Genomic DNA, 56,738 nt, shown 5'->3' with positions numbered 1-56,738 from the left:
GTTCGAGGAGTACGGCCATGAGCACTCCGCCGGAAACTCTCCTGGCATGACGGACAGGGACGTGCTGGTGCGCGCTATCGCGCGCGATAACCGCCAGCGCTCTGCGACTGACATCCGCGAGGAAGCCCAAGCCTACGCAGACAGTAAGGAACGCCTCGCCAAGCTCTACCGCTACGGCGTTGACGCGGCCACCAGCGACTTCATTGAGCGCCACCTCGACGCCTGGTGGGACCGTCTCGACGCTGATGCCGTTGCCACGCTGACAGAGGAAGGTCGGATGAAAGTGCGGGTCGCATGGCGCGAGGTGCTCGACGCTGGATACGATCCCCGCGATTTCATGGCCACGGCCACCTTCAATCTCGGCCGCGTCGACGAGGCCGGGGCTGTCATCGCGTGGCGGCTTCGCAACCAGATCACTGAACACACCCACAACCCACGCCCTGCGATTGCCCCACCCCCGCCTGCCACCCGGGGCGGTGACGTCGAACTTGATACATGGCTACGCGAGGTCTACCACCAGCTGACCGACAGCACCCCAGCTCCTGCTGATACCGCTGCCACAGCAGCCCTGTACAACGTCGAACAGGCCCCCGACGCAGTAGAGGGTGCAGAAGACTACACCGCGCGCCTAGAGGCCCTTAAGGCAGCGCTAGAAGAGGCGACGAAGCGGGCTCAGGCAGCCGAATACGCAGCCCATGAAGCTACCCGCCGCTACAACGACGCAGTGCGCACCGCAAGCAACCGCACCGGGCTAGCACGGCTTCGTCATAAGGCAGACGACCAACGCCGCGTCGAAGCGTTTGCCGACTACCGCGACCAGGCCACCACGGTGTGGGATAGTGCTCGCCACGACGTTGAGGAACTGCGGGAAGCATACCGGCAGGTACACACCCAGGCGCGCGCCGACGAGCAACGCCACCGTGACACGGATACCCAAGGTGATCCAATCTTCACCCCGGCCACTGCTGAATCCGCTGCCGCACGTATCCGCCAACAACTTAGCCAGCAACCCAACTCCACCCCACAGTCGGACCACGAGCCGTCCTGGGCTGATACGCACGACGCCGCCGACACCGACAGCCTGGAGCAGTAACCACCCCCAGACGGAACTCAGTGTGGTGTTCATGGAAAAGCGAAAACCCACCGGATGCGGTGGGTTCGACCTTCTAAGACAATCCACGCCGGCCGCAGCACCTGACTCCCCGCGTCACCAGAAAGCCATCAGACGTGGACCAGGGTCCCTTTCGATAATCTCAGTTAACGATCAGGCCCCTTTGTCCTCGGCACCTAGTGTATCAGCCGTGCTAGGATTGTCAAGATTTTGGTTGGAAGGCAGAAAGGCCCTGGGGAATGGCACGTTCGCGTCGACATCGCCCCGACCCTATGTCCGAGCAATATGACGCCTTTATCGCCAAACTCAGCGATGAACAGACACTTGCGTACCTTGACGAGACTTTCCGCCGTGATGGCGCACACGGAGAATATGGATTCTACTCCGTGGCGGTCTTTCTGTGCCAGGCAAGCGAGATTGATTCCTATCGTTCGGCCCTCTTCGAGATTGTGGGCAACGACTACTGGCATACCACCGAAGCACTACGTGATGGGCAGACTGACACGGTAGAGCAGTTGCTGGCGTTTATGAATGACCAGCCGACCATGAATGTAATTGTCCACACCACCGAGGTCACTGATGCCAGTGATGCAGCGTTGGAGGCTGCTCGCCAAGAAGTCCTCGCTGAGCTATTTACTTCGCTGTCGGATGCAGACCCCAATCTTCGCGGGTTTGTTACTGAAGCCCGGCGTAATCAGAAAGACAATAATGCTGACCGGGCGACGTTTAAACGCCTGCAAGACCAGCGGCTAATTCCTTATGAATTATCGCTTCAATTTACTTCGCCGACCACTGACAACAACTTGTGGCTTCCGGATATTGCAGCGATGGCGTACCGGCGCACGATCACCCACCAGGATCATGAAAGTGGCCAGTGGTTTGGCCGGTTTCTGGAGCGGTTTTCTTTTATCACACTCCTGCCTGATGCTGCTAATCCAGCAGCGCTGCGTGAGTGGGTGGCCCAGGTCAAAGACATCCAGGCCTTTCCGGATGATCCGAGGCGCCAGGTACCGAAGGCACCAGCCGCGCCGACGCCTGCGGCGATAGCCGCCTTCCAGCGCCAACGCCTCAGTATTCAGCGCCAAATCGAAACCCAGCCCACGACCACACCGATTGCTAGCCAAGATGCTCGGTCCCCTGCTGAGCGTATAGCCCAGCAGGTGTTGCTGACCACCGGCCACCTGCCACCACCACCAGCAGCAGCCGAGGATGATCCGGTTGCGCGGTTGCACCAACAGCTCTCTGGCCACCAACCTGGTGAGCAGCCAGACAGACATGCTGACGAAGCCGGTGGCCACAAGGCCCACGACACTGATAGCCCGGAGCTCTAGCACCGCAGGCAGGCTCACCGTCCTCGTGCCCGCACGGCGGGTGCTGGTTTAGAGGGTTAGGCCCTGCTGTTGCTCAGGCACGGTGGCGGTCTGCTCGTAGGCGGTGGCCGGTTGGTTAGCTGCTTGCTGTACGACGGTATCGGTTGGTGAGGTATAGCCTGCGCCGACTGCTTGATCATAGGCGGCGATGGCCTCAGGGGGACCTGACCCCTTGGTGGTGGACACGCTGAAACCAGCATTTCGCTGGGGAAGTGAGGTACCTTTCCACCATGCCACGCAAGACCTACACCGAGCAGTTTAAGCGTGACGCAGTGACGTTGTACGAGTCGACCCCTGGAGCCACGATCAACGCGATCGCCTCCGATCTCGGGGTCAACCGCAACTCCCTGCGCACCTGGCTCGACGCCTTCGGCACCGGCACCAAAACCAACGCCAACGGTGAAAAAGTCGCCAGCCCGATCGCCGCAGCCAACAGCGAACGTACTCCTGCTCAAGGACTCTCCGATGCCGAACGCATCCGCATGCTGGAACGCGAAAACGCCACGCTACGGGAAGAACGAGAGATCCTGCGCAAGGCGGCCAAATATTTCGCGGAAGAGACGAACTGGTGAACCGCTTTCAGTTCGTTGATGACCACCGAGACTTCTACGAGGTCAAGCGGTTATGTGAGGTCCTGAAGATCAACCGGTCCTCCTACTACAAGTGGAAATCTGCTGCTCCTGCCCGCCGGCGACGCCTCGTCGCTGACGCGGCGCTGGGAGCGAGGATCAAGGCCGTGTTCACAGCTGAGAACGGCTGTTACGGGGCGAAACGCATCACAGCGGCCATCAACTCGGATCCGACCAGCGATGATCGCCTCAATCACAAGCGCACCGCCAGGCTGATGCGCCAGATGGAATTGTTCGGCTACACCAAGAAACGCCGCGTAAAGACCACGGTGTCTGCGAAACGCGCTCCGACGTTTCCGGATCTGCTCGCACGCCGTTTCACCGCGGAGAAACCAAACACGGTCTACGTCGGCGATATCACCTACCTCCCGATTGCAGATGGGTCGAATATGTACCTGGCGACGGTCATCGACTGCTACTCGCGGCAGTTGACCGGTTTCGCGATCGCCGTCCACATGCGTACGGAGTTAGTTGAAGAGGCTTTGATGATGGCTTACGGGATCCGTGGCGGGCTTGACGGAGCGATTTTCCACTCCGATCATGGCAGTGTATACACCTCTGATCGGTACCGAAGACTATGTGAACGTCTCGGTGTTACCCAATCGATGGGAGCAATTGGTACCAGCGCGGATAATTCTCTGGCGGAGTCGTTCAACGCCACGTTGAAACGGGAAGTCCTTCAAGATGCACCTGTTTTCGCCAGTCAGCTGGTGTGTCGCCGGGACGTGTTCCAATGGTGCAGTCGCTACAACACCAAACGCCTGCACTCGAGGTGCGGCTATCGTTCGCCGAACGCCTTTGAATCTTCCGAAACAGCTATACTCAAAACCGCATCTGATTAAAACTCCGTGTCCACTTTCCGGGGTTCAGACCCTCGTAAACGCTGGCTTCTTCCTGTGCACCTGCCATGGGGGCAGTAAGCAGGAGAGCCACTGCGGCCATCACCACGGCGGCCCATCGATTCACGCACCGAGCCGTCACTGGTAGGTCACCGTCTCGAAACTATCCAAACTAGTGACATCAGCCTGATTCATCTGATCATCAGCGATCCCTGTGAAGTCAGCCCTCCAATCACCTTCTTTCCAGATCATAGGAACCCTCGCCACAACGTACGGTTCTTCTGGCCCAGCTTGGATCGCCACGTCGATGGTGGCAACGCTCTCCGAGCAAGCTTGGAAGCGAACTCCAGCAGCTGCAGGCACCATCAATGCACGGGCGTTTTCGCTAGGTGGGCGGCGGTCCTGCTGCAAAAAGGCCCGTTCGTCAGCAGCAGTCTGCGACGTTGACCACAATTTTTCGTCGATCTTGTAACCAATCTCATCGCCTTGTGCATACAGGCCGTAACCCATCTGGTTCATAGCAGCAATGACCGCACCGAATGGGTCTGGCGAGTAGCCAACCGGGACGCCTTCTTCGAGACGAGACGGCCCATACTTGTCGTTAACGACAAGGTACCGGCCATTGAGGTATTGGATCTGGGTTTTCCCGTCCAACTGCGGCATGGGCGGCGCGCAGCGTTCCGGATTGGCCTGTCGTTCCAGGGCACCCTCGTTCGGCAAGTCTCCTTGGTCATTATTCGGCGTCCACACCGGCCTGCCTAAAATATCGACGCTGTACTGACCCGGTTGAGTGTGCGCTTCGTCAATGCGGTTTCCCAGTTCATCTGGCCAGCTGCGCTGCGTGCTGCCGACACGTGCGCCCGGGGCGTCGCCAGTGCCTTCGGCAGTTGTTTCTGAAGTCGTGGGAACGGAACTAGATGCTGGTGCATTGGCAACAGGCGAGTCCATGCTCTTACCACAGCCGACGAGCAGAAGGATGGGGACCATGATTGTCGCCAGGACAGCTGTCTTACGAATGCTCATTACTGCCCCTCCTTCGGGCCGAATGCGGTGAAGTTGCTGTCGAAGTCTTCTGCACTGAGCTCCTGAAGATCGGGTGCGTCTTCCTGAGTGGGAAGGACCACCTTCCAATCACCAGAAGCCCGTGACAGTTGAACTGGCATCGCGGCCAGACCTACCGTTGGATACTCGACGGCGAGCATGACGACCGCGTCCGTCTCTGAATAGTCTGAGACCCGGAACCCCTTAAACACCGGGGGGTTGTCCATCGGCTGATCACTGACACTCATCAACCCGCGTGCTTGGGCCCACTGATTGCGCCCAAGGCCGGGTTCAATCAGGGTTTGGGAGACTTCCGGCCACATTTCGTCATCCGCGCCTGCCATGAACACCTGGGAGACAATCGCGGCAACGACCGCGCCCTGGGGTGACGGCTCAAAACCGTGGGGCACGGCCGCCTGTTCTTTCGGTCCCGCGACCTCGCTAACCGGATAGGACAACCCGGCTGGGCCAACCACCCATTGGGTTTCAGCAGGCGCTGACGTCACGTCTACAGCTGGCTGTTCCTGGGTGGTCTCCTGCGGTGATCTGCCATCTGACGAACAGGCCGTAAGGCCCATTCCCACAGCGCATGCGATGGTAAGTGCGGCCACTCGACGGTGCCGTTGGTGTGTCATTGTCTGTCCTTGCTGTCGGTTGTTTGGAAATGGGTTGGGAAGGGTTTACGTCACGATCCAGCTGGCCAGGGTGCCCGCACTGGAGATGATGAACACACCTAGTGCGATCTGCAGGCCGCGCATGTGCGGAGCGGTCGCACTGACGGGCTCGCCGCGATTTCGGTCAGCGACGAGCAACGCTCCGAAGCCCAGCACAGCGAGGATCGACAATCCCAGTGCGATATACATCGCGAGGTCCAGCCAACGGGTGATCTCGCCTACTGCTTCTTCCGGCACCCAGGTGCTGGTTGGTGGCTGGGCGATCAGTGTCATAGCATCGCCGCGACAATCGCGCCCGCGCCACCAATGACCATGGAACCGATGCCAATGCGCAGTGCCATGCTGGTAGCCTCCTCACTACTGCCCTGCTGTCGCGACAACACCATCGACGCGCCAGCAACAATGACGCCGATGATGGCCACGCCAATGCCGATATACATTGCGAGATTCAACAAGCGGTCGAACTTCGAAGAGAACTCTGCGGGTGCCTGTGGTTGGATGTTTTGCCCCGGCATCTGAGCAAGAATCAGGTAGGGCATGGTCGAAAGTTTCATTACTTGTCCTTATCAGAATGAGCAGCAAATGCCGCGCGGAAAATGTCGTCGCCACGATCAGCCAGCACCTGCGGTACTGCCGCCGTGACCGGTTGCTTTTTGGCGCGTTTCCTACCCCGTCCAGCGACCTCGTCCGCGTCAGACGTCGGTTGCCACACGGCCAGGTCCTCGATGTCGTTTTCCCGGATGCCAGGCACATATGGCACCCGCCATACCGTGGTCAGCTCCTCTAGAACGCTTTCACGGTGCGCCAGCGACTTTGGTGTTTTGCCCGGAGCATCCGCAACGATGACCACGCCTAAGACCTCGCAGTTACCTGCGTGGCCGCTTTGTGCCTGCAGCACCGCTGACTGTGCAGCGTCCAGGCCAGTGCGCGTCGAGCGGCACACCACAACGCACAACCCGAACTCGTCGTGAGCTGGCCACCGTGCCCCGGCGTCACCCACCGGGGCAAACACCTGCGCCAGCGTCGACGCCCCGGCACCGCCATGAGCACCGACCGCCCACACCACAGGCGCGCGCCCACGCCCATCCCACAACTTCTCTTCGGCGATGGGCAAGGCTTGGTGCGTGTGTGAGTCCACTTTCATGCGCGGTGTCGCCTCCGTTAGCTGATCGCGTCGACTAGCCGTGATGGTCGTCATCAAACCTCCCTGAGCGCGGCCTGAATCGCTGCAGTGTCATAGCTGGCAGGCTCGCTCGTCGGCGCAGAACCCAAGTTCCGGCCGATTTCGGCCCCTACGACCTCCAACAGCCACCCCGTGGTGGCGTCGGTTGCCGAGTCACCCGACTGCGTCGACGGCGTCGTCGAGTACGAGCCCGTGGACTTCGACACCTCCGTGCCCACAACGGCTTGCACAGCCGCCTCGGCCAACCCCTCATCCTCAATCCCCAGGGCTTGGGCCTCGTCTGCCAGTCGCGCCGCGCCTGTTGTAAAGGTCCGCGTCGACACTAGGTCCAACGCAGCCCCTCCACCGATCAACAGAGCAGCACCCACGCCCGCAGCCGGTGAAACAGCCGACGCTGCCGCGATCTGGGCGATGTTCTGTGGCTGCACCATCTCCTTAGCCACAGTCACGCCTGCAGCGAGAGCCATACCGCCGATCTTCATGCCCGATGCCAACAGGCGCTGCTGTATCTCGGACTGTGGCACATCGCGGTCCGACTCAGTGGCAATGCGCCCAATCAGTGTCTCATCGGGACTAGCCGCCCGGTCAAAGGTAAACCCATCGGGGCCGAAGTTGACGTCTTCGGCCAGGGTTTCCACCGACCCCAACAGCACAGCTGGAGCGAGCACATCAGTGACGTGACGCAGGGCATGTTCCGGGGCCTTTCCCTCCGTGCCTGCGGCGGTATTTGCCACCAGGGTGCGCAGTGGTGCGCCAGCAGGAAGCGCACACGAGGTATCCCCCTCCGCGCACCACGACACCGTGCGATCCGCGACAGCACCAAAGTCAGAGTCCGGGGCACCTGCCGTGTGACCAGTCGCCGTGGCCACACCCGCACCCGGTGCGGGCTGGACCTCCCAATCAACACTCGCCCCTGCCGGGGCCGACGCACCCGACGCCACGACGGGCTGATCCTCCGCGCGCGACGGATCAGCAAATAGGCTCACGCCCAGAACCTTCTCTGCCGGGAATACCTCGCCCGCGCCGATCTTCTTCGACACGATGGAGGCCACCTGCGCGCCTTGCCCCACACCCATCAAGACAATTTTGGTGGTTGGGCACGTGGTGTCGATCTCAGCAAGCACAGCCTCCGTGTCTGCGACAGCAGACTGAATGGACTCGTCGTAGTTCGGCACCGTATCCGGTCCCGTCACACCCGGAATGTAGGCCCTGGTGTCATCCGTCGACTGCACAGAGATAGTGGTGCGTCCGACCACCGGGGACTCAGAGGCAGCTGGCGCAACCGTCTCCCGTGGAGACGTCGTGGGAGCAAGGCTCTCCGGCTGACGCGCAGCCTCCTGCGTCGCCTCCTTGTTTACTACCGCCGCTGGCGATGCGGCAGGTGCAGCCGAACCCCAGACGTCCGGCTTCCAATCCCCACCGGAATTCGGGGTAGTAGATGCCGTGCTTCCCCACACGTCCGGCTTCCAATCCCCACCCGTATTCGCCGACTCCGACGCCGACTGTGTCGGTGTCGGTGCCACAAAACCAGCATCTAGTGACTCCGGCGAGGTTTCTTGCCCATTGGCAGCTACCAACACGGGAGCCGCGACATCAGCCAAGAACCCAGCATCAGCCTGGCCGAGAGAAGAATCAGCCACATCGTTGACTGCGATCATCTGCACAGACGGGCAGGTTCCAGCCTGGCCATCAGACGCGGCAGTCGCTGAGCCCACAGCCGCAGACGCCGGCACGGCTGACGCTGCAACGACACATGCCGCCAGGGTTACTCCAAGTGCACGTTTCATGTCTTTTATTCCTTTGTCTAGCGAGTCAAAATGTCGTCGATCAGCCACGCACCGTCGGCGCCTTCCGCACCCACGACGGTCTGCTGGTAGGTCTGTGAGGAGCCATCCGCGAAGGTGACCATGAGGTCAACATCCACGCTGGAATCCTCAACTGGGGCCATCACCGCGCACCACGAGGTGCCCTCTGGAGCGGCCTCCGGCAGGATCGCGGCCCAGTCCTGCTCATTCATCCAGGACTCCGGCGTCAGGTACTGGCCAAGGGCCTCAGCGTCTTGGGAGTAGTAGGCGTCCTGCCACTTCGAGATCGTGCCGCGCAGTGTGGTATCACCAGTCGAGAGACTGGTTTCACCCTCCTGAGGCTCACACTGCCCAGCCACAGCCACCTGGGTGTCAGGGTTAACTGGTGCCATCTCCACCACAGACGATGAGGAACCGGCCTGCGCCGACTCCTCATCAGCACCCGCCGCAATATCGTTGCCAGCTGACACCAGATACCACCCCGCCCACGCGGCGATAACCAGGATGACCACAAGCACCGGGATCAGCCATATCGTGGTCCGCGCCTCGCGGCCGACTTCTCGCCCCGACGACGCACGAGTAACCCCTGCGTCCACCTGAGCGTCCTCGTCGACTGGGACAGTGTCTGGTTGTGACTTCTCAAACTCGTCGAACCACGAACTCATCAACTTCTCCTTGCCTGGCTACTTAATGTCCAACCAGGTCGAGACCTGGCCGACAGCCGTATCAGTGACCTGCTCACCAGTCGGCAACGACGTCACGTGCGCGGCAACCGCCTGCTCAGCCTGTGCAATTGACTGATCCACAACCTCGGTGACCTCTGCCGGAACAAACTGCTCGACAGCAGCAGTGACCTCTGCCGGAGCTTCCGGAACAGCGACCTCGAACTGGGCGCCCGCCATATCAACCCCCACACTGTGAGTGGAGGCGTCATATGAAGCGGTGTACGCGGTCACCGACGCTGCACCCGCCTGCTGGCTGGTCGCACTGACCTCGGTCACCGACTGGGAAGCTTCGACTGAAACAGACACCGAACCCGCCGAGGTTTCGACAGCGGCACCTGCAGCCACCTCAGAAACAGCCGCTGCTGGCGGCGTCTCAACAACCGGAGAAGCCGCAGCCGCAGGATCGACCGGAGCCGGGGCTACGTCAGCTTGCTCAAGGTTCTTACCCTGCTCATCATCGTCCCCGTCATCATCGGGAGCATCGACCGGTGCCAGGCCCTCGTCATCACCCTCGCGAGTCACTGCAGGTTCACCCTTGACAACCTGCTCGCGCACATCACCGTCCTCCTCAATCGTGGCGGCCAACTCGTACCGCGCGGCTTCATCCGCCTGAGCGGTCCTCACCGACTTAGTCCCTTCCTCCACAGACTGAGCTGCTGCCGCGCTATCACGCACCGACTCCGAGGCGGCAGTCTCCGTGGCCTTATCCGCCATCGACTCACCCTGGGACACCTGACCCGCCCCCTCAGATGCCTGAGCGGTCGAATCACTCACCCCGGAGGGGATGTCCTTCACGACCGGGGTCGTGTTCGATGCTGGCTGAGTTTGCGCCGCGTTAGATGGCTGGGAACCGGGAGCTGGGGCGGTTACCGATGCCTGGTCGCTTACAACAACAGGCGCAGCGGGCGCGGGCTGTGCGACAGATACGGGTTTAGGGGCAGGCTGCGGCGCGGGAGCCGGTGCGGGCTGTGCAACGGGTGCAGGCTTAGGCGCAGGCTTAGGCGCAGGCTGAGGTGCCGGTGCGGGTTGTGCCACCGGGTGCTCAACTGCGGCAGGCTTGGCCGGTTCCTCCTGACTCTCGGATTCTTTCGCCTGAGCATCCTTCTTGGACGTTCCCGGCTGGGCCTGCGCCTTCTCAGATGGGCGCACCGTGCCAGGCTGCGCGGCCTTTTCGTCGGCGACCGCGAAACCGGGCAAGGCCAACGACGATGCGACCGCCACCGCAAGCGCTGCTCGGACCCTCTTTTTTCCTTGCATTCTTTCTATCTCCTTGAGTTCAACAAAATCCCGGGCATGTCGACACATGTCAGATCAACACGTCTCTTAGAGTGCGTTGATGGAAAATCACAGTCAACCCCCAAACAAGCTGCGCAAATGCGTCGTTTCCGGGGGAGAAACGAAGTGAGATATGCTTGCCGGGGCACCCCTGCACGGTGCCCCGGACGCTCTCGCTATGCAGCGGGGGCGTCCGCGTTTTCCCACTTGTCATCACCTCCTTCCTTCCGAGAGGGGTGAAAAACCGTGCCGCCCCACACCCCGCACTGGCCGTTGCGGGAGGCGTATTCAGAACACAGCTGTTGGACGGGACACTGCTTACACACCGACACTGCTAATGCTCGACGTTCCTGGCGCTGGCGCAGCGTCTCGTCGGCGACAGAGAAATCCCACATCCCGTCTGGCCACACGCCATCGACGCAACACAGTCCCTCCTCCAGAAGTGGTCGTGGAAGGGGTTCAGGTGCGAAGAAGTAGGGACCAGAGTGGCGATCATGACCTGCACTCATGACAGCACCAATCCTTTCGTTTAGTCGTTGATGCGCGCCGACGCGATGTCGCGCGCACAGGTCACTTGGTGTTTAGAAGGTCAGGTAGCGCTCGATGCCGACGGCGACCGCAAAATCCATGCGGTCCCCGCCCGACCAATCACCAGACTGGCGAGCACGGTTGAAATCGATGGCCAGCAAGCCACAGTCGAGGTCCTTACGGGTGATCTCCCGACCATCCGGCAAGGTGAACGACCACCGCTGCGACGCGGAACTATCCACTAGCTCGGCTGATGGATCGGTGCCTGCCGGAGGGGGCTGGTCGACAGGGACGTCGTCACGCAGTCGAGCGAGTACCAACGCGACCAGGTTGCGGACTTGGCTGGGGAGCTGACGCGAGGCCAAGACCGCGGTGATCTGCTCAGGCATCCACCCCGACTCCAACCGTTTCGCAAGCTCACCACCCACCTTGGCCAGGTGAGTCGGCCCCATGGCCTGCATCGGAGCGGGCAACACCTGCCGAGCGAGCTCCACCAGGGCATCCGCCTCGGCGGCGTCGCTTCGGGAAGACTCCACCGGCGTAATTACATCCTCGTCAGACGCGAAACCACCCGTTCCACCAGCACCTTCTTGCGCCGCAATCTCTGCCTGGAGGGCCCGAACGTTCGCCAACTCATCGTCGGTCACCCCCTCCAGCAAGCGGCCTTGCCCGATGAGCGCAAGCGAGATCGCGGCAAGCCGATCCGTCCACTGGAGAGAACTCCCCTCCCCCGCCGAGCCGGCAGGCTCGGCCCCAGACGGCGCAGCCGTCCCCGAAGCCCCCGACTCCGTGGGGGGTTGGGGGGAGGGTGGAGAATCCATTACCCGAAGGGTATTGGGACTACGTCCTGCGCCGGTTGACCGGGCGACGGTTTCCGGTACCACGGTGCCACCTGCGGTTTTACCAGTGACCTGCTCTTTTGAACCCGCCGCCTCAACCCCCTCAGATTCGGCCTGTTCAGACCGTGCGCCAGTTTCGGTAGCACGGTGCGACCTGCTGATATGCCGCGAATTATCGGTATATTTCTTACCGCCGTACCTCGGCATAACCGGGCCCGAATCAGTCTCGATCTTCACCAAGTGACTACCACTCGGCAGGGCAATCTCATCAAGAACATCAACGCTCGGCATGGAAGTGTCAGTGACGACAACAGTGGTTTTCAACTCTCCACCAGCTGTCCGCAAAAGGAACCTATGTCGAAAGCCTGCAGCCTCCAGCTCCTTATGCGCATTGAGAATCCGCTGCCGGCCAGCCCCTCGCCCAACCATTTCACGATAGCCCAACGGTGTCCCAGGGCGCAGAGAAAGCTCAGTCATCAACAGCCCCACCGCCTCGTAAGACAGGCCCGATAAAACAACCTCATTGGTCAACGAAGTAGACCCACGACGAACCACGTAGTATTCGGTTTTAGCCACGTTGATCACCCGCTAGAAGGAGCCAGCAAGTGGGAACTAAAGAATTCGCTACGGTTGCAAATGAGCAAGGTCTGGAACCCGAGGAGAAGTTTCTCCTCCTCACCCTTGCGGAGCATTCGGGCTCGTACCTCTCCCAGCCGTGGGCGACCATCGACAAAGAAGCCCTCCACATCAGGACGTGCATCCCCGAAGGAAAACTTGACGAGATTCTCCGGCGACTTGCCGACAAGGGACACCTCGAGACAACAGGCCACCCCGAATTTCCTGGCGAGGAAATCGCCATTCTTTCAAAATGCCCGTGGCCGGAAGAACACCCGCGGGACTTTTGACTCTTCACCTCTCCTTCACCCATCACCCCCTCCATAACGCGCTTAAACGGCGACAGAGGTCGAGAGGTTGACGAGACGAGACACGTTTGGGATGATGACCACGTCAACATCAACCAGCCAGTTGAGTTACTTTCGATGCCCCTGTTAGCCGCAGGGGCATTTTTTATTGCAATCATGACGATTCACCGCCTCCCAACAGCGTGGCCACGGTACTTTCGGGGATTTGCCAACGATTTCCCGGAGTCCTTCTGGCGCCTGGTAACTTTCCCGCTTTTATCCAGTTGCGAACTGTTTCAGGCGTTGGGTTTCCAGGAAGAAGCTGAGCCACCTCCGGGGGTGTTAGCCACTTTTGCGCAAGGTTGCCACTATTTGTTGCTTCCATGGCCTGAACATTAATTGCATTGAGGTAATTTGGCAACCTTTTGTTGCTTTGCCTTTTTTTGCTTGCTAGATTGAGGTCATGGGAAAAACAGCAACCATTAGTAGCGGATACTCCGCCGATCAAGCCATTGGGATCACCGTGAATGACCTACTATTCCGTCAGCAGAAGACCCGCCGCCAACTCGCCGCTGCGATGGGCCTGAGCCACCAGGCAGTAAGCCGAAAGGTGCTCGGACAGGTTGGATGGAGTGTCAGCGACCTCTATGCGGTCGCTGACTTCTTCGGCCTGGAAGTCGCCGATCTTCTCCCCCGTCGAGTCGAGGCCCCGGTGAAAAACGAAAAATCCCCCTCCGAAGAGGGGGATTCAAAGAAGTTGGTAGCGGGGGCAGGATTCGAACCTACGACCTCTGGGTTATGAGCCCAGCGAGCTACCGAGCTGCTCCACCCCGCGTCGGGTGATTTTGGATTTCACCTGCTGCCATCATCTGACAACGCCTACAAACTATATAGACGATGACAGCAGAACCCAAATCACCAGCTCATAGGGCCTGTGCTGTTATTGGGAGTTGCGGTATTGCGCCACTGCCCTGTCCAACTCGTCGATGGCCCGGCCGTATTCCTCGAAGGACTTGTTGCGGGCGTTGTCGAGGTTAGTCAGGGCGTCGTCAAGCTTGCGCAGTGCGTCCTCGCGGCTGGCGGTGGCCCCGCCAGCTTCGTTGCCCTGCGGCTCCTCCACTTCGGGCACTTCCTTGCCGTTGTCACCTTCGACAACGTCGATGTCCTGAGCAAAGTCGGAGTTGATTCCCACTTGGCTCAGCGCCTGTGACACAGTGGGGGCGTAGCCCACCTCGCCGCGGTAGAACACCAGCACGCGCAGCAGCTTCGGGAAGGCTGAGGCTTGGTCCTTGCGCTGCGAGTAGATCGGTTCGACGTAGAGAATGTCGCTCTCGCCCACCGGAAGGGTCAAAAGGTTGCCGTTTTTCAGGTCGTTCGACCCCTGCCACAGGGTGCGGTCGCGCGCCACCTGGTCCGAGGACATCAGGGCGTCCTGCGCCTGCTTCGGGCCGTGGGTCTGGGTGTTCGTCGGCAGCACGCGGACCGTGATGTCGCCGTAGTTTTCTGGGTCAGAGGACACCGACATGTGCGCGGAGAGGAATTCGCGGTTCAGGCCGCGGTATGGGGTGATGAGCTGGAACGTCGGCTTGCGGGTGTTCGGGTCGGCCGCGACGACGTAGTACGGCGGCTGGTTCAGCTCCTGGCGCCCTTCAGGTGCCGTCGGGTCGTTGGGCACGGACCAGAAGGCGTCGTTGTTGAAGAACACACCTGGGTCATCGACGTGGTAGCGCGCCAAAAGCTCACGCTGGACCTTAAACAGGTCCTCCGGGTAGCGCAGGTGCTCGCGCAGGCTGTCGCTGATGTCGGTGGAGGGGCGCACCGTACCCGGAAAGACCTCCATCCACGCTTTGAGAACCGGGTCAGAATCGTCGAAGGCGTAGAGCTCGACGCTGCCGTCGTACGCATCGACGGTGGCCTTTACTGAGTTGCGGATGTAGCCGAGGTTGTTGCTCAACAGGCGCTGCGTGGTGCCATCTGGGTTTAGCGCATCCTGGGTCGTGTCAGTCAAAGAGGTGCGGGTGGAATACGGCAATTCGGACAGGGTGGTGTAGCCGTCGACGATCCACTTCACACGGCCGTCGACGACGGCGGGGTAGGTCTTGGAGTCGGTGGTCAGCCAGGGGGCCACCTTTTCTACGCGCTGACGCGGGTCACGGTCGTAGAGAATCTTCGAGGCGCCCCCGACGCGGTCCGAAAGGATGAAGTTAAGCTCTTGGTATTTCGCTGCGTAGGCAACGCGGTTAATCAGGTTGCCGATGTTGACGCCGCCGTCACCTTCATAGGTGTAGGAGGAGCTGTCAGTGTCATATTCGACTGGGCCTTGGCCGTTGTCACCGACGATGGCGTAGTCTTTGCCGTCCTGAGCTCCGGCGATGACTGGGCCGTAGTAGATGCGGGGCTCGTCGACGCGGATGCCGAGCTGTTCCGCTTCGTCACTGGCCTGCTGCTGGGCGTTGGTCTGCAAATCGGAGACGGTGAAGATGGGCAGGCCTCCGCGGGTGGAGCCGGCGTCTTGAGCCACCTCGTCAACCGTGTTGGCCTGGGCGGCGACGAAACCGTTGCCGTGGGTGTAGACGGTGTGGCGGTTGATCCAGTCGCGTTGGTTTTCGCGCAGTGCGTTGGGGTCGAGCTCGCGGGCGGCGACGACGAAGTCCCGCAGTTGGCCGTCGACCTCGTAACGGTCCATGGCCAAGGTGTCCGGGAAGCCGTAGAAGTTGCGTAGCTGTTGGTTTTGCGTGAACGTCGGGGCGATGATGTCCGGGTCGAGAAGGCGGATGTTGCTGATAGTTGCGGCATCTTCGGCCACTTTGCCGGAGTCGCCGCCGACGCCCCAGTTTTCCTCATAGCGAACCTTGTCGTCGGTCAGCCCGTATGCCTGGCGGGTCGCCTCAATGTTGCGGCCAATGTACTCGTATTCCTTTGCCTGGCGGTTCGGTTTGACGGAGAACTGCTCGAGCAGCGCCGGCCAGACGCCGCCGACCACGATGGAAGACACCAGCATCAAAACGGTGGCCAGCACCGGGACGCGGAAATCCTTGTACACGACGGAGGCGAAAAACGCCGCCGCGACAATCAAAGCGATGATCGTCAAAATGATTTTGGCGGGCAGCATCGCGTTAATGGTGGTGTAGGACGCGCCGGTGAAGATGTCGTTTTTCTGCGACAACAGGGAGTATCGCTCGACCCAGTAGCTAAACGCCTTGACGAGCATCCACAGCCCAGCGGTGACCGCCAACTGGATCCGCGCTGCTTTTGAAATGTAGCCTTTCACGCCCCCAGCATTGTTGCCCACCCGGATTCCGCCGAGTAAGTAGTGCGAGACTAGCGCAACCACGAAGGCCACGGCGAGCAGGAGCGAAAGCATGGAAACAACCACGCTGATGCCCGGCAGGGCGAAGGCGTAAAAGCCTAGGTCGCGGCCGAACTCGGGGTCGGTTACCCCAAAGTCACCGCCGTTGATCCACAGCATGAAGGTGCGCCACATGCGCTGTCCGGCCAAACCGGTGAAGATGGCAACGCCGACGGGCACCCACAAGGACAGGATTCGCACACCCGATTCCAAGGCCGCGCGGCTTTGACCAGCCGGCGTGGAAAGGCTTTCCAAGGAGTTCGTCTTTGGCCGCGACCGCCACGCCACCTGCGCTGCCACGAAGCTGAAGGCCGCTCCAAGTAAGGCGAAGATGATGAAAAGGACGACGCGCGTGATGATGACTTTGCTAAACACCCCCCGGAAGTCCAGTTCGCCGAACCAAAGCCAATCGGTGTAGAAACCGATCAGGACGGGCGAAAGGAAAAAGACAACACCGAGGACAGTCATGGTGGTGACCAGCCCTGTGTTGGGTTTGCCCGCGCGCGGGCGAGGATGGGTTAGGCGGGTAGCCAATCCTGCTCCTTAAATAGTTATTCTCGATTGGTACTAGAATTTCTAGCCTAAAATAACCAACGCCCCAGGCGCCAGAAGGGTTCCCCATGCTCAGTCAACAAGCTCTGAATAAAGCAATGATGGAGGCCGTGGAATTCGTCCACGCCGAGGGTTGGGATGCCGGCCCAACCCTTTTCGCGCTCGTCCCCACTGAGCTACTCATCGACCAGCTTGACCTCGCTTCGGCGCAATCCCCCCTCACCTTGGTGGTGCAGGATAATTTGCCGGAGTCGATTCTGCCGGGATCGGAGGAGCTCGCCGAGTACGTCGCCCGCCTTGCCTGGCCGCGCGAGGTTGAAGGGGTGGTGTTGGCCCAGGAGATCATGTTCCGGGACGCTTCGGCTGGGGTTGGGGCTGAGCCACGCGAGGCCCGTTTGTTTTCCGGGGTGCTGCGCGAGGAGGATGTGGAGTTAACTTTGCTGCAGTTGCGCCCGACTGAGGAGGAGCTTTTGGAGCGGGGGCTTTTCGCCCAGGATGACATTGAATTGCGCGGCGGGCCGGGGGTCGCCCCGAACGTGCTTGCTGCTTTGCGCTTCGGTCTTGGCCAGGACCCGGAGGACTTCGAGGTGCAGTGACTTACACTGGGAGGAGAAACTAGTTTTCGGCGTCCGGCGCCGTCTGGAAAAAAGGAGCCTCGCGTGCACCGTCACCGCACCGCCCGCCTCGCAGGCGCGATCGCAGTCAGCTCGACGCTGCTGCTGGCAGCCTGCTCGAACAACGAGCCTGGCCAGCCGGCGCCCGCGCAAACTTCGACCCCGGAGACGGAGCAGTCTTCCTCTGCATCTGCGGAGGCTGCGGGGACATCTTCGTCGACGGCTGGCAGCAGTGCGGCGTCGACAAGCGCCGCTTCTAAAGACAAGGACCGCGAGCTGGTGGCGGATGTTGCCAAGCGCTTTTCGACGCTCGCCCCTGCCTCCCTGTTTGACAAACTCGAAACGTGCAGCGAGACCGACATCCGCGGCTCCTACGACTGCTCCGGCCCCGAAATCGGGCAGTTCCAGCTTTTTGAGTCGGAGGCGAAAGCCGCCTCGACCACGCAGCTGCTCACCGAGCTGCGCGGCTCTCGTATTGTCTCCGACAAAGGCAACCTCGTCGTGGGTTGGTCGACGCTGGGCACCTCGGCAATTATCACCGTTGTCGATAACGACAAAGGCCAGGTCATGCAGCAGCTAATTTCCTCTGACCAGGAAGATCCGCGTGAACGCATCTACAACCTGGGTCTCGCGGAGCGCCCCGAGACGCAAAGCCCCACGCAAACATCTGACCAACAGTCCTCCGCACAGGACGAAACGGCGACTACTTCTCCTTCGGCGGCGCGCAGCTAGCGACCTCCCGGCCTTCGTCGAAGTCTTTCATCGCCTGGACGGCCTCATCAAGGTTCGACACCCGCGCAACCTTCATCTCTCCCGCCTTCGCGCTGGCTGCTTCGTCGCAGTTGGCGGCGGGCGCCAAGAAAAGCTCCGCGCCCGCGTCGCGGGCAGCTTCAATCTTGTGGGTGATGCCGCCAACTGGCCCCACCGCCTCATTGGCGTCGACGGTTCCCGTGCCGGCGACGAAGCGGCCGCCGTTGAGCTGGCCCGGCGATAACTTGTCAATCACCGCGAGTGCGAAGATCATTCCCGCGCTTGGCCCACCGATATCTTGCAGATTGTAGTTGACGTGAAGACCGTCCGCCGGCTCCGAGGTCATCAGGATCCCTAACTGGGGCTTTGAGGAGTCCTCCCGGTTTTCCCCCAGGATCACCTCCACGTCTTCGTGTGCTCCCGCTCGGTAGATTTTCAAAGCAATTGTCTCCCCCGGCTTCCGGGCCTCCACCTTGCTTTTAACATCGTCTGGCTCCGTGACCTCCACCCCGTCGATGGCGGTGATGACATCCCCGGCCTCAAGTTTGCCTTCGGCGGCGGAACCCTCGATGGCCTGGTGGATCACCACGCTCGTCGGGCGCCCCAAGAAGCGCATCGCCGCAACGGTCGCGGTCGCCTCGGAGCTGACGAAGGCCGCCTCGTTGCGCTGCTTAATCTCGTCTTCGGACAGATTCGGCGGCATGATTTGGTCGATGGGCACGATGGTGTCGCCGGTGACCAACCACCGGCCCAATGCCTGCGCCAAGGTCATGTTGGTGCGAACCGACACGGTGGTCATGTTGAGGTTTCCTGAAGTCTGGCCCTCTGCCGCGCCCTCGATCTCTACGACAGGTACCCCGTCGAGATCACCAAGCGTGTTAAACGTCGGGCCGGGGCCTTGCGCCGCGTAGGGCACCGTCAGGGACACGTCCGTGAACGGAATGTGGTCTAAAGTAAACGCTGAGGTGAGACAAAGAAGTGGCACAGCTCCGAGCGCCAGTGTGTTCACCCGCGTGCGCTGCCCCGACTGGTGTCTCGCCCCGGCAGGTCGTTGCCTGCTACGAATTTTCACACCGATATCCTATCCCACAGCCCACCTGTTCTCGGCGGGGCGTTCGCTCACAGCTTTGGCTGGCTGGCTGGAAAATGTTCGCGAGGGAGGAACCAGCGTAGGTAGGGTGAAAAGCATGAACAACGGATTCGGGTTCTCTTTCCCCTTCAACGGTCGCGATGACAACAGCAACAACGACCGCGACGACGACAACCCGTTCGCCGCTTTCTTCGGTGCGGGCGGGCCGTCCGGCGCCCAGGGCGGCAACCTCGGCGACATCCTGAACCAATTCGGCCAAATGCTCTCCGGCATGGGCTCGACCTTAAACAGCCAAGACGGCAGCGACGCCGTCAACTTTGAGCTGGCCTTGCGCATGGCGCGCCAGCGCATAGGCGACCAGCCAGCGGCAGGCGCAAACGAGGCTTCCGCAATCACTGAAGCTTTACGCCTCGCCGATCTGTGGCTTGACGACGCCACCACTTTGCCGTCCTCCGCTGCGCAAGCGCAGGCGTGGAACTCCGTGGACTGGTTGGAGCAGACAATGCCGATGTGGAAGCGGATGGTCAACCCCGTCGCAGAACACATGAACCGCGCCCAAATCGACGCGATGCCTGCCGAGGCCCGCGAGATGATGGGCCCGATGGCGGGCATGGTCAACAAGATGAACGCGATGAATTTCGGCATGAAGTTGGGCCACGCCCTCGGTGATTTAGCCCAGCAGGCGTTGACCGGTACCGACTTCGGCCTGCCGATCGCCCCGCGGGCGGTGGCGGCGATCCTGCCGCGCAACGCCGCGAAGATGGCTGAGCAGCTTTCCGTGCCGCAGCAAGAAGCACTCATGTACCTTGCGGCCCGTGAAGCTGCGCGCCAGCGCCTGTTCAAGCATGTGCCGTGGCTGGTGGAGCGCCTCGTGTCCTCGGTCGAGGAGTACGCGGCGGGCCTCGAAATCGACACCTCCCACCTGGAGGAGATCGCCCGCTCCCTCAACTTGGAAGGCGGCGACCCGCAGCACATCCAGGACAAACTCAACGAGCTGCAGGGCCAGGACCTTTCGCCCCGGGTCAGCTCCCGCAACGCTGCCGCTACAGCGCGCTTAGAAACCTTGTTAGCCCTCGTGGAGGGCTGGGTCGACGTTGTCGTCGACGCAGCCTTGTCTTCGCGTATTCCGTCAGCTACTCAGTTGGCGGAGGCGTGGGCACGCCGCCGGGCCACGGGCGGCTCCGCTGAGCAGGCCTTCGCCAACATTGTCGGCATCGAACTGGCTGCGCCGAGGATCCGTGAAGCCGCCGAACTGTGGCGCCGGGCCGAAAACGCTGTCGGTGAAAAGCGCCGCGACTCGGTGTGGGACCACCCGGACTTCCTGCCCACCGCTGAGCACCTGGATAACCCGGCGGCGTTTTTGGACACGCTCCTGGACACCACACCGGATACCGACTTCGATGCGGAATTGGCCAAGCTCGAAGAAGAAATGCGCGATAATCCCGAACTCAAGCGTGAGGAAGGCGACGGCGCAGACGACGGGCGCGACGACGGCACAGAGCTTTAACCGACGGCTGTTTCAAGGTGATGGGGGTAAAACACCATGAAGTTAAACGAGTCAACCTTTCTCCGTTTCGCTCCGGGGACCACTGCGGTCGTGCGCGGCCCCCGGAGCGTGCAATTCGGCGCTGATGCGACACGAAGCGGTGTCGTTGACGCGCCGTCGGCGGCAGCGCTTGTGAAGTTGCTGCAGGAGTTGAAATCACCCACCAGGCTAGACACTGTGCTTGCCCGGGCTGAGTCCGTCTGCGGGTTCACCCCAGAGGAGACAATGAGCTTGGTAAACGACTTAGTGGCCTACCGGGTGCTTGTCGCTCACACTCCCCGCGGCGCGCTGATCATTGGGCGCAGCGCCGTAAGCACCGCCCTTCTTCAGCTTTTGGCGAGCGCACGTATTCACGTGCGCACTTTGCTTCCCGGCGAAAGCATTGATCGTTTCCTCTCCACCACCGACCCGACAGCACCGATGGCGGTGGTGGACAATCCGCTCAGCGCCATGCACTTAGCCCACCTGACGCGCCACCGGCCAGGCCCTGTCATTTCCGTGACGCTGGTCGACGCCCGAGTGTTCATCGGCCCTTTGGGCCCCTGCCTGTACTGCGCCCACCTCTACCACGTGGACCGTGACGCGAACTGGCTTCACGTTGCCCGCATGCTGCGCGAGGCCTCCCCCACCCCCGACCCCCTCGTCGTTTCCGCGGGGGCGGCGGCTGTGGCACGCATAATGCGCAGGCTTTGCGGTGCCCCCGACCCGCCAGGCGTTTCAGCACCGGCGCCGCCGCGCGGCACCCAGATCGTCGTCGATCCCTTCGCCCCCGAACCGATTAGCCAACACCAGCTCGGGCCGCACCCGAGCTGCCCCGTGTGTTTCTAACGGAACTGCCTAAGCGTGTTGAGCACTCCCTCACTGAAGCTTTGCACCTTCATCGGCCCCACACCGGGAATATCCAACATCTGCTCCGGGGTGGCGGGCATGGCCTCAACTATGGAAAGCAAAACCGCATCGGAAAAAACCATAAACGGCGGGATCTTTGCCTCCTGAGACACCGACAGTCGCCACTTCTTCAAAGCAAGGAAGGCCTCTTCGTTGTACTCCGGTGCACAATTGACGTGGCGGCCGCGCGATTTTTCCGCCGGGGTGTCCAGGGCAAAACCGCACACTTGACAGTTGCGGGCACGCTTGAGCCGCTGCGGACTCTTTTCCACCTCAAGCTCTGGCGCGATACCGTCTAAAAAGCGCGAGCGGGTGCGCGACTTGCGCCCACCCTCTTGCCGGGCCAATGACCAAGACAAGTACAGATGCTCGCGGGCGCGGGTCACCCCCACGTAGAACAACCGTCGCTCCTCCTCGATCTCATCGTCGCCCGCCTTGACCGCATGCGAGATCGGCAAAGTGTTTTCCACCAAACCGACCAAAAAAACCGCGTCCCATTCCAGGCCCTTCGCGGCGTGAAGGCTGGCCAAGGTCACGCCATCTACTGCGGGGGGTTGCTTCGCCTCGGCACGCTGGCGCAGGGACCGCAAGACGTCGACAAGCGTTGTGGCCTCACCGTGTCTGACGATCTCCTCGATCAAATCGACCAGTGCCGTGAGTGTCTGCCAGCGCTCGCGGCGTTGGGCACCCTCCGGCTCGGAGCTGGTCAACCCAAGGGGGGCGAGGGCGGCGCGAGCCACGGCGACAGGGTCGTCAGAAAGATCGGGGCGCCGCGCCGCGGTGACCAATGCCGAAATCGCTTCCCTAATTTCAGGGCGTTGGAAAAAGCCCTCGCCGCCGCGGACCTGGTAGACAATGCCCGCATCAGACAAGGCCGCTTCAAAAGCCGCCGATTGGGCGTTGATGCGATACAACACGGCGATTTCGCGGGCGGGCACCCCAGAAGCAAGCAGCTCACGGATCTGCCCTGCCACCTGGCGCGCCTCCGTCGGCTCATCATCGCAAGCGTTGTACGTCGGGGCGGGGCCAGGCTCCCGCATGCCCTCAAGCTCAAGGCGGGTGCCGGCGACGCGACCCGTCGCCTTGCTGATGACAGTGTTAGCCAATTCTGTTATCTGCGGCGTCGAACGGTAATCACGCTGCAGCTTGACCACCGTGGCATGGCTGTAGGTGCGGGAGAAATTCAGCAAAAAGTCGGGGGTTGCACCGGTGAAGGAGTAAATGGTCTGGTTCGCATCACCGACAACCGTAAGATCATCGCGTTGCCCCAACCATCCCTCCAGCACTCGTTGCTGCAGCGGAGTGACGTCTTGGTACTCGTCAACGACGAAACTTTGATATTGGGTACGGAACTCCTCAGCCACGGCCGGGGCATTTTCCAAAGCGCCGGCGACATGCAGGAGCAAATCGTCAAAGTCGAGCAACATCCCTTCCGGGCTCGACTTTGACCGCTCGTAATGCGTATACACCTGGGCGACTTTCTCCGCGTCGGCGGGAGGAGTACGTTTGAGCCTTTCGAGGCTGGAAACGTAATCCTCGGCCCCAATAACTGATGATTTTGCCCACTCAATCTCGCTGAGCAAATCGCGCACCATCTCTTTGTTTGACTCCAGCCCTACCGCACGAGCCGCCCGCCCCACGAGGGGAAATTTGTTGTCTACCAAACGCCACGGCAAGTCGCCGGCGATTTGCGGCCAAAAGTAGCGCAACTGGCGCAACGCCGCGGCGTGGAAGGTGCGTGCCTGCACCCCACCGATCCCCATGGTGCGCAACCGGTCGCGCATCTCGCCGGCGGCGCGCTGGGTGAACGTGACGGCGAGGACCTTGTTCGGCGAGACCATGCCCTGGTCAATTAGGTGCGCGATGCGGTAGGTGATGGTGCGGGTTTTGCCGGTGCCCGCACCCGCCAAAATGCACACGGGGCCACGCGGCGCGGTCGCCGCGATGCGCTGATCGTTGTCAAGCAGTGAAAGATCGATGGCCATGAGATGTTGCGCCTACTCCGTGGGGAAGATCGACTCGGAGGTGTCCTGGGTATCGCGGGTGTGGCGCACGTAGAGCAACCGATCGCCCGGCTCGACAGTTTCCGCCTCAGGCGAATCTATGCGGTAGAGCTCACCACTTCGCACCACTCCGAGGACCACATCGGCCAGGTGCCGCGGATTGGCTCCGACCTCGTCGTCGCCGATGGGTCGCTCCGCCACGGCGAAGCCTTCGTCGGGGCTGAGAAGGTCCTCCATCATCGCCACCACCGGCGGGGTGACCGTCGCCAGTCCCAGGAGGCGACCGGCTGTTTCGGAGGAGACAACCACCGAATCGGCGCCGGACTGCATGAGCAGGTGCTGGTTTTCACTTTCGCGCACGCTGGCCACGATCATGGCACTGGGCGCAAGCTCACGCACTGACAAAGTGACCAGGACTGCGGTGTCGTCCGATGAGGGTGCGACTACGACGGAGCGCGCCCGGCTGACGCCAGCGATGTTGAGCACATCCGATTTCGTGGCGTTGCCTTGCACGGTCACTAGGCCGCGTTGTTCCGCCCCGGCGAGCACCCCAGGATCTGCGTCGATGACGACGATGCTGGTGGGGGAGGCGCCGTCGGCAAGCAAAGCGTCGACGGCTGAGCGCCCCTTGGTGCCATAGCCGATAATGACGGTGTGGTTGCGCACTGTTTTTCTCCACTGTTGGATCTGGAATGTTTTGCGGGAATCTTCGGTCAGCACCGATAAGGTCGTGCCGACCAGCAGCATCAAAAACGCGATGCGCAGCGGGGTGATCATCAAAATGTTAAGCAGGCGCGCCCCCTGAGTCACGGGGGTGATGTCGCCGTAGCCGGTCGTCGACAGTGACACCGCCGCGTAGTACACCGCGTCAATAAACGTCAGCGGCTCCGAGTAGCCGTCTTTGTCCACGTACACGACGATCGACACACCCAAGATGATCAGGGTGGCGTAGACGAAACGGCGCGTAATCAAGTGCCACGGCGAGCTGCGGGCGGTGGTGGGAATCCGCACAATGTCGAGCAGCGTGTGAACCGGGGTTTCGGTGATGCGGGGATCACCGCGGAACCTGTCGCGCCACGTCATCCGCGGCATGTAGTCATCGAGCCACTTCACGCTGCCTATCCCCTCATCATTGCTTGTCGACACCGAACTCTAACCCGCCCCGGGAAGATTCCCGAAGCAGCAGGGCTAGTTCATCATGGCCGGGTAGGTCGGCAGGACTGTAATCCTCACCGGTTCGCGCATAATAGAACACCGCACGCACCTCACGGCCATCATCCGCGATGCGGCGCCACCCTTCCCGGTAGATGGCAAGCTGCAACTTCAACGACTCCATCTCCCGTGCCGTGGGCTTATTGCCGGTTTTCCAGTCTACGACGGTCCACCCGTCCTCGTCCTTAAACACGGCGTCCATCCTCCCGCGCACCACGGATTCACCCAAGGCCAGTTCAAAGGGGTGTTCCACATGCGCCGGGGTAAGTCTCGCCCAGCGGCTCGCGGTGAAGTTTTCCTTCAGCCGCTCAAGCACGCGCTTATCGACGTCCGATTCGTCACTGCCCGGCAGTTCATCTTCGCTCAGCAGTGGCCGCGCACCGTAGAACTTTTCAATCCATTCGTGGAAGGCAGTGCCGCGTTTGGCGTAGCTATTCGGTTTAAAAGGTACTGGGCGCCGCGCACGGCGAGCGAATTGGGCGGGGTCGGCTTTGAGGGCGACAATGTCGGAGGCTGTCAGCTCACCGGGGATCTCCACAGGCACTTCGGCGCTGCTTAGGGCCCGGTGCTCGTTGATTAGTGCTGTGGTGTCGCGCTCCCACAAGCCATAGAGCTCACCTACGGCCACCTCGGGAAGGTTGCGTTGGGCGCGGCGCACCAACTCCGCGGCCCGAACCTCGGCGGGTTCCGTGGTGAAGTGTGGCCAGGTGCCCTCCTTTTCTGCCGACTCGCCTGCACCCTGCCCGTCGATATTCCCGCCGAGATCCCAGGCAACCACCTCATCCTCCCGCACCTGGTGGCGAATCTGATCGAAGTAAAGGTAAGGCCCGACAGGTTTCTTCACGCCCGGTTTTAGCGCGCAACCGGTGACGATGAGCCTGCGCTCGGTCCGGGTGATCGCCACGTAGAACAACCGCGCCACTTCCTCAGCGAGTTTGTCGCGCTGCTCATCGCGGTAAGCGTTGCCAGCCTTGTTGAAATCGCCTCGGTGGTTGATTTCAATGTCGAACTCACCGAAGTTTTCATCCGGCAGGAACTTCAACTGGGTCAAAAACGTGTCGCGCTGCGCCTTATACACCGAATCGTTGGCATGGACGACGGCGACGGTGTCCCACTCAAGCCCCTTTGCTTTGTGAGCAGTAAGGATCTGGATCCGATCAGTGCGCATGGGCACGCTGCCGGGAGCCAAACCATCCTCGTGCTCACGCGCCAACTCGAAGAAGTCCAAAAGGGCCTCCAGGCTGGTGCCGGGAAACTTCGCCACCTCATCCATCAACCTGTCAAGGTGGACCGTTCCCACGGCGCCGCGCCGGGCCAGCACCTCAGTGCGGATACCGAAAGTGGAAATGATGTCTGCGATCACATCCGGCAGCCTTTTGCCCAGGCTGCCCGTGCGCAGCGCACGCAGCTTCGCCGCTAAGTCCTTCAGGCGCACCAAACCCTCGGGGGTGTAGCGCTCCGGCTCACCAAGATCCGCGACAGCGTCGGTGAGCCCGGCGGGGCGGTCCCCGGCGGCGAGGATCTCCTCAGCCTGCTGGGCATAGGTACGCAACTGCGCACGGTAGCGGGCCAGCGGGTCGAGGGTTTCATCAACCGGCTCGGAGTGCTGTGCGCCCTGCAGGTTGGTGGCCCGGCGCGCGAGGGCATCTAAGTCTTTCAACCCAAGCCCGACGGCAGGGCCGGACAGGATGCGCAGCGCTGCGGCGGAGTCGTCGGGGCGCACCAACATGGTGGCGATTGCGAGAGTGTCAGCGACCTCGGGGACGTCGAGAAGCCCAGCTACTCCGACGATCTCGTAGGCCACGCCGCGGTTGTCGAGGGCCTCCGCGATGGCCTGGGCGGAGGCATTAGCACGAATCAGCACCGCTGCCGAGACTGCTGCACCTTGTTCCATCGCCTCGGTGTAATGCGCCGCCAGCGCGTCAGCGACGTAGGCGATTTCCTCATGGAGCGAGCCGAAGAAACCAAGCTCAATTGTGCCTTCCGGTGCTGCTTCGCGGGGTTCGAGAGCCGCCACGGCACGATCTGCGCCCGTACCGAGCAAACCCTCAGAGACGGTGTTGGCCAAGGCAAGAATGTTTCCGGGGTTGCGCCAGGAGGTAGTTAGTTGCTTCTTCGGGGCTTGTTTACCACCGGGCGGGGGAAAATCGGTGGTAAACGCGGCAAGATTGGCTGCAGTCGCGCCGCGCCAACCGTAGATGGCTTGCATGGGGTCACCGACCGCGGTGACTGTGAGCGGGTGGTCGTAGTCCTCCCCGTCGCCGCGCCCCTGCCCGAAAAGGCTGCGCAGAAGCACACGTTGGGCGTGGGAGGTGTCCTGGTATTCGTCCAGCATGACCACCCGAAAGCGGCGGCGTTGCGACTTTCCCACCGAGGGGTGATCGTGGGTCAGCTTGGCAGCCACCGACATCTGCTCGTTGAAGGTGACTACGCCACGCTCGCGCAGTTCGCGGCGGAGCGCTTCGACCACGTCGAGGAAGGCGACGCGCTGGCGCTGTTTCGACATCCAGCCAAGCAAATCCTTGGAGTATTCGCCTTGGGTGCGTGGGGACTTGGGCAAGTCTTCGATCTCTTTGAGAAAGACCTCGGTGCGCTGGCGTACCGTTTCCGGGTCCGTCAATTCGTTGCCCAAGGCGTTGACCACGTGCAAAAGGTCGCCGACGATGGTGCTTACGGCGTTGTTTGAGCCTCCGTCGAACAAAAGCTCGCCGGTGTAGTCGCTGACTACCCGGTGGGCAATCGAGTACAGCTCAGCTTGGGTGATGAGGCGCGAATCCGGCTCCACCGGCACGAGCAGGCCGTATTCGCGCACGAGCTCACCGGCGTAGGAGTCGTAGGTGGATACCTGCGGGGCGATGACTTCCAGGTTGCGGGCGAGGCGTCCCGATGGGTCGAGGCGGCGCACCAGGTCCGAGTTGGCGGCGAGCACTGCGAGCCGGTCGCGGATGCGTTTGTGCAATTCGCGGGCCGCTTTGCGGGTAAAAGTCAGGCCTAAGACTTCGTCGGGGGCGGCGAAACCGTTGGCCACCAGCCACACCACGCGCGCGGCCATCGTCTCTGTTTTGCCCGCCCCGGCGCCTGCCACGACTAGGAGGGGCCCTGGGGCAGCGCCGATGATCTCGGCCTGCTGCTGTGTGGGGAGATGTTCTTGGCCGAGGTAGCTTGAGAGCACTTTCGGCGACATCAATTCGCGCTTTTCAGACATGGGTGGTTACCTGTCCTTCCTTCTGCACTGGGCACAGCGCGCGAACTCCGCAGCGTTCGCAGTGTGACCCCGTGCGAGCGGTGAGCTGAGGTCCCGTCATTGCTGCTGGCAGCGGATTAATCCTCGCCTCGAAATCGCGCAACCTTTCGGGGTCTTTGGGGGACTGCTGGAGAACCTTCGCACTGTTCGATGCACTGTTGGGGTAAAGCAGCACTCCCCCTCCGACGGGGGCAGGTTGTTCTTCTGCCCCGGCAGTTTCAACTCGTTTGCCTTTCACGACGCCGCGAGACAACGCTAATTGGTATGCCTCGAGCTGGGGGTTTTCCTCCACTTTCTCTTTTGAGGGCGCGGATTTGCCAGTTTTTAAGTCGACGACGTGCAGCGCCCCGCTACCGTCGCGTTCGAGCCGGTCCACGCGCCCGACGATGCGCACATCCGGGCTGATTTGCACGTCAACCTCTGCTTCCACCGCGACCTGCTCGAAGGCGGAGCGTGAGGTGTCTAACCAGCGCCGGGTTTTGTGCAGCATCGCCTCGTATTCGGCCAGGTCTGCGGATGTTTTCCACGGTGGGGAGTCATCTGCAAGTTGGCGCGCCTGCATCGCCAGCCGGAGGGCTTCATCGGGATCGACCCCGAGGGCGATCGCTTCCAGGTAGGCGTGTGCGATTTTGCCCCACACGATGTTCGGCGAGCTGTCGAGTCCCACCATGCGTTCCAGCACCGAACGCATGGGGCATTCCAGCAGGCTTTCAATCCGCGACGGTGAGAGCCGGTCGCGCATGTTGAGCGCTTCGCTTGTCGACGCCCCTTTCGCCGTCCACCACTGCCCCGGATCTGCCCCGGCAACCCCAGCGTCCGTCAAGCGAGCCAATTGTCGCGCGGCCTGCGCTCTGGTCGCCTCGTCGGAGTCAGACGCGGTCAATGCTCGGCGCAGCTCCGCAATTAGCTCGTCGCGGGCCAGCACCCGAAGCGTGGGCACCACCTTTGCGCCGGTGTTGTCGCCTGCCACGGTGAAGTCCTCTGTGGTGGCCTTGGTAACTTCCAAATCGTGCGTTGCGGCGAATTCTTCGAGGAAGCGCGACGGCTCGACCACGTCGTCTTGGTGGAGGTCCTCGACGGCGGTGACTAGCAGGTGTTCCGTGGCGCGGGTGGTGGCAACATGGAAAAGTCGGCGTTCCTCTTTGAGCCTTTCTCCCTTGTGGGAGACGGGCAGGGCCGGGTCGACGTCGTGGTCAACCAGGTCGATTAGATCCTCCTGGCCGAACATCGTGCCAGTCTCTCCCAACGAAGGCCAAGACTGCTCCTGCACCCCGGCCACGACAACTAACCGGAACTGTTTGCCGCTGACTCCGTGGGCCGTCAGCAAGGAGACAGCATCCGGGGTGGCCGTGCGTCGATCGCGCACGCCGGTGGGCAAGACCTGTTCTTGGATGTAGGTGACGAAGGATTCGATGCCTGCGGAGGCACGCCGCTCCGTGAAGTCGCCGGCGGCGTCAAAAAGCGCCATGACAGCGTCCAAGTCGCGGTCGGCCTGGGAGCCAGTTGCGCCTCCCCGCAGGGCGATGGCCAGCAGGCGGTTGGACAGGTCCGTGGCACTCCACAGCGCCCACAGGACCTCCTCTACGCTTCCTTCCTCGGCGGCGGTGCGCCCGGCCACCAACACCTTCCGGGTGTGATTGAGGATGTCCAGCTCACGCTCGGTCAGCAGGTCACCGAAATCGGGCAACTCCCCGCGCATAACAAGCAGGCGGCGCAGGCTGTTTTCCGCCCGCTCTTGCGGCTCCCAGCGGCGCAGACCACGCAAAAGGCGGCGCAAGGTGACCGGGTCGGACCCCCCGACAGGGCCCAAAAGCAAGTCGCGCCACTCGGCGCTGGACAGCTCCTCATAAAGCGCCCGCAGGCCAAGCAGCAAAGAGGCGACGATACGCTGTTGACTAAGCACCACATCAGTCGGGTTCAGCGCCGCCGGCACCCCGGCGTGCAGCAGTGCCCGACGCATCGGCTCCAGCATGCCCGTTGAGCGCACTACTACAGCCATGTCGCGGTAGGCCACACCATCTTCCAGGTGGGCGCGGCGAATCCTGTCCACCACAACGGCGTCCTGCGTCGCTGGTGCATCAGCGACTACAACAGCGCGCTGCGGGCTGCGGCGGCTGGAGCCCACGTCGATGTCTAGGTGGTCAAGCCCACCAAGCGTGCGGTAGAACTTCGGGGAGGCACCGCGGAAATGAAATACCGCCTGGCCGGGATCCCCGGCGACAACGCCGAGGCGTGCCCGGTCAAGCAAACGGGTAACCAAGTGGGCGGAGGCGGGGTCGAGGTTTTGTGCATCGTCGACAAGGACGGTGTGCCAGGTTGAATCGATCGGCATGCGCGCCGCGCGCGCGACCAGCTCCGAAGCCGACAGGTAATGCGTACCAGATAGCGCCATGACCTGCTGGTACTCGCGCAGAAATGCGGCCGCAGCCACCCACACGGGCCGATTGTGACGCCGGCCCAGCTCTCCCAACGCAGCCGCGTCCAATTCGCGCTCGACGGCCCGCAACAGGAAGTCGCGCAATTGCCGGGCAAAACCCACCAAGGGCAGCGCGGGGCGCAACTCTGCGGGCCACGCTCCGCGCCCGTCCTCGTGATGCCCTTCGAGCAACTGCCGGAACACGGAGTCCTGCTCGGCGCCCGAGATCAGCCGGACCGGATCATCGGAGGCCTCGCGTACCAAGGCAAAGGCCAGGGAGTGTACGGAGCGCACCAAAGGCGCGTTGGAGGCGTAACCTGAATCAGCCAGCCGGTCCGACAGCTCAAGGCGCAAACGGGCTGCGGACTCTTTCGAAGCCGTAAGCACCAGCACTTTGCTCGGGTCAACCCCGGAGGCGATGGCGTGCAAAGCCGTGTCAATGAGGAAGCTGGACAACCCGGCGCCCGCCGAACCGCAAAGCCTCCATAACCCACGTTCGGGGATTTCCACATCCCACGTTCGCTGGCCGCTGAGGCGCTGGCGCGCGACCAGGTAAGCCAGCGGCGTGGGCGGAAGCGGAGTTCCCGTATGAGATGAGGCAGCAACCATGCTCCCCATTGTGTCAGGCTAAGCAGACATGAGAAGGCTGCGGACCCGAGCGATCTCCGAACGCTTATTTGACCCCTGGTGGGAGTCCAGGATCTCCCGGTACTCCAAAGCGCGAAGCGCGAGCGCCGGAAGGTTGGCAATGTGCGCCCAACGCGACAGCACCCGCTCATCAACAGCCTTAGCCAAAAGGCCGTCGACGACGACCAGCGCCGCAGTGTAACCGACTGGGCGCAGCTCCGCAGTCGGGGCGATATCAGTCATCAGCGGGGGCAACATCGCAGAAAAAACGCAGGAGTGAAGCAAATCTGCGTGAGCCACCTGAAGTGGCGCGGCAGTGTAGTTACCCATGTCAGCGCCACGCCACGCGGCGCGGTCCGCCTCGGCCCAACGGTCGGTGCGCGCGATGCTCGGAGCCGCAACAGAAGCCATCGCCGCGTCAAAGGCGACCGCTGCCGCAACGACCTCATCGACGCGGCTGGCCACCACACCATCGGCAAACTCACTGGCTTTAAAGCCACCCACAACAAAACGTCCATCTGTGGAACGCACCGGGCGGGCAATACGCACCCCTTCCACAGCCAGACGCTCACGCACCTTCGCTGACCACGCCGCCGTGGAACTGGCAACGGAGATGACGCTGCGTCCATAGCGGACGCCGTTGTCCCAGGCGGGCCCCGCCGGGACCCACACCTGCGCCTCTACCTGGAAGGCGGACAGGACATGCTCGGGAATATTCACAGTTTGAGCCTACAAAACTGCCGGACGCGGGTAGGGCCACGGGTTAGGCAGGCACGTTGCCGGATTATTCGGGTAGACCTCCTCCGGGTCGATCGCGTGCAGCTCCGCATTACTCAAGCTGATGGTCTGCTGCATCATCACCGGGGCTAACTGTCCATCTCCCGGGCATGCTTCATGGGCGGCGAAGCCAATCGCGTGGCCGACTTCGTGGTTGATCAGGTACTGCCGGTAGCGCCCGAGGTCACCCTCGAAAGGTGCCGCGCCGCGCACCCAGCGAGCCTCGTTGACCACGACGGTACTTTCCCCCGTAACCGTAGTGCGGCAGCTCACCTCCAAGCCGAGTCGGCCGGCGCAGCGCTCGCGCGTCGTCTCCAGAGACGTGAGCTGGATGCGCAAATTGGGGTTATCAGCACCCGTGACCCGCTCGAAACGGAAACGGGGATCATTGGTCCAACCGCGCGGGTCGGCGAAGGTGGCGTCGATAAGCGCGGCGAACGCATCCTCGCCACCGTACACCGCAGCATCAAGGCCGTCTTCAATCTCGACGACGTAGCGCACCGTCTGCTCCTCACCTACGCCGACCATCGCCCCTGGCCTGCCCACCTCATGGTAGGTTCCCGCACCACGCTCCGTATACGGCCCACCGGGAGGAAGCACATGGCCCTCCACAATTCCCTCCGGCCGCTGCGCAAGCTCGCGGGTCGGCTCTGCATGATTCGCATGCTCATGAACGCCTGGCACATCCGCAGACCCACCAACCGGCGCGGAAGCGATCACGCCCTCCCCCGGGTTTTGCGCAATGTTAAGCAGCACAAAGGCGCTCACAACGGCAAGAACCGGCAAAGCGTAAGCGCGCCATCCATACTCACGCGCGAAACGCACCAAAAAGGGCTCTTTGGCCTGCGGTTGATCTCCCGCGGCCAAGTGCCGCCTGTGGCGAGGGGTCATGGACACTCAATCTAATCGGGCCTAGGAAGTGAAGCCAACCGCACGCACGGTGCCGCTGCCGACCTCAACATAAGAAATGCGCTCCGTGCGCACAACGAACTTGCGGTTCTTCTCATCAGTCAAAGTCACGGTCGGCTCGTCGGCCGCAATGGCGCGGGTGACCTGGTCGAGCACCTCATCTTGCTGGCCTGCGCTAGAAATCACAAGCTCGCGCGGGGTGTCTGCCAGACCAATCTTGACGTCCATAAATCACGTTTCCTTCGTCTCATTCCTGCAAATGTTCAATTACCGCTCACTGCGCAGTCTCCGCGGGCGAGCAGCGGTAGCCCCCATTGTAACGACCTACCGCTAAGATAATGTCCGTGTCCAAGCCAGCCGAACGAAAGAAGCACGAGCCCACATTCGCCGAGCTTGGCGTCGCCGCGGAAATTGTAGACGCACTTTCCGAACTCGGGATCACCCACACTTTCTCCATCCAAGAGCTGGCCACCCCCCTAGCCCTCATCGGCCGAGACATCATCGGCCAGGCCCGCACAGGCATGGGCAAAACTTACGGTTTCGGCGTCCCCCTTGTAGACCGCGTCTTTGACGATGCAGACATCGACGAGCTCGACGGCACCCCCCGCGCGCTGGTTGTCACCCCGACCCGCGAGCTGGCGGTGCAGGTGGCCGCCGACTTAGAGGCAATAGCGAAGTACACGCCGCTGCGCCTCACAGCAATCTACGGCGGCCACAACTATGAGGATCAGATCGAGGCGCTGCGCGGAGGCATCGATGTGGTCATCGGCACACCTGGACGGTTGATTGACCTTCACGAGCGCGGTGAGCTGCGCCTCGACCGGGTAGCAATACTGGTGCTCGACGAAGCCGACGAAATGCTCGACATGGGCTTTTTGCCGGACATCCAAAAACTGTGGGCAGCCCTCGGCTCGCCGCTGCAAGCCATGCTCTTTTCGGCGACGATGCCCGGCCCCATCCTTTCGCTGGCGCGCTCCATGATGCGACGCCCGACCCACATCCGGGCTGAGGCGAACGACTCCGCCCCCACCCACGAGACAACCCGCCAGGTCGCTTTCCTCTCCCACAGGATGGACAAGCCACAGGTCACGGCGAAAATCCTGCAGGCCGCAGGCCGCGGAAGGACCATTATCTTCGCCCGCACGAAACGCACGGCGGCCGAGGTGGCCGAGGATTTAGCGGCGCGGGGCTTTGCCGTCGGCGCGGTACACGGCGACATGGGCCAGTCCGCCCGCGAGCAGTCCCTCGACGCCTTCCGGCGCGGTGACGCGCAGATTCTGGTGGCCACCGATGTCGCGGCCCGGGGCATTGATGTAGACGATGTCACCCACGTCATCAACTACCAAACGCCGGACGACCCGATGACTTACGTTCATCGCATCGGCCGGACCGGGCGCGCGCTCCAATCAGGCATTGCAGTTACCCTCGTCGGCTATGACGAAGCCCACAAGTGGGCCGCGATCAACGCTGAGCTTGGCCTGGACATGGCCGATTTGCCGTCGTGGTTTTCCACCTCCCCGGAGTTGCACGAGGCCCTTGACATTCCTTCAGACGCCGGCCACAGGGTGGGCCCGGCGAAGAAACTACAAGGCGTCACCCCGCGCCGAGACAGGAGACGCCGATGACACGGCCGTTGCGCCGCACACGCGGCGATATGGTGGCAACCGGAGTTATCACGGCGTTGAGCGCTGTGCTTGTGGCAACCGCCTACTTCACCGCGCCGATTCGCGCCTCTCATTTAAGCCCCGCTGAGCACGAAATTGCCGCTGCCCAGCAAATCGACGTTGCCCCTACTGTCGTGGAGGAAAGATTTACGCTTGCCGACGCCTCCCCCCGCCAGCGACCCCTCGTGGCCGAAGGGCTCATCATCACGTGGGCCGATAAAACACTTACCGCCACCACCCCTTCGGGCGAGACCGCGTGGACGTATCAGCGCGATCTCGACCTGTGCGCACTTGACCAGGCGTGGGGAAAGGTCGTCGCAACGTACCGCGGACCGGCTGGCTGCGGCGATGTCGTTGCCATTGATGCGCTAAGCGGCACCTACGCCAAGACACGCTCGGCAGTGGCCCCCGATCAGGTGGTGGGGATTTCCTCCAACGACCGCATCGGCTACTTCTCTGCGCAGCGCACCGAGGTGTGGCGTTCTGACCTCGTGCGCACCGTTGAGTATGGCCATGTGGAGGCTCCGCAGGAAGACAACATGCAACCCAACGAGTGCCGGCAAACCTCCGCGCTCACACGCACCGATCTTCTCTCAGTGACAGAAGATTGCGACAACGGTACTTTCCTAAGGTTGCAAAAAGCCACCCCGGAAGATTCCCGCAAACCGGAGCTTCATTCCAGCGTGGACATCCCTGCCGGTGCCTACCTAGTAGCCACTGGGCAGGAGGCCGCGGCCATTTACGACCCGGCGACCTCTACAATCACCGCCTACTCTGAAAACGGCACTGAAACGGCCTCCTCCCCGGTGCCACCACTTGACGGCGCGCACATGGTCGACGGGAGTTTGCGCGTGTTGATCACCGCGGACCTGCCACACCACATGACCTACTTCGAGGGTGGCACCCTGGTCCTTTTAGAGCCGGAAACACTCAAAGTGACCACAATCCTTGAGGAAGTCTCAGGCAGCGGCTTCGCCGTCGAAAACCGCCTCATCCACGCCTTGCCAGAAGGTCTAGCCGTCGTTGACTGGGACACCGGTGTGGTGGAGCGAATCATCCCCGTTGACCGCGGGGACTACACAGGAGAGGTCCATGTGGATGCTGCGGGTATGGGAATCGTCGAAAAGCGAGGCGACAAGGTCGTCTACCTCAGCGCGCAGTAAAAGCCCGCTACGCCGGTGCGCGCTGCGCGGCGTAGTGTGAGCGCGCATACTCCCACGAAACAGGGTGAAAGATGCCGCTGAGCACCGCAACCACGGAAACTAGCGTGAGCACTCCCAGAAGGATCGCGCCGCCGCCGAACATGTAGAAGGCCACCCCGCCCAAGATCATCTCGATGAGCACAATCGCCCCGCTGCTTGTCGCGCGACCACGGAAGATACGCTGCGCCGAGTAGGCGACGAAACCGAAAATGATAATGATGAAAAAGGCGGTGCCCAAACCCACGTAGTCGGCGGCGGCGGACTCAGACTCAACACTGGAGTCAGCCACCCCGCGAAGGTTGTTGACAGCCAGCCACCCTGCGTAGAGGAGCAAGGCAACGCACTGGGCTAGCACCACAACGACCGCGAAGCGAAGCGGCGCGGGGGGTGCAAGGTAGGTGGGTGTGTTTACCGGGGTTTCATCTTGCGGCCTAGTCACCCGGCCAGTGTATCCCGCCCACCGATCCGGTTGCCGATTTGCCTTTGCCGGACCTTTCGTGTCAACAAGGATTTAGCTCACAACCGCAGGTAAGGGGCACGACACCGCCTGCGATCCGTCTTTGTTTCGGGACCAAAAGGCACTGCGGCCCCATTTTTATTTATGAATTACATCACTTTTTGGCGTGTAGCTCTAGCGCAAATGTTGAAGTCGTGCCATCATTCTCGGGTAGCGAAAATAAAGACTTAGTTATCTAGGTCTTAACCCCCAGCAAAGCAGGGGTAAACATCAGGGAAACGGGTGGCGCGCAGGCTCCATTCCCTGGAAAACGCCTACCAATGACCAACCTCATCCCGAGGCTGCGTTGGTCTGCTCACCCAATCAACATCCACGCTTAAAAACAAAAGGAGTTATCACTATGGATTGGCGCCACGAAGCAATTTGCCGCGACGAAGACCCAGAACTGTTCTTCCCGGTCGGAAACTCCGGCCCCGCACTGTCCCAAATCGCACAAGCCAAGCTCATCTGCAACCGCTGCCCCGTCACCTCCCGGTGCCTGCAATGGGCACTTGAGACAGGCCAAGACGCCGGCGTATGGGGAGGCCTATCCGAAGAAGAGCGCCGCGCCCTCAAACGCCGCAACAAGCAGCGCGCACGCCGCGCACGCCTCAGCGCCTAAACCACCCCTCCACCTTCCTCTGCCCCGATTACCTGGCTCGACCTCCGAGGCGATAAAGTGGACAAACGATAAAACTCACCAACCTGCTGAAGGAGGCCCCCATGAGCAAGCGTGGTCGCAAGCGTAAGGATCGTCGCAAAAAGAGCGCCAACCGCGGCAAGCGCCCCAACTCTTAAAAAGGGCGGTAGCGCCAAAAACAAAACTCCCCCTGTTTGCCACAGGGGGAGTTTTGTCGTTGCGGCGCAAGCGGCTGGGCAGCAAGCTGCTGAGCATCAAGCTGCTGAGCATCAAGCTGCTGAGCATCAAGCGCGGGGTGGCCCAACCAGCAACGGGCCAAATGTTAGTGAGTAAATGTTTGTCAGTCGAGAAAACAGGCAGGCTAAGGGTTCTTCTACTCGACTGGCAAACATTTACTCACTAACATTTGCTCACAGTGCGCATCCCGGAGCCAGGAAAAGAACCATCACCGAGGACAAAGCAGCCACACTCCCCCAGCGCTCAACGCTCGACGCTGAACCGCGTCACCGAAATCGTCGTGATCGAGGTGATGATGCGCTGACGCAGCGGCTCGGGGGCATGCGCTTCACCGCAGCAGCGGCGCACCAGGCCACGCACCTCCAGTTCGTCGCGCAAATGACTCAGGCAATGCGGACAGGCGGAAAGCTGCTGTTTAATCTCCTGGACGCGCGCGGGGTGGGTGGTGGCGTCGAAAAGCTCGCAGAGAAGCGCGCGCGCTTCGTCGCATTCGCCGGGGTTGTCGTGTTCCGAAGCCATCTACGTGTTCTCCTTTGCGTCGCGCTCGAGACCGATGCCCTGTTCCTGTGCTACGTCCTTCAACATCTCGCGGAGCTGTTTTCTTCCCCGGTGCAGCCGTGACATCACCGTGCCGAGCGGAATGTCCATCACCTCGGAGATTTCCTTGTAGGCCATGCCTTCGACATCGGCGTAGTACACGACCATGCGGTAGTCCTCGTTAATGGAGTTCAGGGCGTCGGAAATGCACGTGTTTGGCATGTTCTTCAGCGCTTCCACCTCGGCTGATTCCAGCCCGGATGAGTCGTGTTTGCTTGAGGTGTAGAGCTGGTAGTCGGTGATTTCTTCGGCGGGCGCTTCGACCGGGCGGCGTTGCTTTTTGCGGTAGGTGTTGATGTACGCGTTCGTCATGATCCGGTACATCCATGCCTTCAAGTTGGTGCCCGGCTTGAAGCTGTCGAAGGCGTTGTAGGCCTTGAGGTAAGTCTCCTGTACTAGGTCTTCCGCGTCTTGCGGGTTTCGCGTCATGCGCAACGCACCGCCGTAGAGCTGGTCGAGAAGCGGCATGGCTTCTTTCGTGAAGCGCTCATTGAGGGAAGTGATGTCCTCTGTGACGTCCGTGCCAGCAGTCTCAGCAGTCTCAGCAGTCTCAGCAGTCTCAGGGGTGTCGGCGGTGTCGGCATTGTCGGCCATGCAGGCCATTGTAGGCCGTAGAATCTTGTGCCATGCAATGCCTCAGCCCGCAACCGGTCCTCGCCTCCGGCTTCTGCAGGAAGGTCTAAACACTTATGGCCGCCAAGACCCGCGCCCTCGATGTGCTCGCCGGCACTGACCATGAGGTGCTCACCTACTCGCCGAGCCAGGATCACTTTGGCCAGCATTCGGTTGACGAACTGGGCCTTGATGCCTCGGCCGTGTTTAAAACACTGGTCGTGGAGGGCCCCGGCGGCGTGCTTGCGATCTGTTGTGTGCCGGTCGCCAGCCAACTCAGCCTGAAGAAGGCCGCGAAGGCGTTGGGGTGGAAGCGCGCCGAGATGGCGCAGCCTGCCCGCGCTGAGCGCGCCACTGGTTATATTGTCGGTGGCATCTCGCCGCTGGGAACCATTACTTCGTTGCCGACGCTTATCGACGCCTCCGCTACCGCTTTGCCCACCATTACCGTCTCCGCTGGAAGGCGGGGCCTGTCGGTCCGGCTTGCTCCGGGTGTGCTCGCGGAGCTATCAGGCGCTCAGTTTGCCGAGATCAGTTCTGGGTAGTCGTTTTTCACGTTGCCTACTTCCCTGGCGGCTTGACGCCATGTGAGATCCGCCGCCGCCCGGGAGGGCGAAAGCAGTTCTTGTGCCGCCTCGCGTGTTCCGTTGACCCACTGCTCTATTTCCCGCGGCAGCAAAAAGAGGGGCAAGCGGTGGTGCAGCCAAGCCATGTTTTCGGTGGCCTCGGTCGTTACCATGGTCGTAGACAAGCGCTCAGCCCCGAGATCCCACAGGGCCGCGGCATAAAGCAAGCCATGTTTCGGGGTGACGTAAAAGGGCTGTTTATGGCTTCCTTCTTGTTTCCATTCGTAGTAGCCGTCGAGGACCATTAAGCCCCGGCGTTTGCTGAAGGCATCACGGAAGGAAGGTTTTTCAGCCACGGTTTCTCCGCGCGCGTTAAACAGCGGCGGGCCGGAATCTTTAGTTTTCCAGTGCGGCACAAGCCCCCAACGGGCGGCGTCGATCTGCGATCCTGAGTCGTGAAAGCGGATCAGGGGCACCTGGTTGGTTGGTGCGATGTTGTAGCGCGGCGGCGGGGTGCCGTCGGGGGCAGAAACGGGTGCCGCTGTTGGCAGGCCTGCCACCTCATCGAGCAGGTCTTGGCCGGTGGTGAAAAGAACGAATCGTCCGCACATGGCTCCATTATGATGTTTTCCATGACTGCTTTGTGGCCCGCGCCGTCCGTGTCTTCCCCGATCACTCACACCCAGCGGGTGCCGGGGTCTAAGTCAATGACCAACCGGGCGTTCATTCTCGCTGCGCTCGCGGACCACCCTTCGACAATTGTTGGGGCTTTGCGCTCCCGCGACACTGACTTGATGCGTCGGGCTTTGGAATCTTTGGGCACCACATTTCAAGACATTGACAGCGATTCGATCCGCGTCGTTCCGGGCCCGCTTGCAACCGCCCAGGTTGATTGTGGGCTGGCGGGCACCGTCATGCGCTTCGTTCCCCCGGTTGCTGCTTTTGCGGCGGGCGAGGTGCTTTTCGACGGCGACGAGCAGGCCCGCGCCCGCCCTATGGGCACCATCCTCGATGCGCTCAGCGCCCTCGGCGTGGAGGTAACTGGCGATTCTTTGCCCTTCACGGTTCACGGTACCGGTTCCGCGCCCGGCGGCCACGTTGCGATCGATGCTTCCGGTTCCTCCCAATTTGTTTCGGGCTTGTTGCTCGCGGCGCCCCGTTTCGACAACGGGGTGAGCGTGCGCCACACAGGGGCTTCACTTCCTTCGCTGCCGCACATCGAAATGACCGTCGATATGCTCCGCCACGCTGGTGTGGATGTTGAGGTTTCGGAAAACACCTGGAAGGTAGCGCCGCAGCCGATAGGTGCGCGCACTTGGCACATCGAGCCGGATTTGTCGAACGCCACACCGTTTCTTGCTGCGGCAGCAATCACAGGCGGTGTGGTCACGGTGCCGCAGTGGCCGACGCGGACCTCTCAGGCTGGCGATGCTATCCGCAGCATCCTGGAGCGTATGGGCTGCGAGGTGGAGCTAGCTGTCGACGGCTCGAGCCACAGTTTGACAGTGCGCGGCCCGCAGCGCGGCACGCTGCGCGGCATCAGTTTGGACATGGGCGATATCGGCGAGCTCACTCCCACTGTCGCTGCTCTCGCCACCCAGGCCACCAGCCCCAGCGAGTTGACCGGTATTGCGCACTTACGTGGCCATGAAACGGACCGCCTCAAGGCGCTGACGGAGGAGATCAACAACTTGGGCGGCGACTGCGAGGAGCTTGCCGACGGTCTGCTGATCCGCCCCGCTGCCCTCCACGGCGGCACCTGGCATTCCTACGCCGATCACCGCATGGCTACCGCGGGCGCCATCATCGGGTTAAACGTCGCCGGCATCAACGTGGAGAATATTCAAACGACTGCAAAGACACTTCCAGGATTCGAAAACATGTGGGCGGAGATGGTGGGGGATGAGGCTTAATGCGCCGTAGCCTTGCCGACTATGACGAGTCCGACGTCCACGTTCGCCCTGGGAAAGGTTCGCGGCCCCGCTCCAAGGATCGGCCGCTTCACGCCAACGCGTTAAGTGGCATGGTAGTTACAAAAGACCGCGGGCGTTGGGGGGTTGTGCTCGACGAGTCGGACACAGTCGTACAGTGTATGCGCGCCCGCGAACTTAAGCGCGTTTCCATCGAAGTCGGCGACCGAGTCGGCGTGGTGGGCGATACCTCCGGGAAGAAAGACACCTTGGCGCGCATTGTCAAACGCGAAAAGCGTTCTTCGGTGCTGCGCCGAACCGCCGACGACACTGACCCCTACGAGCGCATCATCGTCGCCAATGCGGAGCTGCTCCTCATTGTGGTGGCTGTAGCTGATCCCCCACCACGCACGGGTTTTGTTGAGCGCGCCCTGATCGCCGCCTTCGTCGGAGGGCTCACCCCGATAGTTTGCCTGACCAAGTCTGACCTGGCCGACCCAGCCGTGTTTCGCGCGGAACTTGAAGATCTCGACGTCGAAGTTTTCGAGGTCGGTGTCGAAGATTCGGTAGATAAACTCACCGACACCATTACGGGACGCCTGTCCGCGTTGATCGGACATTCGGGTGTGGGCAAATCTACTCTGACTAACCGTATTGTGCCGCAGGCTGAGCGCGAAACCGGGGAAGTTTCCGGGGTGGGCAAGGGCCGCCACACCTCCACTCAGTCCGTGGCGTTGGAACTGCCGGGCGGTGGCTGGATCATCGACACGCCGGGCATCCGTTCCTTCGGCCTAGCCCACGTTGCGCCGGAGCAGATCGTCCGGGTCTTTCCCGACCTCAAAGAAGCCGCCGAAGCCTGCCCACGCGACTGCTCGCACTTGGGTCCGCCCGCAGATCCTGAGTGCGCTTGGGATCTTCTCGACCCCAACTCGGTCACGCACCGCCGCGCGCAAGCTACCAGGCGGTTGTTGGAGGCGCTGCATTCGAATAATGACTGGGAGTTAAAGCAGCTCGACGAGAAAAGGTAATTCGCTCGGGTCGTAGAAAGCCATGTAGTTATCCTGGGCATCGCCCACAATGAGTTCTGCGTCTTCGTCGCCGAGCTCGGCGGCATCAATGTTCGCAATCGCAGCGGCGGTGGCTTCCTCCGCCTCGCGGATATCTACGTGCAACGCGGCGACCTCTGTGACTTCGACCGGGGCGGCGAGCTTGACCACAGACTCACCCATCTCGGGGTGGCCTTCAGCCGTATCAACATCGGCTGAAATGACCACGCGGCGGTGCGGGAAGTCCGCTTCATCGCCGGCGGTGAGCAACCGGATGGAGGTGCGCGCCGCCTCGTCGAAGGCGATCGCTTCAAGCTCCTCTACGTCACCCGAGGTGTAGAACTCTGTGAGCTCAGGGGTGACGGCGAAGGCCCAACCACCGCGGGCGTGGATCAGGCCGTCGGAGTCGAGGGACTTCAGCATCCCGAAGGTCGCCGGAATGTAGACCCGCACTAAAACTCTCCCGGAATGTCGAACAGCGTCTGGATTTCCACCGCGGTGCGGTCAAAAGCTGTGTGCAAAATACCGATCATGCCGTGTTCGACGGCCGCGCGGACGTTCATAATGTCGTCATCAACCATGACGCAGTCGCTGAGGGGGACGTCGAGGGCGTTGGAAGCGCCTTGGAATGCGGCCCGCTCCGGTTTTTCCCACCCGATCTCGCCGGAGAGGACTACGGCGTCGACGATGCCACGGAACTCCCACTCACGGATTTTCTCAGCGGTTTCGCCGCTGCTTTCCGCGTTGGAGAGAATAGCGGTGCCGATATCTTGGCTGCGAACAGCTTCGATCAGTGCGATCCAGCGTTTCTTGTCCTCCGGGTCAAGATCCAGCACTCCCGCGTAGTCGATAATCAGTGCCTGCATTCGGTGTAATCCGCCTCTTTCATAGGTTCTTTGAGTCTGCTCACTTTAATGTGCCGTATCGCGGGCACGACAGCACTCGCGAGTGACACAATACTACCTACCCCAACCAGCGTCCGTCCCCTCCAAACAAGCCTTCCGTGGAGGAAACTTTTCCATGTACTACCCAGTTCCCGGACACCAGCACATCAAGGTGCTCATCCCGAGCCGTCCGAAGTGGCCCGATATTTCCGTGGTGCCCGCCACCCGACCCGCACGAGTTCCAGCACGCCACGCGCCACCTTTGGTCAAAGTCGCGCTCGACGCCGCCTTCGGTATGCGCGAGGCCAAAGCGCTACGCGCCGCTTTGTACTCCCCCGGCGTGCGCAGCCACATCAACGCCAGGAGAAAGACCAACGCCGCCACCGGACAGGTACGTGTGTTGAGCTGCCATGCGCGCGAGGGCGGGGAGTTTTTCGGCACCGTCCTCGTTGGGTCGCGACGCTACGCTTTCGCCGCACGCATCGTCGGTAAGACCCTCGTTTCTTTCCGAGTGCTCTAGCGGGTTTAGGCGCTAGTTGAGCCGCTCTCCGACGTCTCCTGCGGCTGCTCGAACTGGCGGCGCATCATGAATAGTTGGCGCACAGTCTCCTCCTGCACAGCCTCGTTCATGGCCTGGAACATGTCGCCGCCTTCCTTCTGGTACTCCACCAGCGGGTCGCGCTGCGCCATGGCGCGTAGGCCGATGCCCTCCTTGAGGTAGTCCATCTCGTAGAGGTGCTCGCGCCACTTGGTGTCAATAATCGGCAAAATCACCATCCGTTCCATGTTGCGCATCTGAGCCTCGCCGCCGATAGCAGAGACATTTTCCTCAAGCTGATCGTACTGCTTCTGCGCGTCGTCGATGAGCGCTTCGCGCAACTCAGCGGCCGAAAGCTCGCCGGAGCGGCCGAACTGGTCGCCGTCGATAAGCTCCTGCGCTGAAATGGTCGGGCCGTAAAGCGAATCGAGCGCGTTCCACAGCTCGTCTAAGTCCCAATCCTCCACATAACCTTCAGCAGTGGCGCCGTCGGCATAAGCCCCCACCGTGTCTGTGATCATGCGACGAACCTGGTCCTTGATGTCTTTGGAGTCGAGGATTTCCTGGCGCTCACGGTAGACCACCTTGCGCTGTTCGTTTAGCACCTCGTCGTACTTCAACACGTTCTTGCGCATCTCAAAGTTCTGGTTCTCCACCTGCGCCTGCGCACCCTTAATGGAGTTGGTCACCATCTTCGCCTCAATCGGCACATCATCCGGCACATTGAGACGATTCATCATGTTCTCCATCGACTGACCGACGAAACGCACCATCAAATCATCGCGCATGGACAGATAAAAACGAGTCTCACCGGGATCACCCTGGCGGCCGGAACGTCCACGAAGCTGGTTGTCGATGCGGCGAGACTCGTGGCGCTCGGTACCAATAACGTAGAGGCCGCCACTTTCGCGGACCTGATCACCCAGCTTCTTCGACTTCTCCTTCGCCTGCGGCAACTGCGCGTTCCACGCCTCCTGGTACTCCTCCTCATTTTCAAAGGGATCCAAACCCTGGCTTTTCAGCTTCGCGTCGAGCAAAACTTCCGGGTTGCCGCCGAGCACAATATCGGTACCACGGCCAGCCATGTTCGTCGAAACGGTGACCTTGCCGGGCAGGCCCGCCTCCGCGATGATGCGGCCTTCCTCCTCGTGGTACTTCGCATTGAGCACATTGTGCTTGATTCCCTTACGGGTCAGTAGCTGAGACAGGTACTCGGAACGCTCCACCGAGGTCGTGCCCACGAGGACCGGCTGGCCCTTCTCCACGTGCTCCGCAATGTCTTCGGCGACCGCCGCAAACTTCGCCTCTTGAGTTTTATAAATGAGGTCATCGCGGTCAACGCGCTGGTTCGGTCGGTTCGGCGGGATCGCCACCACATCGAGGCCGTAAATTTGGTGTAGCTCAGCAGCCTCAGTCTCGGCAGTACCCGTCATCCCGGCAAGCTTGTCGTAAAGGCGGAAGTAGTTTTGCAGTGTGACCGTGGCGAGAGTCTGGTTTTCGCTTTTGATCTCCACGTTTTCCTTAGCCTCAATGGCCTGGTGCATACCTTCGTTGTAGCGGCGCCCTGCCAACACACGCCCGGTGAAACTGTCAACAATAAGCACCTCACCTTGGCGGATGATGTAGTCCTTGTCTCGCTCAAAAAGCTCTTTCGCCTTCAAAGAGTTGTTGAGGTAGCTGACCAACTGGGAGTGCTCCGGGGCGTAGAGATTGTCAATGCCGAGCTGGTCCTCGACATATTCCACGCCTTCCTCACTGACACCGATGGTGCGCTTGCGGCGATCCACCTCGTAGTGGATGCCCTCGCGCATGCGGGGCGCTAGCTGGGCAAAGACGGTGTAGAACTGGCTGGAGCCGTCCACCGGCCCGGAAATGATCAACGGAGTTCGGGCCTCGTCGATAAGGATAGAGTCGACCTCGTCGACAATGGCGAAGCTGTGGCCACGCTGCACCATGTCGCTGATCGAGCGGGTCATGTTGTCACGCAAGTAGTCGAAGCCCAGCTCGTTGTTGGTGCCGTAGGTGATGTCGGCGGCGTACGCCAACTTGCGCTGCGGCGGGCGCAGATCAGAGAGAATAACGCCGACCTCCAGGCCGAGGAAGTGGTGCACACGGCCCATCATCTCAGCGTCACGCTTGGCCAAGTAGTCGTTGACGGTAACGATGTGCACACCCTTGCCACCCATGCCGTTGAGGTAGGCGGGAAGAACAGACGTCAGGGTTTTGCCCTCGCCGGTTTTCATCTCAGCGACGGAGCCGAAGTGCAGGGCCGCACCACCCATGATCTGGACCTTGTAGTGCTTCTGCCCCAACACGCGCCATGAGGCTTCACGGGCGGTGGCGAAGGCGTCGACGAGGATGTCGTCGAGGGAGGCACCGTCGGCAAGCTGCTCTTTAAATTCCGCGGTCTTCGCCTTGAGCTCGTCGTCGCTCAAAGAGGCGTACTCGTCCTCAAGAGCGATGACCTGGTCTGCGATTTTGCCAAGACGCTTCACAGTCCGGCCTTCACCGGCACGGAGCAGCTTTGAGAGTCCAAACACGTGCGTTGTGTCCTTCGTTCAGTGGAATCGAATGAATGTCAAAATTTAATTGTACGCCCGTGAAGTTCTAGCACAGACTACGTGGGCGTACTATTGCATTACAAAAGCCGCCCAGGTAGCTGGGCGGCTTGGGTGGCGCAGCGGATTATTTCTCGCTGGCGCTGTCCTCATGCGCCAAGGCAATGAGGCCGTAGTCATAAGCATGACGGCGATACACTACGGACGGACGTTGGGTTTCCTCATCAATAAAGAGGTAGAAGTCGTGGCCGACCAACTCCATCTCGGAGAGGGCGTCATCCACGCTCATCGGGGTAGCGGGGTGCTCCTTGCGGCGCACAACCTGGCCTGGCTGGAAGTCCTCGACGAGGGCCGCGTAAGGATCAGCATCTTGCTCCTCGACTTCCCTGGCCCGTGCCTCGCGTGCCTCAGCCTCAAGTTCGGCGGCAATCTCGCCGGTGGATTTCGGGGCGCGGTGGCCGGAGCGGGAAATCTCGCGGCGCACCTTCACCTTGCGCAGGGAACGCTCCAGCTTGCCCACTGCGGATTCCAGCGCAGCGTAGAAACTGTCCTCGCGCGCTTCGGCGCGGGCGAGGTGGCCCTTGCCGGTCGCGGTGATCTGGATACGCTGGGCCTGCGCCTCACGGCGGGGGTTCGGCTCGTGGAGCAGCTCCACGTGGAAGAAAGTCAGGGTCGGGTCAAGTTTCTCGATCTTGGCGAGCTTGGTGTTGACGCGGTCCTGGAAGTGCTCAGGGACTTCAACGTTTCGTCCGGTGATGGTGACCTGGGCGGCCGGGCTCAGGACTGCGTTGCTGTCTGCAGAGGTCATCTGCGTCCTCCCTTGAGTAGTAGGAACTGGAGTCGTCGCATCTGCAACTACTGCCCACTATACAAATGGTCATAACCATTCGGAACAGTAGGCTGCAATTACTCTCACTATGCCGCGCACAATGCGAGGCAGGCCACGACATCGCCGCCGCAAGCCAAAAGCTTTTCGACGCTCACCTGAAGCGTCGCCCCCGTAGTGACCACATCATCCACCACAATTAGTGGCCCAGAAGGCACCGGTGTGCGCGTCTTAACCAACACGTTGCCGGCGAGGTTGGCGCGGCGCTCCTGCGCGGTCAACGTCGACTGGTCCGTAGTGCGCGGCGCTAAACTAAGCCCCGGCCACACCGGATACCCCGAAGCCCGACAAAACGCCTCCACGGGATCTCCCCCGCGCGAACGCGCCGCCGCGGCGCGCGTCGGCGCAGGCACCAGCACGACACCGGGCGGGATGTCGCCGCGGACTTGCAGGTACTCTATTCCGGCCGCGAGCACAGCCCCGATTTTTGCCCGCAGCGCAAGGTTGCGCTGCTCCTTCATAGACAACACCACCCCGCGGTGTGCGTCCGCATAGGGCCCAAATGCGAACACGGGCACGTGTGGGTGGGTAGGCGGGCTCATCCTGGCAGGCGGGCGCGCCAGGGTGAGCCGACACTTGCTGCACAGGCGCTGCCCCGGCGCGCCGCATCCGCCGCAACGCTTAGGCAAGACCAGCTCCAGCACCACTTTTCCACCTAATTCGTGGTGATTGGCAAAGAGCGCACCCCTTGCAGACCGGGCACCTCACGCCAGTTGGGGCTTTCCGACGCCCCAGAAACAGGAAGTTGGAGAGTTCCGTTGGCGTCGGTGGCGTAATACATATTTGAGGAGGCGGCCACAGCCACGACTGGCGCGGTGAGGTTCCCGCTTGGCAAGGTGGTGGTCGACGACCCGTCCTGTTCCACTCGAACGATCGGTGAGCTGGCGTTGCTGGTGCCCACCACAAGCGAGCCGTCGGGGCCCCACTCGGCGGAAATGATGCTTCCTCCCAGATCGGAGGCGTACTCGAGGATGTTGACGATGGAGCGTTTGCCTGCGTCGTCTTGGTCTACCACCCCGGTGTAGAGGCGACCATCGACTACGAGCGCGGCGCGCGCACCGGTGCGCGATAGGCGCAGCACACTGATGGAGCCCTCGGTGCCCTCGGGCAGTTCAGCGTCGACCTCGCTGCTGACTACTTCCCCGGTCGCGGCGGAGCGCACGGTGCGCACGATGCGTTCGCCGTCGGCGACAACCCACACCGCGGATGGGTCCGCCTCGAAACTTGGGCGGGTGAAGTTCTTGCCGCGGGCAACCTCATGGTTGAAGCCGCCGATCACGCCGATGGCGAAGCGTTGCTCGCCTTCCTTGCCGCGCACCACGGCATAGGTCGCATTGCTGCCAATGTCGGCCGAGGCGATGTCTGCGCTGGCCCCCAATCTACCGGCGACCGGCTTGGCCTCTCCCCCGCTGACAAGGAGCAGGTTGCCGTTGGACAGCGCATAAGTCTCCTCCTCTCCGAGCGGATCGGACACGGGGCTGACGTCGACAAAATCGTCGGTGCTCACGCTGTCAATGCCGGCAATGAGCGGATCGCCGTCCGCTTTGATCGTGATGGGCCCGGAGGTTCCGGCGCTGGAGAGCATCCACACCACCTCGGCGGCAAAGCGCAGACGCTCCTCCTCGTCGACGGAACCGAAACCGGAAAAGTTATACGCCCCGTCCTTGAAACCGACAAAGGCGGCGTCGCCCGGGATGTCGAAGCGCACGGCTGGTTTGATGCGCTCGGAGGGGCCGTCGAGAAGCATTGTCAGGAGCTGACTGTCCAACGAAGAACGCTCGTTGTAAACCCAGCGCCGATCCGAGACAAGGTCGTCGCCTTGGACGTTGAAGAAGTAAAGGTTGTGCGGCTGGTACTTGTTGCGCATTTCGGTGCGCTCCATGACGATGCCGTTGGGCAGCGAGGAGATACGCCACTCCCCGTCTACCTGCTCAAGTTCCACCTTGGAATCGTAAAGCGCCCGGTTCGGGGTAAACACTCCGCCGGAGCGCAACTCTCCGATGACGTTGCCCTGCACACTAAAGCTGCGCTTGACACCCGTTCCCCCGGCGACAGTGTTGATGCTGAGCCTATCGACGATCATCGCGGTATCCGTCGGCTGCCACGCCGCCCGCGCCTGCTCCGTGAGGAAGCTGCGGGCCGCCTCGTAGTTAGAGGTAGGCACCGCAGAAGCGGCGAAGAAGTCGCGCAGAAGCAAATCCGGCTCCGCGCCAGGCTTCGGGGCAATAACCGGCGCGGGGGTTTCCTGCGGCTGGAAGCTGCGGATCACGTGCGGCTCGGTGTTCGACGGCAGCGTCGCGCACGATGCCGCGAACCCGATCATCGGGACGGACGAAAGCGCCACGATACGGCAAAGACTTCTAAACATCGGAGGGCTCCTTCGGCTTCGGCGCTGCCGGGGGTTGGAGCTCGACCGGGGGTTGGAGCTCGACCGGGGCTTGAAGCTCGACCGGGGCTTGGGTATAGCCCCGGTCGGGGTCGCGCGGCAAAACCAGCCGGAACTGCGAACCCACGTCAGGGACTCCAACAGCGTCGAGGGTTCCGCGGTGGAGCTGGGCGTCCTCCCGGGCGATGGCCAGACCAAGCCCGGTGCCCCCGGAGTGGCGCTTGCGGGATTTGTCCGCCCGCCAGAAGCGGTTAAACACAAGGTCTTCTTGGCCCGGCTTCAATCCGACACCGTGGTCTGTGACGGTAATGGCAACGGCTTCCTCATTGCTCGCCAGGGCGACATCCACCGGGTTGCCCTCCGAGTGGTCGATAGCGTTAGCCAAAAGGTTTCTCACGATACGCTCAATGCGGCGGGCATCGCCCTTAATCATCACCGGTTCCTCCGGGACGGTGAAGGTGACCTCCACGTTGAGTTCTTCTGCAAGGTGCTCAGTTTGCTGCCACGCCGACTGCACCGGAGTCCTCACGTCGAGTTCTGCGGTGGCCAGGTCAGCCACGCCCGCATCGTGGCGGGAGATCTCCAAAAGGTCGCCGAGTAATTCTTCGAAGCGGTCGAGTTCGCGGGTCATTAGTTGCGAGGCACGCTTGGTGTGGCCTTCGAGGCTGTCTTCCTCGGCAGCGATCATGTCGGCTGCCATGCGCACGGTGGTCAGCGGGGTGCGCAGCTCATGGGAAACGTCTGAGGTAAATTGGCGCTGCAGGTCGCCGTATTCCTCCAACTGATTGATCTGGCGAGAGATCTTATCCGCCATGTTGTTGAAGGACATAGCCAGGCGAGCCATTTCGTCTTCGCCGTCGACAGCCATGCGCTCGCGCAAATACCCGGCAGCGAAACGCTCCGCGGTGCGCGAGGCGGAGCGCACCGGTGCAACGATCTGCTGGGAAGCCAACCACGCGATGCCCACCAGCAAAACAACCACCACGATGGAGGCGGTGGCGAGCAGGCCCTGCAACAGCGCCAGCGTCGCCGTTTCGCTTTCCATATTCATCACCAGGTAAAGCTGAAGGTCCGGGATTTCCGCGCTGGTGGGTGTGCCGATGATCAAGGCGTTGTAGGTGGAGCCGTCGGCCCGGTCGACGGAGGCGAATTGGTAGGCGACGTTGCCCTCGGACACGAAGTTCTGCAGCCGACGCGGGATGATAAAGCCCTCCGGCGAGGACATAACTGGCCCACCCTCGCCTTGAATCAGGAGCACCGGCTCGTAGACGGCGGTGGCGTCTGTGTTTTGTTGGGAGCGCTGTGCCACTGCGGTGCGTGCGGCGTTAAGCCGCGTCTGAGTTGATGTCGATGTCCCGGAGCTGTCGATCTGTTCTTCCACCACACTGCGGGCTCGGTCTACTTCGGCGGAGGCCAGGTCGATTTTTGTGGCGGTGATGCGCTGGGTCACTACAGATGCCAGCGCGAAGCCAAGCACGAACATCACGGCCGTCGAAACAATGAGCACTGACCCGACGAAGCGGACCTGCAGGGAAGTACGCCAGTTTTCGGCGATGCGCTCCCTGAGTTGGCGCAGCGGATAGGTTTTCAGAGGTCTACGCCTCCGTCTTGCCCGTCTTGTAGCCCACGCCACGCACCGTCAGGATGATCTCCGGGTTTTCCGGGTCCTTTTCAATCTTCGAGCGCAAACGCTGCACGTGGACGTTGACTAAGCGTGTGTCTGAGGCATTGCGGTAGCCCCAGACGGTCTCTAGCAGTTCCTCGCGGGAGTGGACTTGGTTGGGCTTTCGTGCCATCTCCAGCAGGAGATCGAACTCAAGGGGGGTGAGCTGGATTTCCTTTCCGCCGCGGGTGACCATGTGCTGCGGAACATCGATGGTGAGGTCACCGACGTTGAGCACCTCCGCGGGTTCTTCGTCGGTGCGGCGCAGACGGGCACGGATACGGGCAATGAGCTCTTTAGGTTTGAAGGGTTTTGTTATGTAATCGTCCGCTCCCGACTCCAACCCAAGTACGACGTCGACGGTGTCGGTTTTTGCGGTGAGCATGACTATCGGCAACGCTGATTCCTTGCGGATCTCTCGGCAGATGTCCACGCCGTTCATTCCGGGCAGCATGAGGTCAAGCAGGATCAGGTCGGGGCCGTATTCACGGAAGGCGCCGATGGCCTCGGCCCCGTCCATTACCGGCAGCGTTTCGAACCCTTCGGACTCCAGCACAATGGTTAACATCTCGTTGATGGCTGGGTCGTCATCGACCACCAGAATCTTCGGCAACATCGCTGCTCCTTAACTATGCAAAGTTGCACACTTCAGATTGTGGCAACTGTCTGAATGATAGTTTGTGGCTCGTTGGCGCGCACCCACCGACTCCCCCAGCCTGCTTCCGCGAGCTCGACGTAAGCGGCGAAAGTGTCGTGCTGCAGCCGCTGGTTGCGTTCGTAGCGGTCGCGGGTGCGGGAGGCATCGCTTGCTTCTCGACGTTCAGCTCGCCGCCGCGCCTCATCTGGCGGGGTGTCCACCAGTACATGCAGGTCCGGCACCGGCAGGCCAAGGCGTTCAAACTCAAGGTCGTGGACCCACTGCGCCGCCGAGCCTTCGCCCGTGCGCGCGACCGTGTAAGCCGCGTTCGACGCGACGTAACGGTCCAAGATGAGTAAGCGTTTTGCGTCGTTGACGTAGAGTTCGAGGAGTTCTTTTGCCCCCGCGCGATCGAGCGCGAAGATGGTCGCCATGCCGTAGGCGGAGTCCGCGAGATCCCCCATCTTGCCGTGCAAGGCGTCGCGGGCGATGTCGGCGTGGACGGATTGGCCGTAGCGCGGAAAAGATAACGTGTCGGCGCCGAGGGCGTCGCGCAGTGCCACAACCAGGGTGTTTTTTCCTGCGCCGTCGATGCCTTCTACTGCAATAATCACGGGGCGAAGTCTAGGACAAAGCCTCGATGAATTGGTCGATGTCTGCTTCGGTGTCAACGTTTTCGAGCAGTGCGGCAGCCGCCTCGGACAGCTTTTCGTCGACACCCGAAAAGCCGCCACGAATGAAGGTGTAGTTGTCGGCGATCTCGCCGGCGCTGAAGGGTGCTCCCACCCAGATCGCAACCAAAGTCGCCGCTGCTCGGCCATTGTCAAGCTCATCATTACTGACGGAGACGCCCGAAGCGAGGAAGACGGCGTCGCGCACGCCCTCGACGATCTCCTCAGTGTCGAGTTCTGAAAGCTCGTCGAGAAACTCAGCGTTGGCTTCCGTGGAGAAAATCAAGCTGTCCCAGGTGCTCATGAGGTGCTCCTTCAAGATCGCGGCTATGTTTGACATCTCTTATTTCTTATTTACGTACTTGCCGGAAACTTTAGCGCGAAAATCCCGGCCCCGTCCGGTCGAAGCACTACTCGCCACCTCGAAAAGCTTTGATAGTGACGCCCCTCACGTGCTCAAGGTCTGTGCTATACAAAGCGATTGTCCTGTTATACAGTTGTGACCTACGAGATGCGGCCGTGAATAAGGCGAAGGAGAGCAGCATGAATGAGCCCCGCAACCGAGTTGCGACATTCATGGCTTCCGGTTTTCTCGTCGCCATCCTTACCGGCTTAGCTGTGTGGCAACTTTCCCCGCCCACCTCTCCCGAAGGAGCTGGCTTTCAGGCACAGGAACCCTCCTTGGTCAGCAAAAACCCTGCCATGAGATCCAGCGCGCGAGAGATGAGTTCCTCTCCGGCCGCGCCGTCGACCTCCTCCCCAGCGCACACCTCTCACGTGGCCTCCGGCCTTGACGTTGACGTGGTGGAGCCAGGCGCCGATCAGCCGGTGGCCGCGCCGCCGCGCGATCTCTCCCATGATCCGCTGCTGCCCCCTAACGCTGTGGTCAACGAGGATCCGCAACCCATCACGCCTACGCAGGTCTACCGCCCCACCAACGTGATACCAACCTCTATGGCCCCCGAGGAAGCCACCGCGCAGATCGGCCCCGAAGAAGGCGAGGAACCCACCTCCACACCACCGGAGCTACCCTCCGAGACTGGAGAGGTGGGCCAGCCAACCGAACCTACCGCCCCAACGATTCCGCCGGTACTGCCCGCGACGCCTCCCCAGGAGCCACCTTCCACGATCCCAAGCACTCCCATTGCGGAGACCCCGCAGCCGCAACCGGGCACCAACCAGCAAGCCACCCCAGGCTCGATCAACGCGCCTTGGTGGGAACGTCTCCTCGGCCGTATCTCCCTCTAGCCGCACCAGGTGTCCCGCAACCCCATCGCTTAGGCCCGGGCGAGGAAGAATTGGCTGCCCTCACCGGCGGCTTTAATGCTCAAGGCATCGCCTGCAGGGACCCACACTGCTTGGCCGGGTGTGATGTCAAGCTTCGTCGTGGCGTCGGAGACACACGATTCGCCTTCAGTAGCGAGGATGATCGCCGGGCCGTCATGAGTGATGTTTAAAAACTGGCCCGCCTCCATGTCGAAGCGGCTCAGGCGGAAGTCCTCGCACGCCACGGCGTAAATAGTTTCAGGGCCATCGTGGCTGACGTCAACGTAGGCAGAATCGAGAGCCTTGAAACGGAGGATACGCAAGAGTTCAGGCACATCGACGTGTTTGGTGGTCAATCCGCCGCGCAGGACATTATCCGAGTTAGCCATGATTTCTACCCCCAGGCCACGCAGGTAAGCGTGAAGCTGTCCGGCGGCGAGAAAGATCGCTTCGCCTGGCTGCATCACCACGTGATTTAACAACAGCGATACGAGGGTGCCACTGTCGTGTGGATACTGTTCGGCAAGGGCAAGGAAGTTGCGGGCGGTTTGGCCGAGCCAGGTTGGGTCGTCAGCAAGCGTGAGCGCACATTCGCTCAGCTCTAAGATGAGTTCAGTGCGGGTGTTCGGCGGAAGCGCAATCCAGGTAGTAAACAGGGCACGCAGGCTTTCTTCATCGCCTTCGGGGCTGATCAGGGATTGGTAGCGTTCTAAGGCTGGGCAGGCGAGGGCGTCGAAAAGCTCGCGTATGCGTTCGCAGGGACGGAAACCCGCAAGGGCGTGGAACTCGGTTAACGCAACCATCAGCTCCGGTTTGTGGTTCGCATCGCGGTAGTTTCGCTCCGGGCTGGCAAGGTCAATACCCAGGGAATTTTCGCGCGCATAACCTTCCTCCGCCTGCAGTTTCGAGGGGTGGGCCTGGATGCTTAAAGGCTCACCGGCGGCTAAGAGCTTAAGCAGGAAAGGCAGGGCTGCGCCGAAATCTTTTGCGACCCGTGCGCCGAGAGCAGCTTGCGGGTCGGAGGCAATGATGTCGTCGAGGTTGCGTCCCTTCACTGTCGACGGCGCTGCGGTGTGCGCCCCGAACCACAGTTCCGCTTCGGGTTTCGGGGCGGGGGCCGGCAGGCCACGCAAGTTCGCGAACAGGGAACGCGAGCCCCACGGGTAAGACTTCAGTGAGGGCTCTAACCGCTCGATTGTCACGGGATACTCCATTCCTTGCACATTTTTCGGCGCTGCAAAATTTCCGACCTTACACGTCCATCGCTGTGGTGGCATAGGCGCGGACTATGAGGCGTGCCGCCGAGGCGGCTTCACCAAGGCTGGTTGGCTCGGTGTATTCGGCGCGCGAGCGAGGCAGGGAGCTTTTGGGCTCCGCCCACATAATGGTCTTTAAGGCTACCAGCTCGCCGCTGTCATCCCCATCGATGAAAGGGTCGTGAAAGATAGATGTTTCGGCGCTTTGCGCAGTAGCTTCCGGCAGTTCCGCCGCGCCCGTCAAACCGGAGGGGATGCCCCGCGCGGACCAGATGTGGGAGGCAAGCTTGGCCACTGCCTCCCCGCACCGGCTGATGCCCACGTGCAACACCCGGCCATGCGCGCTAAATGCCCGGAGTTGACGCGCGGCGTTGACTGTTTCCTCGCGCTGCGGCGACAGCGCTTGAAGTTCCACGTCAACCTCGTCGGCTAGGGCGTACAGATACTCCGCGATCATTTCGCTGGGCTGGGTGAGGCTGTCCAAAACGGCCCACACCAAGGCAAATGAGCGCAGCGGCGAGGCTTTCGCGGTGCTGGGCAGCGCCGGGATCACGGTTACAGAATCGGGTGCATCTTCGACGATGGGTGCCCTGTGCGGCCCCGCCACAATCCCTACCGCACCGCGACGTGTTGCGGTGCTTAGGCAACGTGTGTCGTCTCCGGTGCGGAAATCTTCGGTGCAGTCCCCCACCACCACAACGACGTCGAGCGGGCCGACGTAGTCTGGCAGGGTGCGTGTCACCACGACGGGCAGCGGCAGCGGGGCGCGCATGGTGGCGGCGGCTTCGGCGGCGGCCCGCGAGATGTGGTCAGTGGCGATCACGACTATGCTGCGCGGGTTGAAGCCGCGTAGCTGACCCAGGGCTCCTGCGGCCGCGCCGATGGCCCGAACTTGCGCGCCTTCGTGGGCAACGTCGAAGAAGCGGACCGTTTCCCTGTCGTAGTTGCCCGCCCCTTCGTAATAGTCCGCGGCGAAACTTTCGTTGCTGTCCATGCCACCAGGGTACTGAGAAAGCAGGCGCGGATTTCAGGCGCAGTTTTTAGGCGCGGATGAGGGCGAGGATTTCATCGGTGAGCTCGTTGACTTCTGCGCGGCTGGGGGCCTCAACATTGAGGCGCAACAAAGGCTCGGTGTTGGAGGCGCGCACGTTGAACCAGGCCTTCGTGTTTTTGAGGGTGACTGTCACTCCATCAAGGCGGTCGACGGTGTCGATGCGCTCTGCGAAAGCGTCGAGGACGCGCTGGGTGGCCTCGTTTTGATCGGCCACTTCCGAGTTGATTTCGCCGGAGGCGCTGTAGAGACTGTACTCGGCCATGAGCTTTGAAAGTGGCGCGTCTTGTTCCGCCAGGGCGGCGAGCACGTGGAGCGCTGCGACGAGGCCGGAATCGGCGTTGAAGAAGTCGGCGAAGTAGTAATGTGCGGAGTGCTCGCCGCCGAAAAGTGCGCCGGTGCGCGCCATTTCGGCCTTGATGTAGGAGTGGCCGACGCGGGAGCGCACAGCCGTGCCGCCGCGGTTTTCGATCAGTTCCGGCACGGCGCGGGAGGTGATCAAGTTGTGGATGATGGTTGCTCCCGGGTGCTCGGCGAGGGTGCGGTCGGCAACCAGTGCGGTGATCTCCGACGGAGACACTGGTTCGCCGCGTTCATCGACGACGAAGCAGCGGTCGGCGTCGCCGTCGAAGGCGAGGCCGATGTCGGCGTTGTGCTTGACGACGAATCCCTGAAGATCCACCAGGTTCTTCGGATCGAGCGGATTGGCCTCGTGGTTGGGAAAGGTTCCGTCCAGTTCGAAGTAGAGCGGCCGGATGTCGATGTTGTCAAGCACTCCGAGCACCGCTGGCACTGTTAGGCCTGCCATTCCGTTGGCGGCGTCGACGGCGACGGTGAGCTGTCGGCGGGTGGGCACGGCGACGAGCTGGCGGAGAAAGGCGGAGTAGTCTGCGAGTACGTCGCGTTTTGTGATGACGCCCGGCGAGCCGGCGTGGGCGGGAATGCCGCTGACGAGCATGCGCGCGATCTCGCCGAGTCCGGTGTCGGTGCTCACTGGGGTGGCCCCCGCCCGGCACAGTTTGATGCCGTTGTATGCGGCGGGGTTGTGGGAGGCGGTAAACATCGCGCCGGCGC

56 protein-coding genes and 1 tRNA gene (2 of these 57 cut by a window edge) are annotated in these 56,738 nt (G+C 61.7%); 18 read left to right on the top strand and 39 right to left on the bottom strand.

What is annotated here, in order from left to right:
• Together mobF and VLL26_RS00535 are read left to right on the top strand one after the other, a co-directional pair.
• Positions 1-1,093, top strand: the final stretch of a protein-coding gene (mobF, locus tag VLL26_RS00540; protein ID WP_342319210.1) for a MobF family relaxase. It extends 2,879 nt beyond the left edge of the window; the window shows 1,093 of its 3,972 coding nt (coding positions 2,880-3,972); its start codon lies off the left edge, out of view; it ends in the stop codon at positions 1,091-1,093.
• Positions 1,094-1,383: 290 nt separating this feature from the next.
• A complete protein-coding gene (locus VLL26_RS00535; protein ID WP_342319209.1) occupies positions 1,384-2,442 on the top strand; it encodes a hypothetical protein in 1,059 nt (352 codons plus the stop codon).
• Between the two features lie 48 nt (positions 2,443-2,490).
• Here VLL26_RS00535 and VLL26_RS00530 read toward each other — a convergent pair whose 3' ends face one another.
• Positions 2,491-2,667, bottom strand: a complete 177-nt coding sequence (locus VLL26_RS00530; RefSeq protein ID WP_342319208.1) for a hypothetical protein — start codon at positions 2,665-2,667, stop codon at positions 2,491-2,493.
• Positions 2,668-2,711: 44 nt separating this feature from the next.
• Between VLL26_RS00530 and VLL26_RS00525 the strand changes: the two genes are divergently transcribed.
• A protein-coding gene (locus VLL26_RS00525) for an IS3 family transposase (RefSeq protein WP_342318167.1) occupies positions 2,712-3,952 on the top strand; the annotation gives its coding sequence in 2 pieces (ribosomal slippage) (positions 2,712-3,039 and positions 3,039-3,952; 1,242 coding nt in all).
• A gap of 135 nt (positions 3,953-4,087) precedes the next feature.
• Here the strand turns inward: VLL26_RS00525 and VLL26_RS00520 are convergent.
• The 10 genes from VLL26_RS00520 to VLL26_RS00475 form a co-directional block, all read right to left on the bottom strand.
• The gene (locus VLL26_RS00520; RefSeq protein ID WP_342319207.1) at positions 4,088-4,972 is read right to left on the bottom strand and encodes a hypothetical protein; all 885 of its coding nucleotides are present in this window, start codon (positions 4,970-4,972) and stop codon (positions 4,088-4,090) included.
• Positions 4,972-5,496, bottom strand: coding sequence for a hypothetical protein (locus VLL26_RS00515; RefSeq protein WP_342319206.1), 525 nt, complete (start codon positions 5,494-5,496; stop codon positions 4,972-4,974). The genes VLL26_RS00520 and VLL26_RS00515 overlap by 1 nt, the downstream gene beginning before the upstream one ends.
• Positions 5,497-5,670: 174 nt before the next feature.
• Complete coding sequence (locus VLL26_RS00510) at positions 5,671-5,937, bottom strand: hypothetical protein (RefSeq protein WP_342319205.1); 267 nt, start codon at positions 5,935-5,937, stop codon at positions 5,671-5,673.
• Positions 5,934-6,218: a hypothetical protein gene (locus VLL26_RS00505; protein WP_342319204.1), complete on the bottom strand. Its 285-nt coding sequence runs from the start codon at positions 6,216-6,218 to the stop codon at positions 5,934-5,936. The genes VLL26_RS00510 and VLL26_RS00505 overlap by 4 nt, the downstream gene beginning before the upstream one ends.
• Positions 6,218-6,862 carry a DUF6668 family protein gene (locus tag VLL26_RS00500; RefSeq protein WP_342319203.1) on the bottom strand — a complete coding sequence of 215 codons (645 nt, stop codon included), beginning with the start codon at positions 6,860-6,862 and terminating at the stop codon, positions 6,218-6,220. Before VLL26_RS00500 ends, VLL26_RS00505 begins: the two co-directional genes overlap by 1 nt.
• Positions 6,862-8,634 (bottom strand): cutinase family protein, encoded by a 1,773-nt coding sequence (locus VLL26_RS00495; RefSeq protein WP_342319202.1) that lies wholly within the window; start codon positions 8,632-8,634, stop codon positions 6,862-6,864. Before VLL26_RS00495 ends, VLL26_RS00500 begins: the two co-directional genes overlap by 1 nt.
• Positions 8,635-8,651: 17 nt before the next feature.
• The gene (locus tag VLL26_RS00490) at positions 8,652-9,317 is read right to left on the bottom strand and encodes a hypothetical protein (protein WP_342319201.1); all 666 of its coding nucleotides are present in this window, start codon (positions 9,315-9,317) and stop codon (positions 8,652-8,654) included.
• 18 nt (positions 9,318-9,335) lie between these two features.
• A complete protein-coding gene (locus VLL26_RS00485; RefSeq protein ID WP_342319200.1) occupies positions 9,336-10,634 on the bottom strand; it encodes a hypothetical protein in 1,299 nt (432 codons plus the stop codon).
• Positions 10,635-10,828: 194 nt separating this feature from the next.
• Positions 10,829-11,161, bottom strand: a complete 333-nt coding sequence (locus VLL26_RS00480; protein WP_342319199.1) for a WhiB family transcriptional regulator — start codon at positions 11,159-11,161, stop codon at positions 10,829-10,831.
• Between the two features lie 72 nt (positions 11,162-11,233).
• On the bottom strand, positions 11,234-12,595 hold the full coding sequence (locus VLL26_RS00475) for a hypothetical protein (RefSeq protein WP_342319198.1): 1,362 nt from the start codon (positions 12,593-12,595) through the stop codon (positions 11,234-11,236).
• A gap of 29 nt (positions 12,596-12,624) precedes the next feature.
• Between VLL26_RS00475 and VLL26_RS00470 the strand changes: the two genes are divergently transcribed.
• Positions 12,625-12,924: a hypothetical protein gene (locus VLL26_RS00470; RefSeq protein ID WP_342319197.1), complete on the top strand. Its 300-nt coding sequence runs from the start codon at positions 12,625-12,627 to the stop codon at positions 12,922-12,924.
• 172 nt (positions 12,925-13,096) lie between these two features.
• Here VLL26_RS00470 and VLL26_RS11110 read toward each other — a convergent pair whose 3' ends face one another.
• A complete protein-coding gene (locus VLL26_RS11110; protein ID WP_425292272.1) occupies positions 13,097-13,306 on the bottom strand; it encodes a helix-turn-helix domain-containing protein in 210 nt (69 codons plus the stop codon).
• 78 nt (positions 13,307-13,384) lie between these two features.
• On the opposite strand from VLL26_RS11110, the gene VLL26_RS00465 reads away from it, so the two are divergent.
• Positions 13,385-13,723: a helix-turn-helix domain-containing protein gene (locus VLL26_RS00465; protein WP_342320215.1), complete on the top strand. Its 339-nt coding sequence runs from the start codon at positions 13,385-13,387 to the stop codon at positions 13,721-13,723.
• Here the strand turns inward: VLL26_RS00465 and VLL26_RS00460 are convergent.
• Both VLL26_RS00460 and VLL26_RS00455 read right to left on the bottom strand, forming a co-directional pair.
• A tRNA-Met gene (locus tag VLL26_RS00460) sits at positions 13,680-13,756 on the bottom strand. The genes VLL26_RS00465 and VLL26_RS00460 overlap by 44 nt on opposite strands.
• A 105-nt stretch (positions 13,757-13,861) precedes the next feature.
• The gene (locus VLL26_RS00455; RefSeq protein ID WP_425292327.1) at positions 13,862-16,750 is read right to left on the bottom strand and encodes a UPF0182 family protein; all 2,889 of its coding nucleotides are present in this window, start codon (positions 16,748-16,750) and stop codon (positions 13,862-13,864) included.
• A 140-nt stretch (positions 16,751-16,890) separates the two neighbouring features.
• Here VLL26_RS00455 and VLL26_RS00450 point away from each other — a divergent pair, with 140 nt between their 5' ends.
• Together VLL26_RS00450 and VLL26_RS00445 are read left to right on the top strand one after the other, a co-directional pair.
• The gene (locus VLL26_RS00450) at positions 16,891-17,418 is read left to right on the top strand and encodes a PPA1309 family protein (RefSeq protein ID WP_342319195.1); all 528 of its coding nucleotides are present in this window, start codon (positions 16,891-16,893) and stop codon (positions 17,416-17,418) included.
• Positions 17,419-17,481: 63 nt separating this feature from the next.
• Entirely contained in the window at positions 17,482-18,168 is a 687-nt protein-coding gene (locus VLL26_RS00445) for a hypothetical protein (RefSeq protein WP_342319194.1), read from the top strand.
• Here VLL26_RS00445 and VLL26_RS00440 read toward each other — a convergent pair.
• Complete coding sequence (locus tag VLL26_RS00440) at positions 18,140-19,252, bottom strand: YlbL family protein (protein WP_425292326.1); 1,113 nt, start codon at positions 19,250-19,252, stop codon at positions 18,140-18,142. The two genes, VLL26_RS00445 and VLL26_RS00440, sit on opposite strands and share 29 nt — an antisense overlap.
• Before the next feature lie 121 nt (positions 19,253-19,373).
• Here VLL26_RS00440 and VLL26_RS00435 point away from each other — a divergent pair, with 121 nt between their 5' ends.
• Both VLL26_RS00435 and VLL26_RS00430 read left to right on the top strand, forming a co-directional pair.
• Positions 19,374-20,783 (top strand): zinc-dependent metalloprotease, encoded by a 1,410-nt coding sequence (locus VLL26_RS00435; protein WP_342319192.1) that lies wholly within the window; start codon positions 19,374-19,376, stop codon positions 20,781-20,783.
• A 36-nt stretch (positions 20,784-20,819) separates the two neighbouring features.
• The gene (locus VLL26_RS00430) at positions 20,820-21,650 is read left to right on the top strand and encodes a hypothetical protein (RefSeq protein WP_342319191.1); all 831 of its coding nucleotides are present in this window, start codon (positions 20,820-20,822) and stop codon (positions 21,648-21,650) included.
• Here VLL26_RS00430 and VLL26_RS00425 read toward each other — a convergent pair.
• From VLL26_RS00425 to VLL26_RS00395, 7 genes are read right to left on the bottom strand one after another with little or no spacing between them, the layout of a single operon-like run.
• A complete protein-coding gene (locus tag VLL26_RS00425) occupies positions 21,647-23,695 on the bottom strand; it encodes an ATP-dependent DNA helicase UvrD2 (RefSeq protein WP_342319190.1) in 2,049 nt (682 codons plus the stop codon). The two genes, VLL26_RS00430 and VLL26_RS00425, sit on opposite strands and share 4 nt — an antisense overlap.
• A 12-nt stretch (positions 23,696-23,707) precedes the next feature.
• Positions 23,708-24,805, bottom strand: coding sequence for a potassium channel family protein (locus VLL26_RS00420; RefSeq protein WP_342320214.1), 1,098 nt, complete (start codon positions 24,803-24,805; stop codon positions 23,708-23,710).
• 37 nt (positions 24,806-24,842) lie between these two features.
• Positions 24,843-28,130 (bottom strand): ATP-dependent helicase, encoded by a 3,288-nt coding sequence (locus VLL26_RS00415; RefSeq protein WP_342319189.1) that lies wholly within the window; start codon positions 28,128-28,130, stop codon positions 24,843-24,845.
• Positions 28,123-31,194: an ATP-dependent DNA helicase gene (locus tag VLL26_RS00410; RefSeq protein ID WP_342319188.1), complete on the bottom strand. Its 3,072-nt coding sequence runs from the start codon at positions 31,192-31,194 to the stop codon at positions 28,123-28,125. Before VLL26_RS00410 ends, VLL26_RS00415 begins: the two co-directional genes overlap by 8 nt.
• A gap of 18 nt (positions 31,195-31,212) precedes the next feature.
• The gene (locus tag VLL26_RS00405) at positions 31,213-31,932 is read right to left on the bottom strand and encodes a hypothetical protein (protein ID WP_342319187.1); all 720 of its coding nucleotides are present in this window, start codon (positions 31,930-31,932) and stop codon (positions 31,213-31,215) included.
• Positions 31,933-31,941: 9 nt separating this feature from the next.
• Complete coding sequence (locus VLL26_RS00400) at positions 31,942-32,880, bottom strand: DUF3152 domain-containing protein (protein ID WP_342319186.1); 939 nt, start codon at positions 32,878-32,880, stop codon at positions 31,942-31,944.
• A gap of 21 nt (positions 32,881-32,901) precedes the next feature.
• Complete coding sequence (locus VLL26_RS00395; RefSeq protein ID WP_342319185.1) at positions 32,902-33,126, bottom strand: DUF3107 domain-containing protein; 225 nt, start codon at positions 33,124-33,126, stop codon at positions 32,902-32,904.
• A gap of 116 nt (positions 33,127-33,242) precedes the next feature.
• On the opposite strand from VLL26_RS00395, the gene VLL26_RS00390 reads away from it, so the two are divergent.
• Positions 33,243-34,523 (top strand): DEAD/DEAH box helicase, encoded by a 1,281-nt coding sequence (locus tag VLL26_RS00390; RefSeq protein WP_425292271.1) that lies wholly within the window; start codon positions 33,243-33,245, stop codon positions 34,521-34,523.
• Positions 34,520-35,725: a hypothetical protein gene (locus VLL26_RS00385; RefSeq protein WP_342319183.1), complete on the top strand. Its 1,206-nt coding sequence runs from the start codon at positions 34,520-34,522 to the stop codon at positions 35,723-35,725. Before VLL26_RS00390 ends, VLL26_RS00385 begins: the two co-directional genes overlap by 4 nt.
• Before the next feature lie 7 nt (positions 35,726-35,732).
• Here VLL26_RS00385 and VLL26_RS00380 read toward each other — a convergent pair whose 3' ends face one another.
• Entirely contained in the window at positions 35,733-36,203 is a 471-nt protein-coding gene (locus VLL26_RS00380) for a hypothetical protein (RefSeq protein WP_342319182.1), read from the bottom strand.
• A gap of 418 nt (positions 36,204-36,621) precedes the next feature.
• Here VLL26_RS00380 and VLL26_RS00375 point away from each other — a divergent pair, with 418 nt between their 5' ends.
• Complete coding sequence (locus VLL26_RS00375; RefSeq protein ID WP_342319181.1) at positions 36,622-36,882, top strand: WhiB family transcriptional regulator; 261 nt, start codon at positions 36,622-36,624, stop codon at positions 36,880-36,882.
• 101 nt (positions 36,883-36,983) lie between these two features.
• Positions 36,984-37,058, top strand: a complete 75-nt coding sequence (locus VLL26_RS11105) for a 50S ribosomal protein bL37 (protein ID WP_095066802.1) — start codon at positions 36,984-36,986, stop codon at positions 37,056-37,058.
• Positions 37,059-37,380: 322 nt separating this feature from the next.
• On the opposite strand, the gene VLL26_RS00370 is transcribed toward VLL26_RS11105, so the two are convergent.
• Together VLL26_RS00370 and VLL26_RS00365 are read right to left on the bottom strand one after the other, a co-directional pair.
• Entirely contained in the window at positions 37,381-37,656 is a 276-nt protein-coding gene (locus tag VLL26_RS00370) for a mycothiol system anti-sigma-R factor (protein ID WP_342319180.1), read from the bottom strand.
• Entirely contained in the window at positions 37,657-38,328 is a 672-nt protein-coding gene (locus VLL26_RS00365; RefSeq protein WP_342319179.1) for a sigma-70 family RNA polymerase sigma factor, read from the bottom strand.
• Between the two features lie 95 nt (positions 38,329-38,423).
• Here VLL26_RS00365 and VLL26_RS00360 point away from each other — a divergent pair, with 95 nt between their 5' ends.
• Positions 38,424-38,891: an aminoacyl-tRNA deacylase gene (locus tag VLL26_RS00360; RefSeq protein WP_342319178.1), complete on the top strand. Its 468-nt coding sequence runs from the start codon at positions 38,424-38,426 to the stop codon at positions 38,889-38,891.
• Here VLL26_RS00360 and VLL26_RS00355 read toward each other — a convergent pair.
• Entirely contained in the window at positions 38,864-39,523 is a 660-nt protein-coding gene (locus tag VLL26_RS00355) for an SOS response-associated peptidase (protein ID WP_342319177.1), read from the bottom strand. The two genes, VLL26_RS00360 and VLL26_RS00355, sit on opposite strands and share 28 nt — an antisense overlap.
• A 21-nt stretch (positions 39,524-39,544) precedes the next feature.
• Here VLL26_RS00355 and aroA point away from each other — a divergent pair, with 21 nt between their 5' ends.
• On the top strand, positions 39,545-40,825 hold the full coding sequence (gene aroA / locus VLL26_RS00350) for a 3-phosphoshikimate 1-carboxyvinyltransferase (protein ID WP_342319176.1): 1,281 nt from the start codon (positions 39,545-39,547) through the stop codon (positions 40,823-40,825).
• Positions 40,825-41,850 (top strand): ribosome small subunit-dependent GTPase A, encoded by a 1,026-nt coding sequence (gene rsgA, locus VLL26_RS00345; protein ID WP_342319175.1) that lies wholly within the window; start codon positions 40,825-40,827, stop codon positions 41,848-41,850. The genes aroA and rsgA overlap by 1 nt, the downstream gene beginning before the upstream one ends.
• On the opposite strand, the gene VLL26_RS00340 is transcribed toward rsgA, so the two are convergent.
• Both VLL26_RS00340 and VLL26_RS00335 read right to left on the bottom strand, forming a co-directional pair.
• The gene (locus VLL26_RS00340; RefSeq protein ID WP_342319174.1) at positions 41,824-42,321 is read right to left on the bottom strand and encodes a DUF6912 family protein; all 498 of its coding nucleotides are present in this window, start codon (positions 42,319-42,321) and stop codon (positions 41,824-41,826) included. The genes rsgA and VLL26_RS00340 overlap by 27 nt on opposite strands.
• Positions 42,321-42,734 carry an HAD family hydrolase gene (locus VLL26_RS00335; protein ID WP_342319173.1) on the bottom strand — a complete coding sequence of 138 codons (414 nt, stop codon included), beginning with the start codon at positions 42,732-42,734 and terminating at the stop codon, positions 42,321-42,323. The genes VLL26_RS00340 and VLL26_RS00335 overlap by 1 nt, the downstream gene beginning before the upstream one ends.
• A 154-nt stretch (positions 42,735-42,888) precedes the next feature.
• Here VLL26_RS00335 and VLL26_RS00330 point away from each other — a divergent pair, with 154 nt between their 5' ends.
• A complete protein-coding gene (locus VLL26_RS00330; protein ID WP_342319172.1) occupies positions 42,889-43,272 on the top strand; it encodes a hypothetical protein in 384 nt (127 codons plus the stop codon).
• Between the two features lie 5 nt (positions 43,273-43,277).
• Here the strand turns inward: VLL26_RS00330 and secA are convergent, their stop codons facing one another.
• The 8 genes from secA to VLL26_RS00290 all read right to left on the bottom strand — a co-directional run bounded on the left by secA (position 43,278) and on the right by VLL26_RS00290 (position 52,395).
• Positions 43,278-45,830: a preprotein translocase subunit SecA gene (gene secA, locus VLL26_RS00325; protein ID WP_342319171.1), complete on the bottom strand. Its 2,553-nt coding sequence runs from the start codon at positions 45,828-45,830 to the stop codon at positions 43,278-43,280.
• A 145-nt stretch (positions 45,831-45,975) separates the two neighbouring features.
• Positions 45,976-46,656 (bottom strand): ribosome hibernation-promoting factor, HPF/YfiA family, encoded by a 681-nt coding sequence (gene hpf / locus VLL26_RS00320; protein WP_342319170.1) that lies wholly within the window; start codon positions 46,654-46,656, stop codon positions 45,976-45,978.
• Between the two features lie 107 nt (positions 46,657-46,763).
• The gene (locus VLL26_RS00315) at positions 46,764-47,252 is read right to left on the bottom strand and encodes a ComF family protein (RefSeq protein ID WP_342319169.1); all 489 of its coding nucleotides are present in this window, start codon (positions 47,250-47,252) and stop codon (positions 46,764-46,766) included.
• Positions 47,253-47,389: 137 nt separating this feature from the next.
• Positions 47,390-49,102, bottom strand: a complete 1,713-nt coding sequence (locus VLL26_RS00310; protein WP_342319168.1) for an LpqB family beta-propeller domain-containing protein — start codon at positions 49,100-49,102, stop codon at positions 47,390-47,392.
• Positions 49,095-50,603 (bottom strand): MtrAB system histidine kinase MtrB, encoded by a 1,509-nt coding sequence (gene mtrB / locus VLL26_RS00305; RefSeq protein WP_425292325.1) that lies wholly within the window; start codon positions 50,601-50,603, stop codon positions 49,095-49,097. Before mtrB ends, VLL26_RS00310 begins: the two co-directional genes overlap by 8 nt.
• Before the next feature lie 112 nt (positions 50,604-50,715).
• Positions 50,716-51,399 carry an MtrAB system response regulator MtrA gene (mtrA, locus tag VLL26_RS00300; protein WP_342319167.1) on the bottom strand — a complete coding sequence of 228 codons (684 nt, stop codon included), beginning with the start codon at positions 51,397-51,399 and terminating at the stop codon, positions 50,716-50,718.
• A 32-nt stretch (positions 51,400-51,431) separates the two neighbouring features.
• Positions 51,432-52,034 (bottom strand): dTMP kinase, encoded by a 603-nt coding sequence (locus tag VLL26_RS00295; RefSeq protein ID WP_342319166.1) that lies wholly within the window; start codon positions 52,032-52,034, stop codon positions 51,432-51,434.
• 10 nt (positions 52,035-52,044) lie between these two features.
• On the bottom strand, positions 52,045-52,395 hold the full coding sequence (locus VLL26_RS00290) for a hypothetical protein (RefSeq protein WP_342319165.1): 351 nt from the start codon (positions 52,393-52,395) through the stop codon (positions 52,045-52,047).
• A gap of 239 nt (positions 52,396-52,634) precedes the next feature.
• Here VLL26_RS00290 and VLL26_RS00285 point away from each other — a divergent pair, with 239 nt between their 5' ends.
• A complete protein-coding gene (locus VLL26_RS00285; RefSeq protein WP_342319164.1) occupies positions 52,635-53,339 on the top strand; it encodes a hypothetical protein in 705 nt (234 codons plus the stop codon).
• A gap of 29 nt (positions 53,340-53,368) precedes the next feature.
• On the opposite strand, the gene manA is transcribed toward VLL26_RS00285, so the two are convergent.
• The 3 genes in view from manA to VLL26_RS00270 are tightly spaced (at most 55 nt apart) and all read right to left on the bottom strand, a layout consistent with a single transcriptional unit that may run on beyond the window.
• Positions 53,369-54,553 (bottom strand): mannose-6-phosphate isomerase, class I, encoded by a 1,185-nt coding sequence (gene manA / locus VLL26_RS00280; protein WP_342320212.1) that lies wholly within the window; start codon positions 54,551-54,553, stop codon positions 53,369-53,371.
• Positions 54,554-54,608: 55 nt separating this feature from the next.
• On the bottom strand, positions 54,609-55,607 hold the full coding sequence (locus VLL26_RS00275; protein ID WP_342319163.1) for a hypothetical protein: 999 nt from the start codon (positions 55,605-55,607) through the stop codon (positions 54,609-54,611).
• A 46-nt stretch (positions 55,608-55,653) separates the two neighbouring features.
• Positions 55,654-56,738, bottom strand: partial view of a phosphomannomutase/phosphoglucomutase gene (locus tag VLL26_RS00270; RefSeq protein WP_342319162.1) — the 3' portion only. The gene runs 301 nt beyond the window's last position; only the last 1,085 of its 1,386 coding nucleotides appear in the window; the start codon falls outside the window, past its right edge; its stop codon occupies positions 55,654-55,656.

Source organism: Corynebacterium sp. BD556 (assembly GCF_038452275.1).
GTDB classification, from domain to species: domain Bacteria; phylum Actinomycetota; class Actinomycetes; order Mycobacteriales; family Mycobacteriaceae; genus Corynebacterium; species Corynebacterium mayonis.
The sequence above is the reverse complement of the archived record's forward strand: the minus strand, read 5'-3'. Positions and strand labels throughout refer to the sequence as shown.

Bases quoted from the DNA above. Each gene is read 5' to 3' on its own strand.
- VLL26_RS00275 (WP_342319163.1), bottom strand. From the start codon at position 55,607: ATGGACAGCAACGAAAGTTTCGCCGCGGACTATTACGAAGGGGCGGGC.
- VLL26_RS00370 (WP_342319180.1), bottom strand. From the start codon at position 37,656: ATGGCTTCGGAACACGACAACCCCGGCGAATGCGACGAAGCGCGCGCG.
- VLL26_RS00495 (WP_342319202.1), bottom strand. From the start codon at position 8,634: ATGAAACGTGCACTTGGAGTAACCCTGGCGGCATGTGTCGTTGCAGCG.
- VLL26_RS00365 (WP_342319179.1), bottom strand. From the start codon at position 38,328: ATGGCCGACAATGCCGACACCGCCGACACCCCTGAGACTGCTGAGACT.
- VLL26_RS00385 (WP_342319183.1), top strand. From the start codon at position 34,520: ATGACACGGCCGTTGCGCCGCACACGCGGCGATATGGTGGCAACCGGA.
- mtrA (WP_342319167.1), bottom strand. From the start codon at position 51,399: ATGTTGCCGAAGATTCTGGTGGTCGATGACGACCCAGCCATCAACGAG.
- VLL26_RS00510 (WP_342319205.1), bottom strand. From the start codon at position 5,937: ATGACACTGATCGCCCAGCCACCAACCAGCACCTGGGTGCCGGAAGAA.
- mtrB (WP_425292325.1), bottom strand. From the start codon at position 50,603: ATGTTCGTGCTTGGCTTCGCGCTGGCATCTGTAGTGACCCAGCGCATC.
- VLL26_RS00400 (WP_342319186.1), bottom strand. From the start codon at position 32,880: ATGACCCCTCGCCACAGGCGGCACTTGGCCGCGGGAGATCAACCGCAG.
- VLL26_RS00500 (WP_342319203.1), bottom strand. From the start codon at position 6,862: ATGACGACCATCACGGCTAGTCGACGCGATCAGCTAACGGAGGCGACA.
- VLL26_RS00520 (WP_342319207.1), bottom strand. From the start codon at position 4,972: ATGAGCATTCGTAAGACAGCTGTCCTGGCGACAATCATGGTCCCCATC.
- VLL26_RS00330 (WP_342319172.1), top strand. From the start codon at position 42,889: ATGTACTACCCAGTTCCCGGACACCAGCACATCAAGGTGCTCATCCCG.
- VLL26_RS00310 (WP_342319168.1), bottom strand. From the start codon at position 49,102: ATGTTTAGAAGTCTTTGCCGTATCGTGGCGCTTTCGTCCGTCCCGATG.
- VLL26_RS00490 (WP_342319201.1), bottom strand. From the start codon at position 9,317: ATGAGTTCGTGGTTCGACGAGTTTGAGAAGTCACAACCAGACACTGTC.
- VLL26_RS11110 (WP_425292272.1), bottom strand. From the start codon at position 13,306: ATGGAAGCAACAAATAGTGGCAACCTTGCGCAAAAGTGGCTAACACCC.
- VLL26_RS00485 (WP_342319200.1), bottom strand. From the start codon at position 10,634: ATGCAAGGAAAAAAGAGGGTCCGAGCAGCGCTTGCGGTGGCGGTCGCA.
- VLL26_RS00505 (WP_342319204.1), bottom strand. From the start codon at position 6,218: ATGAAACTTTCGACCATGCCCTACCTGATTCTTGCTCAGATGCCGGGG.
- VLL26_RS00535 (WP_342319209.1), top strand. From the start codon at position 1,384: ATGTCCGAGCAATATGACGCCTTTATCGCCAAACTCAGCGATGAACAG.
- VLL26_RS00290 (WP_342319165.1), bottom strand. From the start codon at position 52,395: ATGAGCACCTGGGACAGCTTGATTTTCTCCACGGAAGCCAACGCTGAG.
- VLL26_RS00425 (WP_342319190.1), bottom strand. From the start codon at position 23,695: ATGGCCATCGATCTTTCACTGCTTGACAACGATCAGCGCATCGCGGCG.
- VLL26_RS00360 (WP_342319178.1), top strand. From the start codon at position 38,424: ATGGCCGCCAAGACCCGCGCCCTCGATGTGCTCGCCGGCACTGACCAT.
- VLL26_RS00285 (WP_342319164.1), top strand. From the start codon at position 52,635: ATGAATGAGCCCCGCAACCGAGTTGCGACATTCATGGCTTCCGGTTTT.
- aroA (WP_342319176.1), top strand. From the start codon at position 39,545: ATGACTGCTTTGTGGCCCGCGCCGTCCGTGTCTTCCCCGATCACTCAC.
- VLL26_RS00415 (WP_342319189.1), bottom strand. From the start codon at position 28,130: ATGTCTGAAAAGCGCGAATTGATGTCGCCGAAAGTGCTCTCAAGCTAC.
- rsgA (WP_342319175.1), top strand. From the start codon at position 40,825: ATGCGCCGTAGCCTTGCCGACTATGACGAGTCCGACGTCCACGTTCGC.
- VLL26_RS00355 (WP_342319177.1), bottom strand. From the start codon at position 39,523: ATGTGCGGACGATTCGTTCTTTTCACCACCGGCCAAGACCTGCTCGAT.
- VLL26_RS00480 (WP_342319199.1), bottom strand. From the start codon at position 11,161: ATGAGTGCAGGTCATGATCGCCACTCTGGTCCCTACTTCTTCGCACCT.
- VLL26_RS00395 (WP_342319185.1), bottom strand. From the start codon at position 33,126: ATGGACGTCAAGATTGGTCTGGCAGACACCCCGCGCGAGCTTGTGATT.
- VLL26_RS00375 (WP_342319181.1), top strand. From the start codon at position 36,622: ATGGATTGGCGCCACGAAGCAATTTGCCGCGACGAAGACCCAGAACTG.
- VLL26_RS00410 (WP_342319188.1), bottom strand. From the start codon at position 31,194: ATGGTTGCTGCCTCATCTCATACGGGAACTCCGCTTCCGCCCACGCCG.
- VLL26_RS00420 (WP_342320214.1), bottom strand. From the start codon at position 24,805: ATGCCGCGGATGACGTGGCGCGACAGGTTCCGCGGTGATCCCCGCATC.
- VLL26_RS00465 (WP_342320215.1), top strand. From the start codon at position 13,385: ATGGGAAAAACAGCAACCATTAGTAGCGGATACTCCGCCGATCAAGCC.
- VLL26_RS00430 (WP_342319191.1), top strand. From the start codon at position 20,820: ATGAAGTTAAACGAGTCAACCTTTCTCCGTTTCGCTCCGGGGACCACT.
- VLL26_RS00450 (WP_342319195.1), top strand. From the start codon at position 16,891: ATGCTCAGTCAACAAGCTCTGAATAAAGCAATGATGGAGGCCGTGGAA.
- VLL26_RS00435 (WP_342319192.1), top strand. From the start codon at position 19,374: ATGAACAACGGATTCGGGTTCTCTTTCCCCTTCAACGGTCGCGATGAC.
- hpf (WP_342319170.1), bottom strand. From the start codon at position 46,656: ATGACCTCTGCAGACAGCAACGCAGTCCTGAGCCCGGCCGCCCAGGTC.
- VLL26_RS00335 (WP_342319173.1), bottom strand. From the start codon at position 42,734: ATGCAGGCACTGATTATCGACTACGCGGGAGTGCTGGATCTTGACCCG.